Source organism: Streptomyces sp. NPDC045778 (assembly GCF_056431945.1).
Genome location: NZ_JBWKJZ010000022.1, coordinates 1 through 55,942 on the forward strand (window position 1 = coordinate 1; position 55,942 = coordinate 55,942).

Here is a 55,942-nt window from a genome sequence, read left to right on the forward strand (position 1 = left end):
GGCCGGACGAACTCCCACTCGGCGTCCGACAGTTCATGGCGACGTATCACGACACCATGATCCACCAGCAGTGAACATTTGACGACACCGCCTAGGCCCGGTCCTTCGCCGCGAGGGCCGCGCGGAGGTGGCCGTCCGACTCTGCCAGGAGCCGCGCCGCCGTGGGGGCGTCCACCGCGCCGAGGATCGTGAGGATCGCGGGCTTGACCTCGCCGTCCGTGGCGGCCAGGGCGCGCTCGATCTCGTCGTCGGGGGCGCCCGTCGCCAGGGCCACGATGCGGCGGGAGCGGGCGCGCAGCTTCTCGTTGGAGGCGCGGACGTCGACCATCAGGTTCCCGTACGTCTTGCCCAGGCGGATCATCGTGATCGTAGAGATCATGTTGAGGACCAGTTTCTGGGCCGTGCCCGCCTTCAGACGCGTGGAGCCGGTGAGGAGTTCGGGGCCTACGACGACCTCGATGCCGTGCTCGGCGGCAGCCGCGAGCGCGCTGTCCGCGTTGCAGGACAGGCCGATCGTCAGGGCCCCGAGGGCGCGCGCGTGCTCGACGGCGCCGATCGCGTACGGGGTGCGGCCGGAGGCCGAGATGCCGACGACCGTGTCCTCGGGGGCGAGCGCGAGCGCCTCCAGGTCCGCGACGGCCAGGGCCTTGCTGTCCTCCGCGCCCTCCACCGCCGTGACCATCGCGGGCGGCCCGCCCGCGATCAGGCCCACGACGTCGCCGGGGTCGGTGTTGAAGGTGGGCGGGCACTCGGACGCGTCGAGCACCCCGAGGCGCCCGGCGGTGCCCGCGCCCGCGTAGACCAGCCGGCCCCCGCGCGCCATGCGCTGCGCCGTGGCGTCGATCGCGGCGGCGATGCGGGGGAGCTGCGCGGCGACGGCGGTGGGGACGGTCGCGTCCTCGCCGTTCATGATCCGCGCGATGTCCTCGGTGGGCAGCCGGTCGATCCCGGCAAGGTCGGGCCGGAAGGCCTCGGTGGTGAGGGAGGCGAGTTCGGCGCGCAGTTCGCCGTAGCCGTCGGAGGTGGAGGTCATGGATGCTGCGACTCTTTCGGTGACGGAGGGATGCTTCGGCCCGGGCGTGGCTCAGCCGTTGCGGTGGCGGTGGGCCAGGGCCTCGTACGACGCGGCGAGGGCGGGCGCCGCCGTCTCGTACGTGCGCTGGGCCACGCCCACGAACAGGCAGTCCACGACCAGGAGCTGGCTCGTGCGGGACGACATGGCCGCCGGGCGCAGCTCGCTCTCGCGGGCCGTGGAGGTGGTCAGTATGTGGTCGGCGTACTGCGAGACGCGGCCCTCGGGGCGGCCGGTGACGGCGATCGTCGTGGCGCCGTGCTCGAAGGCGACCCGCAGCGGTTCGATGACGTCACCCGTCGAGCCGGAGTGGGTGATCGCGATGGCCACGTCCTTCGCGCGCAGCGTCACCGCGTTGGTGACGGCCAGGTGCGGGTCCGAGTGCGCGTGCGCGACGTGGCCGATGCGCAGGAGCTTCTGCGCGAGATCCTGGGCGACGAGCCCGGACGCGGCGACGCCGTAGATCTCCGTGCGCCGCGCCGTGGCAAGCGCGGCCACGGCCGCCCCGAGCTGCACGGTGTCGAGCCCGGCCGCCGTGTCCGCGAGGGTCTGCTGCTCGTCGTACGCCAGCTTGGCGACGACGTCGGCGATCGGGTCGTCCACGGCGATGTCCGCCGTCACGGCGGGGGCGCGGCCCGACTGCTGCTGGGCGGCGAGCCCGGCGAGGGCGAGCCTGAGGTCGCGGTAGCCGGGGTAGCCGAGGAGGCGGGCGGTGCGGACGACCGTGGCCTCGCTGGTCCCGGTGAGTTCGGCGAGGCCGGTGACCGTGAGCGCCGCGCAGCCCGCCGGGTCGCCCGCGACGGCCTCGGCGACGCGCTGCATGGAACGGGTCATCGACGGCGCGAGCGTGCGGACCTTCGCCGCGAGGGCGGCGGGGGCGGGCGGCGCGCCACCCGCGAAAATTTCCTTCACGTCAGAGGTCACCCTTGGAAGATATTTTCAGCGCCGCGACCGGGTCAAGGCTCGTGCGGACCGCACCGCGGGGCGCCTGGGGCGACAATGGCTGCATGGACACGATTGACCCCTTGGAGCAGGCGTTGCACGCGGCCCGCGCGCTGGTCCTCGCCGACCTCGCCGCGCGCGAGGTGGCGCAGGCCGACGTGGTCTCCTTCGTCGAGGAGTCCGTGGCGCACCGCCGCTGGTGGGTCGAGCAGTGGCCCGAGGGCGCGGCGTACGTCGCCGGGCTCGTCGCCCAGGACGTGCAGGACAGGATCCTGGAGCGGTACGGCCGCTGGCCGCTGTGCCCGGTGTGCGGCACCGGGGAGCCGCACGCCCTGGACGTGGAGCCGGAGCTGGGCCCCGACCCGCACTGGGTGTGCGGCAAGGCCGGGGTCGTGGTGGCGCCGGTGGGCAGGCTGACGTGACGCTGTACATCGACCCGCCGACGTGGCCGGGCCACGGCCGGCTGTGGTCGCACCTCGTCAGCGACGTCTCGTACGAGGAACTGCACGCGTTCGCCGCCCGGATCGGGGCGCCCCGGCGGGCCTTCGAGCGGGACCACTACGACGTGCCCGCGGAGCGGTACGCGTCCGCTGTGGCCGCGGGGGCTGTGGAGGTGGGGTCCAAGGAGCTGGTGCGGAGGCTCACCGAAGCCGGGCTGCGGCGGCGGAAGGGGGCTCAGCCCTCGACCTCAAGCGGCGGAGGGGCTGTAGGGGGCCGCCGGCCCGCTACGTGAGCAGTGCCAGCTCGGCCGAGAGGTTCTCGCGCGCCGGGGCCTCCCAGCGCGCGGCCCCGTGCGGGGTGCGGAACAGCCTCGGCAGGGCCAGGAGTTGGCGCAGGACGTCCGCCCGGCCCTGGCGGAACGCCTCGTCCGGGACGAAGGCGTACTCCTCGCGGACCGCCGCCGCGTAGGCCGCGTACGCGTCCGGGGGCGCGGCGAGGATCGCCAGGTCCGCGTCGCACAGGACCTCGCCGTCGCGGTCGTCATCGGCCGGGTCGTGCGTGACGGTGAGCCGGACCAGGCGGGCCACCTCCGCGGTGTCCCCCTCGGTGAGCCCCGCCTCCGGCAGGGCCCGCTCGGCCAGGCGGGCGCTGCGCTCCTCGTTCTCAGAGCGGTCCGGGGCGTAGACGGCGTCGTGGAACCAGGCGGCGAGCCGCACCAAGTGCGGGGCGTCCGCGTGCTGTTCCAGGGTGTCGATGTGGTCGAGCACCGCGGTGAGGTGGGTGGGCGTGTGGTAGCGGCGGTGCGGCTCCGACCAGCGGGTGAGGAGGTTGTCCGCGTACGGGGCGGGGTCCGGGGCCGCCGCGCCGTGGCGGGCCGCGGTGAGGGTGCTGTGCCAGCGTGCGCGAAGCTCTTCGTACGGGTCGGCCATGCCCCGACCCTACGCGGCCCCGCCGCCGGGGCGTTGCCAAGCGGGGCGTGGGGCTGTTGGGTGGCCCGCATGACGAGTGAGCCCGTGACGCCTGGCGCGGCGTCGGAATGCGACCGGCCCGGCCGACTCCTGCGCACCGAACGCGACACCCTCATACCCCTGCTGCGCGCCGCGGAGGCCCCCGCCTTCGCCGCCCCCACCTGCTGCCCCGGCTGGACGGTCCGCCACGTCCTCGCGCACTGCGCCGCCGCGCTCACCCGCGTGCTCGAGAGCCGCTTCGACGACGGCGTGTTCACCGCCGAGGGCAACGACCGCGACATCGCCGAGCGCGCCGACTGGCCCGTCTCGCGCATCGTGGACGAGCTGGAGCACGGCATGACCAACGCGGGCGCCGCCATCGCCGCGTCCAAGGGCCTCCTCGACGGGGTCGCGCTCGGCGAGTGGGTGCACGCCGGTGACGTACGGGACGCGTGGGGGCTGCCGGGGGCCTACGGCGGCGCGGGGCTCGCGGACGCGCTGCCGCTGCTCGCCGCGTTCAGCGCGCGGCGGTCGGCGCTGCCGCTGCACGCCGACGTCGACGGCCTGGACGAGCCGCTGATCCTCGGCGTGAGCGACGGCAGCAGGCCGCCCGCGCGGTACATCGGGGACGCGCCGACGCTGGTCCGCCTCTACGCGGGGCGCCCGTCGGGCGACGCCCCCTTCGAACTGGCGGGCGCGACCCGGGACGAGCTGAACATCTTCGGCTGAGCCCCGTCAGTGGCCGTGCCCGCCGTCGTGCCCGCCCTCGCCCGCCCGCAGGGTGAACGCCGCCGTCCGCACCTTCCCCTCGTGCCGGAAGTCCAGGAACAGCCGGTACGTGCCCGCGCTCGGAGCCGTCGCCGTGAAGGAGACCTCAGGGCCGGGCTTCGTCGTGGCGTCGCCGGGCTCGCCGTTGGGGTGCACATGGAGGTAGGCGAGGTCGCCGGAGCGCAGCGCCACCAGGTGGCCGTACGCGCCCAGGTACGGCTGGAGGTCGGTGACGGGCTCGCCCCCGCGGGTGACGCGCAGCTTCAGCTCGCCCGCCTCGCCGGGGGTCAGCGCGCCGTCGAGCCGCACCTCGTAGCCACCGGCGACCTTCGCCGTGGACGACGGCGCGAGCGCCGGCGCGGGGGCGTACGCGCCCGTCACCGCCAGGTCCGCGCCGAGCGTCACCTTCTCCTTCGCGCGCTCGGGCCTGAAGTCCGCGAAGACGCGGTAGTCCCCGGCCTCGGGCAGCGTCGCCGGGACCGACCAGGTGCCGTCGGCGGACCGGACGGGGTGCAGATGGCGGTACGTCGTCAGGTCGCGTGAGGCGACGATCAGGTGCAGCTCCTTGCCGTGGTCCTCGGCGTACCGGGTCACGGCCCGGCCCGAGTCCGACTTCAGGATCCGGAAGCGCAGGTCCGTGCGGTCGCCCGCCTCGGCGCGCGGCGTCCTGAGGTCCAGCGCGTACCCGTCGGCCGCGATCTGGAGCCCTCCGGGGGTGTGGTCCCTGTGCGCGCCGTCCTTTTCTCCCTTCGCGCGCCGCTCGCCGTGGTCCTCGCTGTGGGCGACCGGCTTGCCCACCGTGTCCACGCTCGCGCCCACCGCGTACGTGGTGCCGAACGTCGCCGCGACGGCCGCGGCGAAGGCGGTGATCTTCAGTCCGGTGTTCATGGCGTCGGCTCCTCGTGAGTGGGGCAGCTGGATTCACTGCATGACCTCGACATCCGCTCACGATACCCCTGGGGGGTATGAAGTCAAGCCGCGATCTCCTTGCGGTTCGATACCCCCTGGGGGTATAAAAGATCCTCGTCAGGCAATACGTCGGCACGAGGAGCAGAGAACATGTCCACCACCCAGGTAGAACTCTCCATCGGCGGCATGACCTGCGCCTCCTGCGCGGCGCGCATCGAGAAGAAGCTGAACCGCATGGACGGCGTCGAGGCGACCGTCAACTACGCCACGGAGAAGGCGAAGGTGAGCTTCGAGGGCGAAGGGCTCGCCGTGTCCGACCTGATCGCCACCGTGGAGGCCACCGGGTACACCGCGCGGGAACCCGAACCGCCCCGCGTGGAGGAGGGCGGCGGGGGAGCGCCGCACGCCCGGGACGCCGAGGACGAGGACGCCGCGCTGCGGCCGCTGCGGCAGCGGCTTGTCGCCGCCGTCCTGCTGTCCGTGCCCGTCATCGCGATGGCGATGGTCCCGGCGCTCCAGTTCGAGTACTGGCAGTGGCTGTCCCTGACGCTCGCCGCGCCCGTGGTGACGTACGCCGCCTGGCCCTTCCACCGGGCCGCGGTCACCAACGCGCGGCACGGCGCGGCCACCATGGACACGCTCATCTCGGTCGGAACGTCGGCGGCGTTCCTGTGGTCGCTGTGGGCGCTCTTCTTCGGCTCGGCCGGGGAGCCGGGCATGACGCACGCCTTCGAGCTGACCATCGAGCGCACCGACGGCGCCGGGAACATCTACCTGGAGGCCGCGGCCGGCGTCACCGCCTTCATCCTCGCCGGGCGGTACTTCGAGGCCCGCTCGAAGCGGAAGGCCGGGGCCGCCCTGAAGGCGCTGCTCGAACTGGGCGCCAAGGACGTCACCGTTCTTCTCAATGGCATTGAGAAGAACGTTCTAGTCAGCGACTTGAAGGCAGGGGACCGGTTCCTCGTGCGGCCCGGCGAGAAGATCGCCACCGACGGGCGCGTGGTCGAGGGCGCCTCCGCCGTGGACGCCTCCATGCTCACCGGCGAGTCCGTGCCCGTGGAGGTCGGCGAGGGCGACGCCGTCACCGGCGCGACCCTGAACGTCGGCGGGCGGCTCGTCGTCGAGGCCACCCGCGTCGGGGCCGACACGCAACTGGCCCGGATGGCCAGGCTCGTCGAGGACGCGCAGAACGGCAAGGCCGCCGCGCAGCGCCTGGCCGACCGCATCTCCGCGGTCTTCGTACCCGTCGTCATCGCGCTCGCCGTGGCCACGCTCGGCTTCTGGCTCGGCAACGGCGCGGGTCTCACCGCCGCGTTCACGGCCGCCGTGGCCGTGCTGATCATCGCCTGCCCGTGCGCCCTGGGCCTGGCCACGCCGACCGCGCTGATGGTCGGCACCGGGCGCGGCGCCCAGCTCGGCATCCTCATCAAGGGCCCCGAAGTCCTGGAGTCCACCCGCCGCGTCGACACGATCGTCCTGGACAAGACCGGCACCGTCACCACCGGCACGATGACGCTCCTGGCCACGCACGTCGCCGAGGGCACCGACGAGACGGACGTCCTGCGGCTCGCGGGCGCCCTTGAGCACGCCTCCGAGCACCCCATCGCCCAGGCCGTGGCCGCCGGGGCGACCGCGAAGGTGGGCGCGCTGCCCACGCCCGAGGACTTCGCGAACATCGCGGGGCTCGGCGTACAGGGCGTCGTGGAGGGGCACGCGGTGCTCGTGGGCCGCGAGCAGCTGCTCGCCGACTGGGCGATGCGGCTGCCCGAGGACCTGAAGAAGGCCAAGGACGCGGCCGAGGCGGCGGGCCGCACCGCCGTCGCGGTCGCCTGGGACGGCGAGGCGCGCGCGGTGCTCGAAGTGGCCGACGCCGTGAAGGAGACCAGCCCGGAGGCCATCCGCCGCCTCCGCGCGCTCGGGCTCACACCGATGCTGCTCACCGGGGACAACAAGGCCGTCGCCGAGGCCGTGGCCGCCGAGGTGGGGATCGCTCCCGAGCACGTCGTCGCCGAGGTGCTCCCGCAGGACAAGGTCGACGTCGTCAAGCGCCTTCAGGGCGAGGGGCGTTCGGTGGCCATGGTCGGCGACGGCGTCAACGACGCGGCCGCCCTCGCCCAGGCCGACCTGGGGCTCGCGATGGGCACGGGCACGGACGCCGCGATCGAGGCGGGCGACCTGACCCTCGTCCGCGGTGACCTGCGGGCCGCCGCCGACGCGATCCGGCTCTCGCGCAAGACCCTCGGCACCATCAGGTCCAACCTCTTCTGGGCCTTCGCCTACAACGTGGCGGCGCTGCCGCTCGCCGCCGCGGGTCTGCTCAACCCGATGATCGCGGGCGCGGCCATGGCCTTCTCGTCGGTGTTCGTGGTCGGCAACAGCCTCCGGCTGCGCGGATTCCAGCCACTGAGCTGACGTGTCCGAGCCTCTGTGGCCTGATCACCCCGGTGCGCGTCCGATGTGCGCCGGGGTGATCTGCGCGTACCCTGGTAATTGGACTAGACCTGTGTTTCTGTGGTGCGGCCGCCGACACGACGTCGGCCGTGCAGAGGTCCCGAAGGAAGGCATCCATGAGCAAGCGCGCACTCCTGGAGGTGATCGCCCTCGACGCCGAGGACGCGATCGCCGCCCAGGCCGGAGGGGCTGACCGTCTTGAACTGGTCAGCGACATGGCCGCCGACGGCCTCACGCCGTCCCGCGCGGACTTCGCCGCGATCCGCGCCGCCGTGGACATCCCCCTGCGGGTCATGCTGCGCGTCGCCGACGGCTTCGCGGCGGGGGACGTCGGCGAGCTGGTGCGCCGGGCGCGCGAGCTGCGCGCCGAGGGGGCCGACGAGTTCGTCCTCGGCTTCCTCGACGAGGCGGGCGGGGCCGACCTCGCCGCCGTCGAGGCGATCGTCGACGCGCTCGACGGCTGCCGCTGGACCTTCCACCGCGCCGTCGACCGGGCCGCCGACCGCGACGCCCTGCGCAAGCAGCTCGCGGACCTGCCCGGGCTCGACACGTACCTCACGGCGGGGGCCGCGGGCGGGGTCGACGAGGGGCTGCCCACGCTGGTGGCCGAGGCCGCGCGGTCCGGGGAGCCCGGGTACGAGCCGCGGATCCTCGTCGGCGGCGGGCTCCGGCTCGAACACCTCGCGCGGCTGAAGGCGGCGGGGCTCGACGCCTTCCACATCGGCGGCGCGGCCCGGCCCCACGGCTGGGGCCGGCCCCTGGCCGCCGACGCGGTGGCGGCCTGGCGCCGGGCCGTCGACGCCTAGGCCTAGGCCTAGGCGAGGGCCGTCGGCAGCGGGGCCGCGTGGAGCACCGTGAGGCCCGAGACGGCCCGGGTCAGGGCCACGTACAGGCGCCGCAGTCCTGTGCGTTCGTCGGGCTCGCCGGCCACCACGGCGGCGGGCTCGTCGAGCACGACGTAGTCGTATTCGAGGCCCTTGGCCAGCGAGGCGGGGACGAGGGTGAGCCGGGCCTCGGCGGTGGTCTCCTCGCCGGGGGAGAGGTGGGGCACGCCCGCCGCGTCCAGGGCCCCGGCGAGCGCCGCGACCCGCGCGTCCGCCGCGATGAGGCCGATGGACCCCTCGCGGCGCAGCGACGCGGCGCAGGCGTCGAGCACCGCCGCGTCCAGGTCTTCGGCCCCGACCTCGCGCACCTCCAGGGAGCCGGGCGACTCACGTACCGACGCCACCTCCGTCAGGCCCGGCGCGATCGCGGGCAGCAGCCGCGACGCGTACGCGATGACCTCGCGCGGCACGCGGAAACCGGCGGTCAGCTCCTCCACCACCGCCTCCTCCTTGCCCAGGTGCCCGAGCGCGTCGGCCCAGGTCGGCGTGGCCCACGGCGTGGTGCCCTGCGCCAGGTCGCCGAGGACGGTGACCGACCCGGTCGTGCAGCGGCGCCCCACCGCGCGGTACTGCATGGGCGACAGGTCCTGCGCCTCGTCCAGGACGACGTGGCCGAGGGAGTGGGTGCGGGTGACGAGGTCCGTCGCCTCGTCGATCAACACCGCGTCCGCCGCTGACCACTTGGTGCTCTTCGGCGTCCGCGCGGGCTTGACCCACAGGATCGCCTTCTGCTCCTCCTCCGAGAGGATCCCCTCGGCGTGCGCGGCGAGGAACCCCGCGTCCGCGAGCAGCCGGTGCACCAGCTTCGCCGGGTCGACCGGCGGCCAGATCGCCTTGACGGCCGCCTTCACCGCGGGGTTGCGGGCCACCGCGTCCTGCACGCGGTCGTCGGGCGCCTCCCCGGACCGCTCCATCTGCACGAGCACGGCGTGCGCGATCCGCTGCGGCAGCGCCTCGCGCGCGGCGCCGTAGCGCATGTCGCGGGCCTGCAACTCCCGCACGATGCCGTCCAGTTCGTACGACGGTACGCGCCAGCGGCGGGAGCCGCGGACGACCACGACGCCCTCGGTGCCCTCCGCGCCCTCGGAGGGGGGCGTGACGTGCGAGCGCACCGCGCGCCGCAGCACCTCGGCCATGCGGGCGTCGCCCTTGACGAGGGCGGCGGCCGGGTCGTCCGCGCCCCGCACCTCCACGTGCGCCACCAGGTCGTCGACGGTGGCCTGCCGCACCTCCAACTCGCCGAGCGCGGGCAGGACCTGCTCGATGTAGTGCAGGAAGGAGCGGTTCGGCCCGATGACGAGCGTGCCGGTGCGGGCGAGCCGCTCGCGGTGGGCGTAGAGGAGGTAGGCGACGCGGTGCAGGCCGACGGCGGTCTTCCCGGTGCCGGGGCCGCCCTGCACGCACACCGAACCGGCGAGCCCGCCGCGGACGATCTCGTCCTGCTCCGGCTGGATCGTCGCCACGATGTCGCGCATGGGGCCCACGCGCGGCCGCTCGATCTCCTCCTTGAGCAGCTTGCTGACCTGCTCGGCCTCGGCCGCGTCCGACAGGTGCTCGTCCTCGTACGCGGTCAGGTCGCCGCCGGTGTACCCGAACCTGCGGCGCAGCGTCACGTCCATCGGGTCCTTCTTGGACGCCCGGTAGAACGGCTGCGACACGGGCGCGCGCCAGTCGATGACCATGGGGTCGCCCTCGGCGTCGTGCACGTGCCGCCGCCCGATGTAGAACTGCTCGCCCTCGGCGCCCTCGGCCTCCTCGGCCCCCGGCGCGTGCGCGTAGTCGAGCCGGCCGAAGAACAGCGGGGTGTGCGCGAGGTCCGCGAGGGCCTTGACGCGGTCGTCGATCTGCCCTTGGAGGACCTCGGCGTTGACCCAGTTCGCGGTGACGTCGCGGAGGTCCAGGGCCTGGACGTCCTCCCGCATGGCGCGCAGCGCGGCGCGCGAGGAGGCCAGATGGGCCCGCTCACGGGCGAGGGGGTCGGCGGATACGGCGTTCACGGGGCTGCCTCCGGGTACGTACGTTCGCGGTGCGTGACTCAGGGCCGCCGGTTTCCGACCGGGCGGCGGCGCTCCATGGGGGAGGCGGGGAAGGGGGCATCCTAAGGGTGATGTCCGTGGGGGCACCAACGAATTTCCCGGCCGCCGCGGGAGACCGGGCCAGGTCCGGAAGCCGGACCCCGAGTCATCCCTGAGACGGCCCTCAGGGTCGCCGTCCACCCGAAGGTGTAGAGCACGCGGTCCCGGAGTCCTACCGGCGGACACGGACGGTTAGACCCCCAGGCCGATGTGGGCGGGGTGTCCCGGAACGCACCATGGAGACATGAGCAGCGCAGTCATCACCCCCGCGTCCCTGTCCGCCCCCGCCCCCGCCACCGGCCCCCGCGTGGCCGACGGCGCGACCGCCGCCTCCGGGACCCACCGCCCGCACCGCGTCGGCGACGCCCTGCGTGCCGCGAAGGTCTTCATGGGCGCCGTCGTCGGCGTCGTCGTCCTCGGGGAGTACGCGGAGGAGGCGGGCGTCCGCCGCCGCTGACACCCCTCCGCCGCTGACACCCCTCCGCCGCCGCTGACACCCCTCCGCCGCCGCTGACACCCCTCCGCAGGGGCATGCGCCCCTCCGCTAGGGTCACGCCGTGCTCCCACGGCAAGTGACCGCCCCCGCACCCGCGGCGACCCCTTCCGCCCGGGCCTGCTGGCTCCTCCTCGCCGCCTCCTGCACCAGCCTCGCGGCCCTGTGCGCCGCCCGCGGCCTGCCCATGGCGGACGCGCTCGTCTACCGCGCCGAGGGAGCGGCCGTCGCCGAAGGCCGCGACCTGTACGGCTTCACGGTCACCGCGTGGGACCTGCCCGCCACGTACCCGCCCTTCGCCGCCCTCCTGTTCGTCCCGACGACATGGCTGCCCGTCACGGCCCTGAAGGCGGCCTTCCTCGTCGGCAACACCGCCCTCCTCGCCCTCCTGGTCCAGCTGTCGGCGACCCTCGCGGGCCTGCCCCGGCGCGCCGGAGCGGTCCCCGCCGCCACCGCCCTGGCCCTGTGGCTCGAACCGGTCTTCCAGACCGTCCTGTTCGGGCAGGTCAACCTCGCGCTCGCCTGCCTGGTCCTGGGGGACCTGACCCGGCCCCCGGGCGCCCCCGGCAAGGGCGTCGCGCTCGGCGTCGCCGCCGGGATCAAGCTCACGCCCGCGCTGTTCATCGCCCACCTCGCCCTGACCCGGCGCCACCGCGAGGCGGCCACCGCCACGGCCGCCTGCGCGGCCACCGTCCTGCTCGGCGCCCTCGCCCTGCCCGCCGCGAGCGCCGACTTCTGGATGCGGCGCCTGTACGAGACCGAGCGCGTCGGCAAGGCCTGGATCGTCGACAACCAGTCGCTCCAGGGCCTGGCGGCCCGCGTCCTGCACACCTCCGAGCCGGGCCCCGCCTGGCTCCTGCCCGTGGCGGCCGTCGCGGTGGCGGGCCTGTGGCTCGCGGCCCGCGCGGCCACGCCTGCCCGCGGGGTCCTGCTCACCGCGGGCACGGCCCTCCTCGTCTCCCCGATCAGCTGGTCCCACCACTGGGTGTGGTGCGTGCCGCTGCTCGCGGTGCTGCTCGCCGAAGGGCGCCCGCGCCTCGCGGCGGCCGTGGCCGCCGTCTTCACCGCCCGCACCCTGTGGCTCGTACCGCACGAGGGCGCTCTCGACCTCCACCTGCCGTGGTGGCAGCAGCCCTTGGCTTCGCCCTATCCCCTGGCGGCCCTGGCCCTGTTCACGGCGGCGCTCACTCCGCGAGCAGCGACTCCGCGTCGATGATGCGGTACGCGTACCCCTGCTCCGCCAGGAACCGCTGCCGGTGCGCGGCGAAGTCCTGGTCGATGGTGTCGCGGGCCACCACGGAGTAGAAGTGGGCCTGGTGGCCGTCCGCCTTGGGGCGCAGCACGCGGCCGAGGCGCTGGGCCTCCTCCTGCCGCGAGCCGAAGGTGCCCGAGACCTGGATGGCGACGGTCGCCTCCGGCAGGTCGATGGAGAAGTTGGCGACCTTGGACACCACGAGCACGGAGATCTCGCCCTCGCGGAAGGCGTCGAAGAGCTTCTCGCGCTGCGCGTTCGACGTCTCGCCCTTGATGACGGGCGCGTCCAGGTGCTCGCCCAGCTCGTCGAGCTGGTCGATGTACTGGCCGATGACGAGGATCTGCTGGCCCGCGAACTTCCGGACGATCGCCTCCGTCACCTTCCGCTTCGTGGCCGTCGTCGCGCAGAAGCGGTACTTCTCCTCGGCCTCGGCGGTGGCGTAGGCGAGCCGCTCGCTGTCGGTGAGGTTGACCCGCACCTCCACGCAGTCGGCGGGCGCGATGTACCCCTGCGCCTCGATCTCCTTCCACGGCGCGTCGAAGCGCTTGGGCCCGATCAGCGAGAACACGTCCGACTCGCGCCCGTCCTCGCGGACCAGGGTCGCGGTGAGCCCGAGCCGGCGCCGCGCCTGGAGGTCGGCGGTGAACTTGAAGACCGGCGCGGGCAGCAGGTGCACCTCGTCGTAGAGGATCAGGCCCCAGTCGCGGGAGTCGAACAGCTCCAGGTGCGGATAGATGCCCTTCCGCTTGGTCGTCAGGACCTGGTACGTGGCGATCGTGACGGGCCGGATCTCCTTCTTCGTACCGCTGTACTCGCCGATCTCCTCCTCGGTGAGGGAGGTGCGCTTGATCAGCTCGTGCTTCCACTGGCGTGCGGAGACGGTGTTCGTGACGAGGATCAGCGTGGTCGCCTTCGCCTCGGCCATGGCGCCCGCGCCGACCAGGGTCTTGCCCGCGCCGCAGGGCAGCACGACGACGCCGCTGCCGCCGTGCCAGAAGCCCTCGACGGCCTGGCGCTGGTAGGGCCGGAGCGCCCAGCCGTCCTCGTTCAGGTCGATCTTGTGGGCCTCGCCGTCGACGTACCCGGCGAGGTCCTCCGCGGGCCAGCCCAGCTTGAGCAGCGTCTGCTTGATCTGGCCGCGCTCGGAGGGGTGCACCACGACCGTGTCCGGGTCGATACGGGCGCCCACGAGGGGCTGGACCTTCTTCGACCGCAGGATCTCCTCCAGGACCGGCCGGTCGGTGCTGGTGAGGACGAGGCCGTGCGTCGGATGCTTGCTGAGCGTGAGGCGGCCGTAGCGCGCCATCGTCTCGGCGACGTCGACGAGCAGCGCGTGCGGCACCGGGTACCGCGAGAACTCCACGAGGGCGTCCACGACCTGCTCCGCGTCGTGCCCCGCCGCCCGCGCGTTCCACAGCCCGAGCGGCGTCACGCGGTACGTGTGGATGTGCTCCGGGGCGCGTTCCAGCTCGGCGAACGACGCGATGGCACGACGGCAGGCGTCGGCCCGCTCGTGGTCGACCTCCAACAGGAGCGTCTTGTCCGACTGGACGATGAGGGGTCCATTCACGACTTCCGGGCCCTTTCTTGCAGATCACTGCGGGGGATCAGCCGGGCGGCCAAACCTCCAGTGTGCCGCATGGCGCCCCGGCACCCGGCTCAGCCGGTGAGCGAGGCCACGTGGGTGGAGAGGACCTTGTGGCCCTCGGGGCCGGGGTGGAGGCCGTCGGTGAGGAGGTCGGGGCGGGCGCGCAGGGGCTCCCACAGGTCGAGGAAGTCGACGTGGTGCCCGGCGCACCAGGAGCGCAGGCGCTCGCGCAGGTCGAGGGCACGGGCCTCGGTGAAGCACAGGCCCTCGTAGTCGGCGGTGCGGGTCTCGTCGAGCCAGGCAGGCCCCGCGACGACGAGCCGGGCGTTGTGGGCGTGGGCCGCGTCGGCCAGGGCGCCGAGGTGGTCCGCCAGCCGGTCGAGGCCACCGGGCACGGCGGAGTCGTTGATGCCCGCGGCGACCAGGAGGGTGTCGGGCAGGCGGGGCGCCAGGAGCGCGGGCGTCTGCGCGGCGACGTCGGCGAGGGTGCTGCCGGGGACGGCCAGGTTGAAGACGCGGTGGGCGGCCTCGTCCGCGGCGATGTGGGCGGACGCCAGGTGCGCGGCCCAGCCGCCGTACGGGTCGCAGCGGCCGTAGGCGATGCTGTCGCCGACGATCACGACGCGGGCCGCCGGGCGCAGCGGCCGCGCGTCCAGATAGGCCCAGGCGCTCTCGCCGGAGGAGAGCAGCACCCGCCGCCGTACGTAGTCGTCGACCTCGTAGGCGTCGGCCGCGGCGAGGTCGGCGTCGGTCAGGCGCAGGACGGCGCCCTCGACCTCGGCGCCGACGCGGCGCTCCAGGGTCAGGTGCACGTCCAGGCCGCTGGTGGCGATCACGTCCGGGTCGGTGATCGTCAGGGGCCGGGTCGCGTGCCCGGCGAGCGCGGCGGGGGAGCTGGGCACGGCCCGGCCGAACAGGGCCGTCTGGACCTGCTCGTCCAGGAGCGTGCCGAAGGAGAACAGTGCGTGCGGGCGGGACTCGGACACCGGAGCTGCCATGGCCTTTCTGGAAAGAACGTTCTAGCCAGTCTAGTGATCGGTCCGGCCCCCGGGCCGCCCGTGGGGGCGCGCGGCCCCGCTCGCCCGCCCGGGCGCGTACGGCACGGCACACCGGCGCCCGCCGGGGACCCGCTACCGTTGCCAGGATGAGTACCCCGGACGCCCCCCGTTCGCTTGCGGAAGCCCTCCGGGCGAGCGACGACGCGACGCTCGTCGCGCTGTTGCGGTCCCGGCCCGACCTCGTCAGCCCCGTGCCCAACGACCTGACGCAGCTGGCCACCCGCGCGGGCACGCGGGCGTCGGTGGTACGCGCCCTTGAGCGCCTCGACCGGTTCGCGCAGCAGGTCGCCGAGGCCCTCGCGGTGGCCCCGGACCCGGCCTCGTACGAGGAGTTGGCGGGGCTGCTCGCGCCCGCGCCCGGCGAGGCCGTCGACCGGGCCCTCGCGACGCTGCGCGGGCAGGCGCTCGTCTGGGGCACGGAGAGCAGGATGCGCCTGGTGCGCACCGCCCGCGAGCTGCTCGCGCCGACGCCGCAGCGGCCCTCGCCGACGGGGCTCGGGCCGACGGTCGCGGAGGCCACGGCGGGCATGTCACCGGGCCGGGTGCAGAGCGTCGTCGCGGCGGCGGGGCTCGCCTCCACGCACGACGCGGTGTCGGCCGTGGAGTCCCTCACCGCGCTCTTCACCGACCAGGAGCGGATGTCCCAGCTGCTCGACGGGGCGCCCGCCGAGTCCGTCGAGGTCCTCTCCCGGCTCGTGTGGGGCCCGCCGTACGGGCAGGTCACCGCGGAGCCGGCCCCCCATCTGCGGTGGCTGCTCGACCGGGGCCTGCTGCTCCCCACCGCGCCGGGCACGGTGGTGCTGCCCCGGGAGGCCGCGCTGCACCTGCGCGGGGGCCGCGCCCACCGCGTCCTGGAGCCGTCGCCGCCCGCGGTGGAGGTCGCGCGCGAACACCGTCCCCAGGTGGTGGACGCGACGGCGGCCGGGCAGGCCTACACTGCGCTCGCCACCGTCGAGGAGCTGCTCAAGGACTGGGACGAGGGCGGCCCGGCCGTGCTGCGCGCGGGCGGTCTGAGCGTACGGGACCTGAAGCGGACCGCCGTCGCCCTGGACGTGGCGGAGCCCCAGGCCGCGTTCTGGGTCGAACTCGCCTACGCCGCGGGCCTGCTGGCCCCCGACGGCGAGGCCGACGAGCGCTACGCCGCCACCCCCGCCTACGACAGCTGGCAGGAGCTGCCCGCCGCCGAGCGCTGGGCGCGGCTGGCCACCGCCTGGTACGCGGCCACCCGCACCCCGGGGCTCGTCGGCGGGCGCGACAGCAAGGACCGCACCCTGTCCGCGCTCGGCCCCGGACTCGACCGCTCCGCCGCGGCCGAGGTGCGCCACCGGGTCCTCGCGCTCCTGGCCGGGCTGCCCCAAGGCGCCGCGCCCGCCGAGGAGTCCGTGCTCGACCGGCTGCGCTGGGAGCGCCCGTCCGGCGGGGGCGCCACGGAGCTGCGGGCCCGCCTGGCCCGGTGGACGCTGAGCGAGGCGGAACTCCTCGGGGTCACCGGGCGCGGCGCGCTCTCCGCCCACGGCCGCGCGCTGCTCACCGAGGGCCGCACCGCCGCCGACGCCGCCCGCCTCCTCGCCCCGCTCCTGCCCGAGCCCCTCGACCACGTCCTGCTCCAGGCGGACCTCACCGCGGTCGCCCCGGGGCCGCTCCAGCGCCCCCTCGCGGACGCCCTCACCGTGCTCGCCGACGTGGAGTCCAAGGGCGGCGCCACCGTCTACCGCTTCACCCCGGGCTCGGTGCGCCGCGCGCTCGACGCCAGGCAGAGCGCGTCCGACCTGCACGCGTTCCTCGCCGCGCACTCCCGCACGCCCGTCCCGCAGCCCCTCGCGTACCTCATCGACGACGTGGCCCGCAGACACGGCCATCTGCGCGTCGGCGCGGCCTCCGCGTACGTGCGGTGCGACGACGAGGGCGTACTCGACGAGATCCTCGCGGACAAGCGGGCCCAAGGCCTTCGCCTGCGGCGCCTCGCGGCCACCGTGCTCGCCGCGCAGGCCGACCCGGCCACGCTCCTCGAAGGCCTGCGCGCGATGGGCTTCGCGCCCGCCGCCGAGAGCGCCGAGGGCGACGTCCTGATCACCCGCGCCCACAGCCACCGCACCCCGCCGCGCACCGCGCCCGAGCCGGTGCCCGACGGGCCGCCGCTGCCCGACGCCACGCTCATCGACGCCGCCGTACGCGCCATCCGCGCCGGGGACCTCGCGTCCACCACGCCGCGCAAGGAGGCCCCCGCGGCCACCGGCGAGCTGCCCCGCACCACCTCCGCGGAGACCCTCGCCACCATGCAGGCGGCCGTCCTCACCGGCGAGAGCCTGTGGATCGGCTACGTCAACGCCGAAGGCGCCGCGAGCCAGCGCGTCATCGCCCCGGTCCGCGTCGAGGGCGGCTTCGTGACCGCGTACGACCACACGGCCGACGAGGTCCGCACCTACCCGCTGCACCGTGTCACGGGCGTCGCCGAGCTGGCCGACGACTGACGGGAACCCCGCCGCTGAGGGGGCGTCACCGGCGCGGCCACGGCGACGCGGTAACTTCGATGTCCGGGCCCACCTCAACACCGCAGCCCCGGAGGGAACTTCGTGGGGATCGAGAGCGACCAGCTCGTCTTCGACTACCTGAGCCGCGTCGGCGACCTCGCGCAGCAGCGCCAGCTGCCGTCCGCCGCGCGCATGCGGCTCGTGTCCGAACTGCGGGGCGAGATCGACCGCCGCCGCGCCAAGGCCGCCGACAGCCCCGCGGCGGTGCGGCGCATCCTGGACCGCATCGGCTCCCCGGACGACCTGGTCACCGCGGCGGCCGACCCCGCGGCGGGGCCCGCCGCACCGGCCGCAGCGCCCGCGCCCGAGCCCGCGCCCCGGTCGCGCGAGCCCAAGCGCCCGCGCCGCGTGGTGCCGCGCCCGCGCCGAGCGCCGGAGCCGCCCCGCCCGGTACCGCCGCGCCCCGCTCCGCCGCACCTCGCGGGCCCCGACGAACTCGGCGACAGCCCACCGGACCTGGAACCCGACTGGTGGCGGGTGGAGCGCCTCCCGCTGGAGGGCGCGCACGCCGTGCCCGGGTTCGTGGGCGGCGTGGAGATCCCCGAGATGCTGAAGCGGCCGGTCACGGACCTGGAGAAGAAGGGGACCGGTGAGGAGCGGGAGGCGGAGGAGGACGACGGACCCGATGACGGCGATGACGGCGATGACGGCGAGGAGGATGCCGCGCCGGAAGAGGCGCGCCGCCGCAGGTTCGGCGTTCTCCCGTCCCTGACGAAGACCGCCCCGCCCGCCAAGAACCCGCCGCCCGCCAAGAACCCGCCGCCCGGGGAGGACCTCGACGCGGAGGCCCCCGCCCCGGACGCCACCGCGGGGGCCGGTGCGTCCGCCGGAGCCGGCGTGCTCGCCGGGGTCCGGTCCCTCACCAACCCCGTCCTGCTGCTCGCCGCCACCGCGCTGGTCGTCGGCGCGGTCATCGGCAACTGGTTCGCGCTCGGCGGCGGTTGGGTCGTCGCCTGGTTCTCGCGCAAGCTCAGCCCGGCCGAGAAGAAGGCCGCGGTGATCGCCGTGCCCGCCCTCACCGTCGCCGGCGGCATCGCCTGGCTGTGGGGCCGCGCGCAGGGCAAGTGGGGCGAGCCCATCGCCAAGGGGCAGATGAACGCGGCGGTGGAGGACACCTGGCCGTGGGTGGTCCGCGCGGCGGCCGTCGCCTCCGCCCTGTTCCTCGTGTGGAGGTCGCAGCGGAGCAAGCCCGAGTAGCCGCGCGGCCGCCCCGGGCCGACTCCCCTGCGGCGGCGGCTACTTCTTCTTCGTGAGCGCCGCCTTCATCTCGTCCAGGACCTTGTCGGCGGCCGTGTAGCCGATGCCCTGGATCCACAGCTCGTCGTCCACGACGTGGACGTTGCCGGACTTGACCGCCTTCATGTTCTTCCACAGGCCGCTGTTCACGGTCTGCGTCCGCTTGGCCTTCTTCGGATCGCCGTACGTCGACTGGAAGATGACGTCCGTGTCGGCGAGGTCGATCTTCTCGGGGCTCACGTCGTACGAGAACCCGTCCTTGGCCTTCTTGGAGATGGGCGCGCGGCCCAGGCCGACGTCCTTGAGGAGCGTGGCGATGTACGACTGCTCGCCGTAGATGCGGATGTCGGCGCCCTGCACGAAGCGCACCACGTTGACCTCGGTGGCCTTGGCCTTCGCCGGGCCGCCGATCGCCGTCGTGACCTCCTTGACGTGCGCGTCGTAGGCGGCGACGGCCTTCCTCGCCGCCGCCTTCCTGCCGAGCGCGTCCGCGTGCACCTGGAAGTTCTCCTTCCAGGGGTGGCCTGTGGTCTCCGTCATGACCGTCGGGGCGATCTGCTTGAGCTGGTCGTACTTCGCGCCGTGGCGGACCTTGGAGGTGAGGATCAGGTCCGGCTTCAGACCCGCGATGGCCTCCAGGTTCGGGCTCATCATCTCGCCGACGTCCTTGACGCCCGCGAGCTTGTCCTTGGGCAGGTAGCCGGGGAAGCCGCCGCTGGAGGCGTCGGTGTGGGTGGCGCCGACGGGCTTCACGCCGAGCGTGAGCGCGGAGTCCAGCTCGGCGGTGTCGAGCACGACGACCCGCTCGGGCTTCACGGGCACCTTCACATCGCCCATGGCGGTCTTCACGACGTGCGTCCCGCCCGAGCCCGACTCCTTGTCGTTGCCGTCGTCGGACGAACCGCACCCGGCGAGCGCGAGCACACCGGTGACGGCGAGGACGCCCGCGGTGCGGACGCGGCGGCGGGGGCTCTGGATCATGGGGAGGGCCTTTCGTCGAGGGGGGACTTGCGGTCTGCCGGTTCCGAACGGTCTGCCGGTGCGGTGGGGTCTGCCGGTTCCGTACGATCTGCCGGTTCCGTACGGTCTTCGCGGGCCGGAGGCCGCCACGGGGTGCCCGGCACCACCAGCGGCGACCCCGTCACCGGATCGGGGACGACCACGCACTCCAGACCGAACACGTCCCGTACCAGCTCCGCGGTGACGACATCGCGGGGCGCGCCCTCGGCCACGATCCGCCCCTCCTTCATGGCGACGAGGTGGTCGGCGTAGCGGGCGGCCTGGTTCAGGTCGTGCAGGACGACGGCGACCGTCCGGCCCCGGTCGTGGTTCAACTGGCGTACCAGGTCCAGGACCTCGACCTGGTGGGAGATGTCGAGGTACGTCGTCGGCTCGTCGAGCAGCAGCAGCTCCGTCTCCTGCGCGAGGGCCATGGCGATCCACACGCGCTGCCGCTGCCCGCCCGACAGCTCGTCGACGGCCCGCTCGGCGAGCGCGGCCACGTCGGTGCGCTCCATCGCCTCGGTGACGGCCCGCTCGTCGGCGTCCGACCACTGCTGCCACCACCGCTGGTGGGGCTGGCGGCCGCGCGCCACCAGGTCCGCGACCGTGATGGCCTCCGGCGCGACCGGGGTCTGCGGGAGCAGCCCGATCCGCTGGGCGATGTGGCGCGTCGGTAGCTTCGCGAGTTCCTCGCCGTCGAGCAGGACGGCGCCGCCCTTGGGCTTGAGCAGCCGCCCGAGCGCGCGCAGGGTCGTCGACTTGCCGCAGGCGTTCGGGCCGACGATGACGGTCACCGCGCCGTCGGGGATCGCGAGGTCGAGCGCGTGCACGACCGTACGGTCCTCGTAGGCGAGGGTCAGCTCGCGCGCGGTCAGGCGCGCGCCGCTGTCGGCGGGGGCGGTCACGCGGTGCCTCCATTGCGGACGGAACGGCTACGGACGATGAGCCAGATCAAGTACGGCGCCCCGACGGCGGCCGTGAGCACGCCCACCGGCAGCTCGGTCGGCGAGAACAGCCGCCGGGCGAGCAGATCGGCGAGGACGACGACGATCGCGCCGAGCAGCGCCGAGCTGAGCAGCGGGATCTGCGCGGTACGCGTGAGGCGCCGGGCGATCTGCGGGGCGAGCAGCGCCACGAAGTCGACGGGCCCCGCGGCCCCGGTCGCCACCGACGCCAGGACGACGCCGAGCAGCACGAGCCCGGTGCGCACCCGGCCGAGCCGCACGCCGAGCGCCGTCGCCGTGTCGTCGTCCATCGACACGGTGCGCTGGGCGCGGGCCGCCCAGGCCACGCACGGCAGGAGCACGAGCAGGGTCAGGGCGAGCGGTTCGGCCTCCGGCCAGCCGCGGCCGTTCAGCGAGCCCGTCATCCAGATCTGCGCCTGCTGCGCGACGAGGTAGTCGCCCTTCGTCATGAAGAGCGTGGTGACGGACCGCAGGGCGATCGCGAAGCCGATGCCGATCAGCACGAACCGCGTCGCGTGCAGGCCGCCGCGCCACGCGAACACGTACACGAGCAGCGCGGCGGCGACGCCGCCCGCCACGGACAGATAGGGCAGGACCGTGTAGGACGTGAGCCCGAACGTCATCGCGGCGACCGTCACCGCGCTCGCGCCCTGGCTGATCCCGATGATGTCCGGGCTGGCCAGGGGGTTGCGGGCGACGGTCTGGATGAGCGCGCCCGCGACCCCGAACGCGGCGCCGACGAGCAGCCCCACGACGAGGCGCGGCTCGCGGAGCGTGCCCACGACCAGTTCGTCCGGCGAGGGCCTGCCGAAGACGACCTTGAGGGCCTCCACGGGCTGGACGTACGTCTCGCCGACGCAGAGGTAGGCCAGGCAGGCGGCCGCGAGCAGCAGCGCGAGCACGGTGGCCACGGCGGCCGCTCTGCGGTGGGCGAGGAAGGTGGCCCGCTTGAACCGCAGGACGGCGTACCCGGCGGGACGCACGCGCCGCGCGGCGGGGGGAAGGGAGCCGGTGCTCACGCCGCCACCGCCTTCCTGCGGACCAGGGTCACCAGGAACGGCACGCCGATCAGGGCGGTCATCACACCCGCGGGGACCTCGCTCGGCGGGAAGACGATCCGGCCCACCGTGTCGGAGACGAGCAGCATCACGGGCCCCAGGAGGGCGGCGAGCGGCAGCACCCACCGGTGGTCGCTGCCGATGACGGCGCGGGCGATGTGCGGGACCGCGAGGCCGATGAAGGCGATGGGCCCCGCGACGGCGACGCCGACGCCCGTCAGGACGGTGGCGCCGAGCCCGCCCACGACGCGCACGAGTGCCACGTTCTGCCCGAGCCCCTTGGCCACGTCCTCGCCGAGCGCGAGGGCGTCGAGCCCGCGGGCGACGGAGAGCACGAGCAGCAGCCCCGCGAGCAGGAACGGCCAGGTCTGGCCGACGATCGCGGCCTCGCGCCCGGAGAGCGCGCCGACCTGCCAGAAGCGGAACTCGTCGAGCGCGGACGCGCGGGTGGTGAGGATGCCCGTGGTGACGGAGACGAGCAGCGCGTTGATCGCGGCGCCGCCGAGCGCGAGCTTGACGGGAGTCGCGCCGCCCCGGCCGCCGGCGGCGATCGCGTAGACCGCGACGGCCGCGAGGGCCGCGCCCGTGAAGCCGTACCAGACGTATCCGGTGAGCGTGTGCGTGCCCGCGTACGCGATGGCGAAGACCACGCCGACCGAGGCGCCCTGGCTGATGCCGAGGATGCCGGGGTCGGCGATGGGGTTGCGGGTGATGCCCTGGAGCGCGGTGCCCGCGACGGCGAGCGCGGCGCCCACCATGACGCCGAGGACCGTGCGCGGCACGCGCATCTCGCGGACCACTTCGGCGGCGTCGCTGTGCCCGCCGTGCAGCAGGGCGTCGAGGACCGCGGACGGCGCGATCGCGCGGGCGCCCACGGCGAGGCTGAACAGGACGGCGAGCAGCAGGGCCACGACGGCCGCCGTCATCACGACGGCGCGTCTGGCGTTCACACGCATCGGCTGGCTCGTTTCGCAGGGTGATAGGTAAGGCTTGGCTAAGAAGCATAAGGGGGCCCGTCCGCCCCGCCCGGAGCCCCGGCCGCCCCGCCCGGGGTTCCGGCGCCCCGGCACAATGAGCGCCATGACCTCACGGACTGCACGGACCACCGGAGACCGCAGCGCGCTCACCGTCGGCTTCGACCTCGACATGACCCTGATCGACTCCCGGCCCGGCATCCGCGCCTGCTACGTGGCGCTGTCCGAGCGGACCGGTACGCACGTGGACGCGGACCTGGCCGTGACCCGCCTCGGGCCGCCCCTCGAACAGGAGTTGGCCCACTGGTTTCCGGCCACCGAGATCGCCGCGACGGCGGAGCTGTACCGTGAGATGTATCCCACATACGCGATCGCCGCGACGCCCGCGCTGCCCGGCGCCCGGGCGGCGGTCGACGCGGTGCGCGCGGCGGGCGGGCGCGCGATGGTCGTCACCGCCAAGTACGAGCCGAACGCCAAACTCCACATCGAGCACCTCGGCATCGCGGCGGACGCCGTCGTCGGCAACCTGTGGGCGGAGCGGAAGGCGCAGGCCCTGCGCGCGTACGGGGCGTCCGTCTACGTCGGCGACCACACCGGTGACGTACGCGGGGCGCGTACGGCGGGCGCGCTCTCCGTAGCGGTGGCGACCGGGCCGTGCGACGCAGACGAACTGCGCGCGGCGGGCGCCGACGTCGTACTCGACGATCTGAGCCAGTTCCCGGCCTGGCTCGCGGCTCACCTGGCCGTCGGGCCCGTCGCTGACCTGGCCTGACGGCGCTGCGCGGCGACGGAGCGGAGCACACCCGCCCCGGCGATGAGGAAACCCGCGCCCATCAGCATGCACACCGCGTAGGCGATGGACGGGAAAGGGTCGCCGCCGAGGAACAGCGGAGCCACCGTGACCAGCGTGGCCACGGCACCGACGAAGAAAACGATCGCGCCAATCCGTACGAGGCCGTCGCCCGGTCCGGTGGAATTCGCTTGGGTTTTGTCACGCACCGGACCAGGGTAGTTCCCAGCGCGAAGGAAGAAACCGGGGACGTCTTGTCACCGGCCCCGGGACCAATAGTCTTGGTGCCGGCGGGTCGCGCGACCCGCTGTAGTGCTATCCAGAGCCGTTTTCGCCCGGCGGACAGGGACCGGAGGGTCCACGCCGAAGGCGGCGCGGTGCCGCCGATACGACGACTAGTACGAGGACGAGGACTTCACGTGCCTACCGGCAAGGTCAAGTGGTTCAACAGCGAGAAGGGCTTCGGCTTCCTCTCCCGCGACGACGGCGGTGACGTCTTCGTGCACTCCTCCGTACTGCCCGACGACGTGGACACACTCAAGCCCGGCCAGCGCGTGGAATTCGGCGTGGTCGCCGGCCAGCGCGGGGACCAGGCCCTTTCGGTGACGCTACTGGACCCGACGCCGTCGGTCGCCGCGGCGCAGCGCCGCAAGCCGGACGAACTGGCCTCCATCGTCCAGGACCTCACCACCCTCCTGGAGAACATCACCCCCATGCTGGAGAAGGGCCGCTACCCCGACAAGGCCTCCGGCGCGAAGATCGCGGGCCTGCTGCGCGCGGTGGCGGACCAGCTGGACGTGTGACGTGTGACCTCGGGTCCCGAGAACGGGGCCATCGCGCCGGCGCGCTCGTCCTCAAACGCCGGACGGGCTGGATGGTTGCCGGTGCGGACCGGATTCCGTCTGCGAGTCGACACGGGAACGCGGCCCGCACCGGACACATTCAGCCCGTCCGGCGTTTGAGGACGAGGCGCGGAGCGCCGACGAGGCGGGAGCCGCCCGTCAGGGGAACGAGAGCGCTCCCGGGGCCAAGGCCGGGACCAGGCCTTCCGCGGCGGCGCGGGTCAGGAGCCCGCGCACCGCGGCGTAGCCGTCCTCGCCCAGGTCCGCCGTGAACTCGTTGACGTACAGGCCGATGTGCTGGTCGGCCACCCTCGGATCCATCTCCTGGGCGTGCTCCAGGACGTAGGGGCGGGACTCCTCGGGGTCCTCCCACGCCTGGCGGACGGACGCCCGCGCCGCGTCCGCGAGGCCCCGCAGCACCTCGTCGCCGAGCGCCCGCTTCGCGATGATCGCGCCGAGCGGGATCGGCAGGCCCGTCGTGGCCTCCCAGTGCTCGCCCATGTCGGCGAGCCGGTGCAGGCCGTAGTTCTGGTACGTGAAGCGCGCCTCGTGGATGACGAGGCCGGCGTCGACCTTCCCGTCCCGCACGGCGGGCATGATCCGGTCGAAGGGCAGCACGACGATCTCCCCGACGCCGTCCGCGAGGACGTCCGCCGCCCACAGCCGGAACAGCAGGTACGCCGTCGACTTCTCGCTCGGCACGGCGACGGTCTTGCCGCTGAGGTCGATGCCCGGCTCCCGGGTGAGCACCAGCGGCCCGCAGCCACGGCCGAGGGCGCCGCCGCAGGGCAGCAGCGCGTACTCGTCGAGGACGTAGGGCAATACGGCGTACGACACCTTGAGCACGTCGAACTCGCCGCGCTCGGCCATGCCGTTCGTGACGTCGATGTCCGCGAACGTCACGTCGAGCGCGGGCGCGTCCGGCACGCGGCCGTGCGCCCAGGCGTCGAAGACGAAGGTGTCGTTGGGGCAGGGGGAGTACGCGATGCGCAGGGCCTCGGGGGCGGTGTCAGTCATGCCTGTTCCAACTCTCCAGTACGGGCGTGAACTTCCCGAACGCCTCCGTGAGCGCGGCGAGCGCGTCGCCGATGCGCCAGGCGGCCCGGTCGCGCGGGCCCACCGGGTTCGAGACCGCGCGGACCTCGCACACGGGCAGTCGCCGCGCGGCGGCGGCCTCGGCGACGCCGAAGCCCTCCATCGCCTCCGCGAGAGCACGCGGATGGCGGGCGCGCAGCTCGGCCGCGCGCTCGGCGGAACCGGTGACGGTGGACACCGTCAGGACGGTGCCCGTCGCGGCTCCCGACGCGGTCGCCAGCTCGCGTACGAGGGCGGCCGGCGGGTCGTGGGTGACCCGGCCGAAGCCGAGTTCGGTCACGGGCACGAAGCCGTCGGCCGTCTCGGCCCCCAGGTCGGCCACGGTGACGGCGTCGGCGACGACGAGCGACCCCACGGGCGCGGCGGGCGCGAACCCGCCCCCGATCCCCGCGGAGACCACGAGGTCGTACGGCGTGCCGTGCGCGGCGGCGACGGCGAGCGCGGCCGCGGTGCCCGCGGCGGCGGCCGCGGGCCCGACACCGACGGCGAGCACGTCCACGCGGGTTCCGCGGGACAGGCCGGAGGCCACCGCGTCCCGCTCGGCGGGGACGGCGGTGGCCACCAGGACGCGTGGGGCCCGCCCGGTCCCGGTCAGGCGTCCTTGTCCTTCTTCAGCTTGAACGACCACAGGCCCGTGGCCTTCGGCGCGCCACCCTCGCTCTTGCCGCCCTCGAGGATGCTGACGGTGGTGGAGGAACCGCCGCCGCCGTACTGCTGGTTGAAGAACACGCTGCCCGGGATGACGACGTACGTCTTCTTGCTGGCCTCGGTCAGCGGCTGGCCGTTCATCAGCAGCGTCCAGCCCTTGTCGGCGACCTCGGGGTCGACGCCGAAGCGGACCTTCTCGTCGGGGTCGACCGTGAGGGACTCGATGTCCTTCGTGTCCTTCAGGCAGTCCTGCACGGCGGACGGCGTCAGTTCCTTGCCGTCCTTGTAGCAGGCGGCCTCGGAGTGCACGGACTTGCTGCCGACCGTCACGGTGGCCAGCGGCGTCGGCTTGTCACAGGCCGACAGGACGAGCAGTCCTGCGGAGACGGCGCCGAGGGAGGCGACGGCGCGGCGGCTGCGCGCTGAGCGGGGTACCAGGGAGGTCATGGCGAAAGGCTATCGCCTGGCCCCAGGCCTCCCACCGGCCGCCCCGCCGCCAGGGGAGGTGTCAGGCCAGGACGCGGCGGCCGCCGCCCCGGCGGGCCGCCGCCAACAGGCCCCGTACCGTCGGTAGCCAGCCGAGTGCCACGATCGCCGCCGCGACGGACAGGCCGAGCGTGCCGTTCAGCGGGAGGGCGATGCCGATGCCGCCGCCGATCACCCAGGCCATCTGGAGCAGTGTCTCGGCGCGTGCGAACGCGGACGTGCGCACCTCCTCCGGCACGTCCCGCTGGATCAGCGCGTCGAGCGACAGCTTCGACAGGGCCTGCGCGAAGCCCGCGACGGCCGCGAGGCAGGCGATGCCCACGGGGCCGTAGAACACCGCCGCGCACACCGCGACCCCGAGCACCACCGCCACCACGGTCACGATGATCATCTCGGGTGCGCGCGCCTTCAGCCAGGCCCCGACGGCCGTACCGAGCGCGTTGCCCGTGCCCGCGGCGACCCCGACGATGCCGAGGGAGACCGCCGCGCTCTGCCCGCCGAGCGGGTGCTCGCGCAGCAGGAAGGCCAGGAAGAAGATCAGGAAGCCGGAGAGCCCGCGCTGCGCGGCGTTGACCGCGAGGCCGTGCGTGACGGCGGGGCCGACCGTCCGCAGGCCGAGCAGGCTCCTGCGGGTCGAGTCCTTCCGGTCCCGGGCCCGGGCCAGGTGCAGATGCGCCTCGTCCGCGGCGAGCAGCGCCTTGCTCTCGCCCTTCGCCGAGTCCACCTTGCGCGGCAGCGTGAACGAGAGCGCGGTCCCGGCGAGGAACACCGCGCACGCCGCGTACAGCGGCCAGCGCGCCCCGACGGCCTGGAGCCCCGCTCCCACGGGCGCGGCCAGGCCCGTCGCGAGCAGCCCGCTCAGGGTCACCCGGGAGTTCGCCTTCACCAGGGAGAAGGCGGGTGGCAGCAGCCGTGGCACCACGGCGCTGCGGACCACGCCGTACGCCTTCGACGCGACGAGCACGCCGAGCGCGGCCGGGTACAGCTCCAGGCCGCCGGTCGCCACCGCGCTCGACAGGATCAGGGCGAGCAGCGCCCGCGCCAGCATCGCGCCCGCCATCGCGGCGCGGCGGCCGTGCGGAAGGCGGTCCAGGAGGGGGCCGATGACGGGGGCGAGGAGCGTGAAGGGCGCCATGGTGATGGCGAGGTAGAGCGCGACGCGGCCGCGGGCCTCGTCGGTCGGCACGGAGAAGAACACCGTGGACGCGAGCGAGACGGTGATCAGGACGTCACCCGCGCCGTTCACCGCGTGCAGCTCGATCAGCTTGCCGAGGCCCGACTCGCCCGCCCCGTGGGCGTGGGTCGCCTTGCGGATGCCGCGGGCCGTTCCGGTGAACGGCAGGTGCAGCGCGCGGCCCAGCGCACGGGCTGCCCTGCCCGCCGTGCGGGGGGAGTCCAGCCCGTGGGACGACGACGACCTGACGCCAGCCACCCAGTCATAGTGCCCCCTTCCGCCCCGGACTAGTGGCACCTCTTGCGTCCGGCCCCCTCCGATGTCGCCCCCGACACGCGGCCGGCGACGGCTCGGGACGGGCGCCGGTGTGGGCCCAGGGGCCGAGAACAGGTAGCGTGCGTAACGCGCCTGCGGCGGAAGCTCTCGGCCGCGCGCCTCATGGCCATCCCGCAGAATGGATGGCGTAGGCGCGCCCGTGACGTCGGGCGCGGACGTCGACGCGGCCCCCTGGTCCGCTCCGTCCGTGCCCCCGCGTAAGGGTGGCGCACCCGTGAGACGGCGTAGGAGAGAAGCGATACCTGTGAGCGCAGCGACAACGCGAAGCCGCACCCAGCGCACCCCGCGTACCCCCGACCGCCTCTGCGCCGAGGCCGTCGGGTTCGCCCGGGCCGCGGCCGACGAGGCCGCCGCGCCGGGGGTGGTCGGTGAGCATGTCGAGGTCGTCGTCGAGGGCGACCGCGTGGTCACGCATCTCTTCGAGTGCAAGGAGCCGGGCTACCGCGGCTGGCGCTGGGCGGTGACCGTGGCCCGCGCCTCCCGCGCGAAGGTCGTCACGCTCGACGAGACCGTCCTGCTGCCGGGACCCGACGCGCTGCTCGCCCCCGAGTGGGTGCCGTGGAGCGAGCGCCTCCGCCCCGGCGACATGGGCCCGGGCGACCTGCTGCCCACGGACGCCGAGGACCTGCGCCTGGAGCCCGGCTACTCCGGCGACGACGCGCCGCCGCCGAACTCCGTGCTTTCGCGTGAGCTGGCCGAGCGCGTCGAGGCCGAGGACGCCGAAGTCACCGCGGTCACAGAGGGCACGGAGGGCGCCCCGGCCGCCGACGCCGTGCCCGCCCGCGGCTCCCTCGCGGCCCTCGCGGAGGAGCTGGGGATGCGCCGCGCCCGCGTCCTGTCCCGGTACGGCCTGCACACATCGGCCGACCGCTGGGACGAGGGCTACGGCGCGAAGACACCGATGGCGCAGGCCGCGCCCGCGTCCTGCGTGAGCTGCGGCTTCCTGGTGCCCATCGGGGGCTCGCTCGGCCAGGCCTTCGGCGTCTGCGCAAACGAGTTCGGTCCCGCGGACGGCCACGTGGTCTCGCTCGCCTACGGCTGCGGCGGGCACTCCGAGGCCGCGGTCATGCCGAAGCCGCCGCGGCCCGCCCCGCCCGTCCTCGACGAGACGAAGGTCGACGCGCTGCCGCTGCGGCCCGCGCCCGACTCGGGCTCGGTCCCGGCCGCCGACCAGGACGCGGACGAGGACCTGGGCCACTCCTAGCCGCCCGGGCCGCCCCCGGAGGGCGGCCCGCGCGGGACGCGGTACCGTTCGCCCCCACAGCCAACCGGAGAAGGGCGACGAACCGTGAGCAAGACCGTGCGGCCGGCCACCGAGGGCACCGACCCGTTCGGCACCGCCCGTCTGCGCCGCTCCGTGCTCGAGGCCTGGGCGGCGAGCCCGGCCCGGTTCCGGGAGGACGCCAACGCCGAGGAGGACCTGGCGCTCGGCGGCTACCGCGACCGCCTGGTCGTGGAGCTGGCGCAGAACGCATCGGACGCGGCCGCCCGCGCGGGCGTCGAGGGCCGGCTCGCCCTCACCCTCCAGGACGGCGTCCTCGCCGCGGCGAACACCGGCGCCCCGCTGGACGCGGCGGGCGTGGAGTCCCTGGCGACGCTGCGGGCGTCCGCGAAGCGGGAGGGCGACGCCGGGCGGCGCACCACGGGACGCTTCGGCGTGGGCTTCGCCGCCGTGCTCACCGTGTCGGACGAGCCCGCCGTGGTGGGCCGCACCGGCGGGGTCCGCTGGTCCCTGGCGGAGGCCCGTGACCTGGCAGCCGAGACCGCCAGGTTCAGCCCCGGCCTCGGCGACGAGATGCGGCGGCGCGACGGCCACGTACCGCTCCTGCGGCTGCCCCTTGCGGCGGAGGGCAGCGCTCCGGACGGCTACGACACGGTGGTGATCCTGCCGCTGCGGGACGTCGCCGCCGAGGACCTGGTGACGCGGCTGCTCGCCGGCGTCGACGACGCGCTGCTGCTCGCGCTGCCCGGCCTCGCCGAGGTCTCCGTCCGCACCCCGGACGGCACGACCCGGGTCCTGCGCCGCTCCGCCGACGGCGCGGACACCGTCGTGACGGACACCCGCGACGGCACGACGCGCTGGCGCACCGTCACTCGTGCAGGGGAGCTGGAGGCGCGGCTGCTCGCGGACCGCCCCGTGGAGGAGCGGCTGCGCCCGTACTGGCAGCTCACCTGGGCCGTGCCGGTGGACGACGACGGCACGCCCGGGGCGCCCCGCACGAGCCCGGTGCTGCACGCGCCGACCCCCAGCGACGAGCCGCTCGGCGTGCCCGCGCTGCTCATCGGCACGTTCCCGCTCGACACCAGCCGCCGCCACGCCGCGCCGGGCCCGCTCACGGACTTCCTGGTGGAGCGGGCCGCGGACGCGTACGCCGAACTGCTCGCCGGGTGGCGCCCGGTGACGGAGGCGGTCATCGGCCTGGTGCCGGGGCCGCTCGGCAGGAGCGAGCTGGACGGCGCGCTGCGGCAGGCCGTGCTCGACCGGCTGCCGCGCACCGCGTTCCTGCCGCCCGCCGCGGGGCCCGTGCGGGAGCCCGCCGACGAGTGGTCGCAAGCCGAGGCCCCCGAGGCGCTGCGGCCGCGCGACGCGGAAGTGGTGGAGGGCGCGGGCGCGGACACCGTGCGGGTCCTCGCCGAGGTCCTGCCCAGCCTGCTGCCCGCGGGCCTGGAGCGCCGGGGCGAGCTGCGCACGCTCGGCGTCGCCCGGGTGCCGCTGACCGAGGCCGTCGACCGGCTCGCGGGCCTGGAGCGGGAGCCGTCCTGGTGGCGGCGCCTGTACGACACCCTCGCGGGCGTCGACCCCGACCGGCTCTCGGGGCTTCCCGTGCCGCTGGCGAGCGGGCGTACGACGATCGGGCCGCGCCAGGTCCTGCTGCCCGCGCCGGGTGAGGGGGCCGCGCCCGGGGCCCTGGCCCGGCTCGGCCTGAAGGTCGCCCACGCCGAGGCCGCGCACCCGCTCCTGGAGAAGCTGGGCGCGCTGCCCGCCACGCCCCGCGCGGTCCTGACGACGCCCCAGGTGCGGGCGGCCGTGGCCGCTTCGCTCGACGACGACTCCTGGTACGACGGCCTCGACGAGGAGGCGGGGCTCGACGCCGAAGCCCTCGCGGACCTCGTGCTCACCCTCGTCCGCGACGCGGGCCTCGCGCCCGGCGACGAGCCCTGGCTCGGGGCGCTCGCGCTGCCCGACGAGGACGGCGAACTCGCGCCCGCGGGGGAACTCGTGCTGCCCGGCAGCGCGTTCGCCGGGGTCATGCGCGAGGGCGAGCTGGCCTTCGTGGACGCGGATGTCGCCGGGCGGTGGGGCGAGGGCCCGCTGGCCGCGTGCGGGGTCCTCGCCACCTTCACCCTCGTACGCGCCACGGACGTCGTCCTCGACCCGGACGAGCTTGAGCCCCGCGACGGGGACTACGCCGAGCCCGACGACGCGGGTCTGCTCGACGCGGTCGACGTGTGGTGCGAGGACGTCCTCGACCAGCTGCCGGACACGTCGGTGCCGCCCGTGGCGACGGAGGTCGTCGCCGTGCGGGACCTCGACCTCGTCGACGACGACCGCTGGCCGCAGGCGCTCGCGCTGCTCTCGCAGCCGCCGCTGCGGGACGCCCTCACCCAGCCGGTCCGGGTGCTCCTGCCGGACGGCACCACGCAGAGCGTGCGCCCCTACACCGCGTGGTGGCTGCGCGGCCACCCCGTCCTGGACGGCCGCCGCCCGGCGGGCCTGCGGGCGGCGGGCGGCGATCCGCTGCTCGCCGGCCTGTACGACTCCGCCGACGCCACCGGCTTCGACGACGAACAGGTGCTGCGCGCCCTGGGCGTGCGGACGTCCGTGGGCGCGCTGCTCGCCGAGCCCGGGGGAGCGGCCGAGCTGCTCGACCGGCTCGCGGACCCGGACAGGACCGTTTCCTCGGGCCAGCTGCACGCCCTGTACGGGGCGCTCGCCGACGTCGACCCGGAGCAGGTCACGCTGCCGGACGAGGTGCGGGCGGTCCTGGGCGGCGAGGGCGACGACGTGATGTGCGTCGACACCGGGGACGCGGTGGTCGCGGACGCCCCCGACCTGCTGCCGCTGACCTCGGGCCTGCCGCTGCTCCCGGTGGCCCCCTCGCGGGCCGGGGACCTCGCGGAGCTGCTCCAGGCGGAGCGGCTGAGCGCGTACGTCCGGGCGGAGGTCGACCCCGCGTCGGGCGTGGAGCACGAGGTTCCCGAGTCCGTACGCGTCCTGCTCGGCCCCGCCACCCCGGCGACGTACCGCGAGCACGAGGAACTCGTCGTGGACGGCGTCGACCTGGAGTGGCGCTTCACCCCCGACGGCACGGTGCACGCGGCGACGGTGGAGGGCGTGGCGGCGGGCCTGGCCTGGGCGGCGCGGCAGTGGCCCCGGCGCTTCGAGGTGGCGGCGCTCCTGGAGGACCCGTCGCGGACGGCGGAGCTGGCACGGGACCGGTGGTTCGACTAGGCCTGCCAGCAGGTTTCGCGGAACGTACAACCTTTGGCCATGGGTGAGGGTCTGATCCAGGAGTCAACAGACTCCTAGATCACTGGGCCCCGTGTGACGGCTACGCACCACGGGACCCCCTCTCCCCCAGGGGAAACACATGCGCATCCGTGCCACCGTGGCCGCCGTTTCCGGCGCCCTGGCCCTGTCCGCCCTCGCTGTCCCGGCCGCGCAGGCGGACGAGGCCGCGGGCGATCTCAAGATCACGAAGATCAGCGTCAACGGTGGCAAGGACGTCGTGATCGGCACCACCGAGATGAAGAAGTTCGACCTCTCCGTCACCGCCACCGACCCGGACGGTGTGCGGGGCGCCAGCGGGTTCCTGTGGTTCGGCTCGGACTTCGGCACGTCCAGGGAAGTCATCGCGCCCGTGGTCTACAACGCCCAGTGCGTGGAGGTGGACGCCACCACGAAGACCTGCTCCGACACCGTCGTCGCCTTCCCGCAGGACCTGCGCAACGCGCACGCCGGAACCCGCTGGAACGTCTTCGCCACCGCGGTCGACAACAACGGCGAGAAGCACCGCGAGGAGTACCTCAAGTCGGACGCCCGCCTCAAGCGCGCCGCCCGTCTCACCGTCAACGCCTCGCCGGAGCCGGTGAAGAAGGGCAAGTCGATCACGGTCGCGGGTGCGTTGACCCGGGCGAACTGGGACACCGGCAAGTACGCGGGCTACACCCAGCAGCCGGTGAAGCTCCAGTTCAAGACGAAGGGCGCGAGCGGGTACACGACGGTCAAGACGGTGAAGTCCGACGCCAAGGGCGCCCTGAAGACCACGGTGAAGGCCTCGGTGGACGGCACGTTCCGCTACGTCTTCGCGGGCACGTCGACCACCCCGTCCGTCACCTCCGCGGGCGACGCCATCGACGTCCGCTGAGCCATCCCCGTACCGCACCAGCACTCCTGAGGAACCACCCCATGCGCATCCGCACCACCGTGGCCGCCGTCGCCGGCGCCGTCGCCCTGTCCGCCCTCGTCGCTCCGGCCGCGCAGGCCGCCGACTCGCAGAAGGGCCACACCAAGATCACGAAGGTCGTCGTCAACGGCGGCAAGGACGTCGTGATCGGCACCTCCAAGAAGAAGATCACGATGACCGTCACGGGCACCGACCCGAAGGGCATCAAGGACGGCTTCGTCGCGCTGTGGTACGGCAAGAAGCTCGACTGGGGCAGCCTGGACGGCATGCTGAGCCCGGCCGCTGAGCCCCGCTGCACCAAGATCGACGCGAAGTCCGCCACCTGCAAGATCGTCACCGTGGCTCAGCCGCGCGGGCTCGAGAACCGCACCGCGGGCAAGTGGAACGTGGTGGCCGGCCTGCTCGGCAAGGGCAGCGCCGAGAACCACGTCATCAAGGAGAAGTACAAGACCGTCAGCGTCAAGCGCGCCGCCAAGCTCACCGCCGACGCCACCCCGGAGCCCGTGAAGAAGGGTGAGGCCGTCACGGTCTCCGGCGCGCTGACGCGGGCCGACTGGGAGAAGCGCACGTACGCGGGGTACACCGGGCAGCCGGTGAAGCTCCAGTTCAAGGCGGAGGGCGCGAGCGGCTACACGACGGTCAAGACGGTGAAGTCCGGGGTCAAGGGCAAGGTGAAGGCCACCGTGACGGCCACGGGTGACGGCACCTTCCGGTACGTCTTCGGCGGGTCGGCGACCGCCCCGGCCGTGGCGTCGGCCGGGGACTTCGTCGACGTGCGCTAGCCGTTACGCCGTGAAGCGGCGGTCGACCCAGCGGAAGGCGAACTCCGTCGCCGCCGAGGCGACCGCCGCGATCGCGACCGCCGCCCACGGCATCGTCGTACCGACCAGCTTCAGGGCGAAGAAGTCCTGGAGGTAGGGGATGGTCAGGACCAGCAGGAAGCCCAGGCCCATGGCCGCCACCAGGCAGATCCGCCACCAGGTGTAGGGGCGGGCGATGATCGCCAGGACCCACAGGGAGACCAGGAAGAGCGTGAGCGTGGCCGCGCTGGTCTCGGCCTCACGGGCGCCCTCGCCCACGTAGTGGTGGCGGGCGAGCAGGTACGTCGCGAAGGTGGAGAGGGCCGCGATGATGCCGCCGGGCAGCGCGTAGCGCATGACTCTGCGGACGAAGTGCGGCTTGGCGCGCTCCTTGTTGGGGGCGAGCGCGAGGAAGAAGGCCGGGACGCCGATCGTCAGGGTGGACAGGAGCGTCAGGTGGCGCGGCAGGAACAGGTACTCCACCTGGGAGCAGACCACCAGCAGGGCGATGACGACGGAGTAGACCGTCTTGACGAGGAACAGCGTCGCCACGCGCGTGATGTTGCCGATGACGCGGCGGCCCTCGGCCACCACCGAGGGCAGCGTCGCGAAGCTGTTGTTGAGCAGGACGATCTGGGCCACCGCCCTCGTCGCCTCCGAGCCCGAGCCCATCGAGACGCCGATGTCCGCGTCCTTGAGGGCCAGGACGTCGTTCACGCCGTCGCCCGTCATGGCGACCGTGTGGCCCTTGGACTGGAGCGCGCCCACCATGTCCCGCTTCTGCTGCGGGGTCACGCGCCCGAAGACGGAGTGGGCGTCCAGCTCCTCCGCCATCTCCGCCCGCTCCTTGGGCAGCTGCCGCGCGTCCACCGTGTTCTGCGCGCCGGGCAGGCCCAGCTTGGCGGCCACCGCGCCCACGGAGACCGCGTTGTCACCGGAGATGACCTTGGCCTGGACGTCCTGCTCCTCGAAGTAGCGCAGGGTGTCGGCGGCGTCGGGCCGCAGGCGCTGCTCCAGGACGACCAGGGCCGTGGGGCGCGCCCCCGCGGCGAGGTCGGAGGCGTCCAGGTCGCCCGCGGCGCGGGCGAGGAGCAGCACGCGCAGGCCCTGGTGGTTGAGGTGCTCGACCTCGTCGAGCGCCGGGTCCCCGGCGGGAAGGAGTACGTCGGGCGCGCCGAGCAGCCAGGTGGAGGCGGTGCCGTCGCCCTCGCTGAAGCTCGCCCCGCTGTACTTGCGGGCGGAGGAAAACGGCAGCGACTCGGTGCAGCGCCACTCCTCGCTGTCGGGGTAGGCGTCGATGATGGCCTGGAGCGAGGCGTTCGGGCGCGGGTCCGACTCCCCGAGGGCGCCGAGGACCTTGCGTACGTAGTCCTCGTCCGAGCCGTTCAGGGGGCGCAGCTCGGTGACGTCCATGCCGCCCTCGGTGAGCGTGCCCGTCTTGTCGAGGCAGACGGTGTCCACGCGCGCGAGGCCCTCGATGGCCGGGAGTTCCTGCACCAGGCACTGCTGGCGGCCCAGGCGGATGACGCCGATCGCGAAGGCCACGGAGGTGAGCAGGACCAGGCCCTCGGGGATCATCGGGACGATGCCGCCGACCGTGTAGGCGATCGACTCCTTGAAGTTGTCGTCCTTGACGACGAGCTGGGAGATGACCAGGCCGATCGACGTCGGGACCATCAGCCACGTCACGTACTTGAGGATCGTGGAGATGCCGGAGCGCAGCTCGGAGTGGACGAGGGTGAAGCGGCTCGCCTCCTCGGCGAGCTGGGCGGCGTAGGCCTCGCGGCCCACCTTGGTCGCCGTGAAGGCGCCGCCGCCCGCGACCACGAACGAGCCCGACATGAGCTTGTCGCCCGGCTTCTTCAGGACCGGGTCGGCCTCACCGGTCAGCAGGGACTCGTCGACTTCGAGGCTGTCGGACTCGACCGTCTCGCCGTCCACGACGATCTTGTCGCCGGGGCCCAGCTCCACCAGGTCGCCGAGGACGATCTCGGAGGTGGAGATCTCGGCGGCCACGCCGTCGCGCCGGACCGTCGGCTTGGCCTCGCCTATGACGGCGAGCCCGTCGAGGGTCTTCTTGGCGCGCAGCTCCTGGATGATGCCGATGCCGGTGTTGGCGACGATCACGAAGCCGAAGAGGCTGTCCTGGATCGGCGCGACGAACAGCATGATCACCCAGAGCACGCCGATGATCGCGTTGAAGCGCGTGAAGACGTTGGCCCGGACGATCTCGGTGGTGGAGCGGCTGCTGCGGACCGGTACGTCGTTGACCTCGCCGCGGGCGACCCGCTCGGCGACCTCGGCCGCTGTCAGGCCGGTGGCGCGCCCTGTCGGTGGCGCCACCGGGTGGACCGGGTCGAGTTCGGCGCCCGCGTCGATATGCGTCATGCCTTCGACGGTAAGACGGGTCGGGGGGCTTCACCCCTTGAATGTCTGAAAGATCCGACCACGGTAGGAGGGGGTTTGCCCTCAGGTCGCATCCCGTACTGCGGCGGTACGAGAAGCCTCCGCCCGCTTGATGGCCGCGTCGCGCCCCCGCACGTACCAGATGCCGATCAGGCCGAGGCCCGCGCCCGCGAGGCAGGTCCACACCCACCACGTGGCGTCGCGGTCGTCGAACCAGCCGTAGAACGGCAGCTGGACCAGGAAGAGGACGAACCAGAGGATCGTGCCGCCGGTGATGGTGGCGACGACGGGCCCCTCCAGGGGCTCCGGCGCCTCGTGCTTCGGTGTCCACTTCGCCATGCCCTCAGCTTAGACGGGGCCCCACCGGGCCCCGAGTGCGCTCCCGGACCCCTTGTGCCGCAAGGCTCTACGCGCGGAGATGGCCATTTCACGCTCATGTATTCATACTGAAACGGCTTCTTAATGGCCAGTTGCTTTCGTATGAATATACAAAAACGCGCAAGCTCGGCTTATCCCGTTCAACAGAGGTCATGAGGTCCCGCATGTCCCCCTCGGCCACCGCCCCGGTCGACGCCAAGCAGCCGCCCCCGAACCCCCCGCAGGGCGGGCTCGACGGGTTCTTCAAGATCACGGAGCGGGGTTCGACCCTGGCGCGGGAGGTGCGCGGCGGCTTCGCCACCTTCTTCGCGATGGCGTACATCATCGTGCTCAACCCGATCATCCTCGGCAGCGCGAAGGACATGTACGGCCACCAGCTGGACAACAAGCAGCTGGTCACCGCCACCGTGCTCACCGCCGCCTTCACCACGCTGCTCATGGGCGTCATCGGGAACGTGCCGATCGCGCTCGCGGCCGGCCTCGGCGTGAACACCGTGGTGGCGCTCCAGCTCGCCCCCCGCATGTCCTGGCCGGACGCCATGGGCATGGTGGTGCTCGCGGGCTTCGTGGTGATGCTGCTCGTCGCCACCGGGCTTCGGGAGCGGGTGATGAGCGCGGTGCCGCTCGGCCTGCGCAAGGGCATCGCGATCGGCATCGGCCTGTTCATCATGCTGATCGGCCTCGTCGACGCGGGCTTCGTCTCGCGCATCCCGGACGCCGCCCACACCACCGTGCCGCTCCAGCTCGGCGGCGACGGCCACCTCAACGGCTGGCCGGTGCTCGTCTTCGTCCTCGGCGTGCTGCTCACCCTCGCGCTCCTGGTGCGCAAGGTGCCGGGCGCGATCCTGCTCTCGATCGTCGTGATGACGGTCCTCGCCATGATCATCCACGCGGTCGCCGACGTGCCCTCCTGGGGCCTGACGACCCCCGAGTGGCCCGGCAACCCGGTCGCGACGCCGGACTTCGGCCTCGTCGGCGAGATCAGCCTGTTCGGCGGCTTCGAGAAGGTCGGTGTCCTCACCGGCATCCTGTTCGTCTTCACCGTGCTGCTCTCGTGCTTCTTCGACGCGATGGGCACGATCATGGGCATCGGGGACGAGGCCCACCTGACCGACGACAAGGGGAACTTCCCCGGCATCAACAAGGTCCTGTTCGTCGACGGCATCGCCGTCGCGGCGGGCGGCGCCTCCTCGGCCTCGGCCACCACCTGCTTCGTGGAGTCCACGGCGGGCGTCGGCGAGGGTGCCCGCACCGGTCTCGCCAACGTCGTCACCGGCGGTCTGTTCGCGGTGGCGCTCTTCCTCACCCCCATCGCCACGATGGTGCCCTCGCAGGCGGCGACGCCCGCGCTGCTCGCCGTCGGCTTCCTGATCCTGTCCGGCTCGATCGGCCAGATCGACTGGAGCGACTACACGATCGCGATCCCGGCGTTCGTGACCATGCTGATGATGCCGTTCACGTACTCGATCACGAACGGCATCGGCATGGGCTTCATCGCCTTCACCGTGCTGCGGGTCGCGGCGGGGCGGGGCCGCGAGGTGCCCGTCGCTATGTACGTCGTCTCGGCGGTCTTCGCCTTCTACTACCTGATGCCTGCGCTTGACCTTACGTAGGCGCTTGGCCGAAGTCGTTCGTCTGCTGTCTGCCGGTCCGTCGTGGCTGGTCGCGCAGTTCCCCGCGCCCCTTCGGGGCGCTCCCGCTGAGGCCGTGTGTCCCCTTTGGGGCGCCCCCCTGAGGCCGCGTGTCGTGTCCGGGTCCCGAGTCCGGGCGCGGTGCGCGGCCTCAGGCGTAGAACCTCTCTGTCTCTTCGACGGACGACTTGAACCGCTCGTCGAAGTCATCACGGATGAGCGTCCGGACCACGTAGTCCTGGACGCTCATTCCCCTTTTGGCGGCATGCTCGCGGAGCCGGTCGAGCAGCTCGCTGTCCATCCGCAGGCTGAGCACTATCGATGCCATGCCCGCCAGGGTCGCCGTCCCCGGACGGGCGATGCGTGACTTTCCGAATCCGGCTCACTCGTTCGGGTGAGGAAAGGGTTCCTGGCCCCGCTTCCTGGGCAGGTCTCGCGCCCACGCGCGTAAACGCGGTGGTACTTAGCCTGGGTAATGAGTTACTCTAAAGACCATGCCGGACCTCTCCCATGGCGACGACGCCGCCGCCGTGAACTCGTTGCGCTCCGCCGTGATGCGCCTCTCCCGTCGACTCAAGCACCAGCGGGTCGACGAGTCGCTGAGCCCCACAGAGATGTCGGTGCTCGGCACCCTCGCCCGCTGTGGCAACGCCACCCCGGGCGAACTCGCCCGCAAGGAGCACGTACAACCGCCGTCGATGACCCGCATCGTCGCGCTCCTGGAAGCCAAGGGTCTGGTGCGGCTCGAGCCGCACCCCGATGACCGCCGCCAGAAGGTGGTCACGCAGACCGAGCAGGCCGAGACCATGCTCGAGGAGAGCCGCAGAAAGCGGAACGCGTGGCTGGCGCGGCTCGCCGAGGAGCTCGACGACGACGAGTGGGCGAAGCTCCGCGACGCCGCGCCCGTCATCGAGAAGCTGGCACACCTCTGACCGACCTACCGTCCGCACGGCCCCTGCCGAAGGGGCCGTGCCTCCAGGGGCCCGCCCGGGCCCGGACCGCCAAAGGAGGCGAACCTCTTTGAGTACGGGATCCGGAGCAGACTCCGCCCCCGCACCAACCACCCTCGACAAACCCGCCCACCCGTCGCCCGACCGCCGCCCCTCAAGGAGCCTGCTTCGCAGGCGCGGCGCTCAATCGACCAAGAACTCCATGTTCAGCTCGCTGCGGATCCGGAACTACCGGCTCTTCGCGGCCGGGGCCGTCGTGTCGAACACCGGCACCTGGATGGCCCGCATCACCCAGGACTGGCTGGTCCTCAGCCTCACCGGGTCCTCCGCGGCCGTCGGCATCACCACGGCCATGCAGTTCCTGCCGATGCTGCTCTTCGGCCTGTACGGCGGCGTCATCGCCGACCGCTTCGCCAAGCGGAACCTGCTCTTCGTGACCCAGGGCGCGATGGGCCTCGGCGGTCTGTTCCTGGCCGCCATGACCCTGACGGGCCACGTCCAGGTCTGGCACGTCTACGTGACGGCGTTCTTCACCGGCCTCGTGACCGTCGTCGACAACCCCACCCGCCAGTCCTTCGTCTCCGAGCTGGTCGGCCCGGACCAGGTGCGCAACGCCGTCAGCCTGAACTCGGCCAACTTCCAGTCCGCCCGTCTGATCGGCCCCGCCGTCGCCGGTGTCGTCACCGCCGCGGTCGGGCCCGGCTACGCCTTCCTGGCGAACGGCCTGTCCTTCCTCGCGCCGATCGCCGGTCTGCTGCTCATGCGCACCGCCGAGCTGACCCGCAGCCCGCTCGCGCCGCGCCGCGGCAAGGGCCAGCTGCGCGAGGGCCTGCACTACGTGCGCGAGCACCCGGAGCTGATCTGGCCGATCGTCCTGATCGGGTTCATCGGCACGTTCGGCTTCAACTTCCCGATCTGGCTGAGCGCGTACGCCGACGATGTCTTCCACGGCGGCTCCGGCATGTACGCGGCCTTCACCACGCTGATGGCGGCCGGTTCGCTGATCGGCGCGCTGCTCGCCGCCCGGCGCCGGACGTCCAGGCTCCGGATGCTCACCGCCACGGCGGGGCTCTTCGGCGTCGCCCTGATCGCCGTGGCCGCCGTGCCGAACGCGTATGTCTTCGCGGCGCTGCTCATCCCCGTCGGCGCGATCGGCCTGACCGTCAACGTCACCGCGAACTCCTCGGTGCAGATGGCCACCGACCCCGAGATGCGGGGGCGCGTGATGAGCCTGTTCATGATGGTGTTCGTGGGCGGCACCCCGTTCGGCGGGCCGCTCTTCGGCTGGCTCACCGACACCTACGGGGTCCGGGTGAGCTTCGCGCTCGGCGGGCTCGTCGTCGCGGTGGCCGCGCTCGGCGTCGGCCTGGGCCTGGCGCGCGCCGCCAACCTGCGGCTCCAGGTGGATCTGCGGCGGGGCCGCCAGCACGTGCGCTTCGTGCCGCGCGAGGCGGAGCTGGCGGCGGCCGCCTGAGCCGGCCTTGGCCCCGGCCCCGGTTCCTCGGGGCCGGTTCCCCGGGGCCGGGCGGGGCTCAGACCCGCATGGCGAGGACCTGGCCCGGCCAGGTGCCGTCCTTCGCCGTGAAGCTCTCCGTACGGACGAACCCGTTGCTCTCGTAGTACGCGACGAGCCTGCCGCCGTTGCCCGCGTAGCAGTCGACCCGCAGCAGGGACACGCCCTGCGCGCGGGTCTCGGCCACCGCGCGGGCCAGGAGCGCCCTGCCCACGCCCAGGCCCGCGAAGCGGCCGGCGGTGGCGAGGTAGTGCACGTACCGCTCGGGCTCGTCGACCGGGGCCACGTAGTCGGTGGGGCTCGCGGTGAGCATCAGCATGCCCGCGGGCTCCCCGTCCACCTCGGCGATCCACGGCGTGCCCTCGGCGAGGTACTTCTCCACCGACTCCACCACCCTCGGGTTCTTCGAGAGCGGCTCGGTGCCCCACTGCTTCGTGTAGCCCTGCGCCACCAGCCACTCGGCGGCGCTGTCGAGCAGACCGAGAAACACGGGCACGTCCTCCGCGCCGCCCGTGCGTACGCGTATGGGGCCGGAGTGAACTGTGCTGTCGCTGTCGCTGTTCATCAGGGCAGGCTAGCCGCATGAGACTCTTCGTGGCGGTGCTGCCCCCGGAGCCCGTGGTGGCCGAACTCGCCGGGTGCGTGGACGACTTGCGGCGGCTGCCCGGCGCGGGGGCGCTGCGCTGGACCGAGCGTGCCGGGTGGCATCTGACCCTGGCCTTCCTCGGTGACGTCGACGAGGCGATCGTGCCCGATCTCGGGGCGCGGCTAGGGCGGGCGGCCGGGCGTACCGCGCCCTTCGCGCTGGCGCTGCGCGGTGGGGGGCGGTTCGGGGACCGGGCGCTGTGGGCGGGCGTGGCCGGGGAGGTCGCCGCGCTCCGGCTGCTCGCGGGGCGGGTGTCCGCGGCGGCGCGCAGGGCCGGGGCCGGGCCCGGCGCGGACGCGGGGCGGGGCTTCCATCCCCATCTCACCCTGGCGCGGGGGCGGGGGGAGGCGGAGCTGCGGCCTTTCGTGGAGGCGCTGTCGGGGTTCTCGGGGGTGGAGTGGGGGGTGCGGGAGCTTGTGCTGGTCCGCAGTCACTTGCCTCGGGGCGGGGTGGTAGGCGCGAAGCCACGCTACGAGCCCCTGAGCAGCTGGCCCTTGCACCCCTGAGGCGGCTCCACGTCACCGCCCCCGCTCCCGCGTCGGCCTCTCCCACCCACCCACCCGCACCTGCCCCGGCACCCCGGCCCGGCCCCGACCTGGCGGCTCGCACGCCGTCGTTCATCTCAAGGAGGGGTGGCCCCCGGGGCGCCCCGTGAGGGGCGAGGCGGGGCGGTTACGCTCAAAGGTGTGGATCCCAAGACCAGGAACCGGATCATGGCCGGTGTGCTCGTGCTGATGTTCGTCGTGGTGGCCCTGGCGGCGGCAGCCGGGAAGTGATCTCCTTCAGCGGGGCATGAGGGGTGCGCCGTCGCGGAGGTACAGCGGCCCTCCCGCGTTTAGTGCCTTCAGGGCGTGCTCGAACCGGCGCCGGGTGCGGTCCCGGAGGCGACTGACGGCTTCGGAGGCCGTGACGAAGGCGGCCTCGGACAGCTCGTCGTCTCGTGGCCGCAGCCGGTGGGCCTGGTCCTCGTCCAGGGTGCCGCCGTCGAAGACGAACGCGAGCTGATCGTCCCAGGGGCCGTGCGGGGCCACCCAGTCCACCACCAGCAGCCCGAGCAGTGTGACGCGTACGCCGAGTTCCTCCATCAGCTCACGGCGTACCGTGTCCTCCGGCGGTTCGTTGGCCTCCGCCATCCCGCCGGGCAGATCCCATCCCGGTTTGTAGGTGGGGTTCACCAGGAGCACTCGGCCGGAGCGGTCCCGCATCAGCACGTCTGCCGCCACGCGCTTGCGGGCCTGCTTGGCGTTGCCCTCCGCGAGGTACGCGTTCCACGCGTCGGTGTCGGCAGGGTCAGGCGCTGTGGGCCTCATGCGGTAGTGCCTCCCGGAGACGGCGGGATCAGATCGGCCAGCAGGAGCATTCTGGCGCGGCGCGCGTCATCGAACTGCGCCAGGTACTCCCGTACCGGCCGACGCCCCCGGTGCGGCTCCAGCAGCCCGCGCAGCCCGTCGAGTTGCCGCACCACCCGGACCGAACCGAGAGTCGGGCTCGTATCGAGCAGGTCGTGGCCGACGCTCACCGCGGCGTCCAGGTCACCCCGGCGCACGTGGATGTCCACCAGGCTGATCCGGCCGAGAGCAAGGGACCGTGCCCGCCCTGCCTCGCGCAGCGCAACACCTTGTTCGGCGTGCGCCAGCGCCTCGTCGTACTGCTCCAGGTCACGCAGGACCAGAGCTGACTCGCCGGCCAGCGCGGCGGCGTCGAACGGGCTCAGCCACGGGTGATCTGCCGCAGGCGGCCCCTCCAGGTCACGGTGCGCGGCCTCCAGCGCGTGGGCGGCCGGGGCGTGCTGGGACGCGACGGCCAGCGCCCGCGCCCGCATGGTGTGCAGCCGCGCAGTCAGCGCGGGAAACCGAGGCCCCTGCGCGGCCAGGTCGAGCCCGGCCCGCGCCCGGCCGACAGCCCCGGCCGCGTCCCCGGTCTCCAGGGCGAGGTGGCTGCTGCTCGCAGCGATGTGTGCGGCCAACGGGAGGTCGCCGGCGGTGCGGGCCAGAGGCAGGGCGCGGGCGAAGTGCTGGGCCGCGCGGTCATCATGACCGGAGTCGTGAGCCATCCAGCCCGCCATTTCGGTCAGCGCGGCCGCGGCGGCGAACACCTGCGGACCGCTGCCGATGTCCACCAGCCGGGGTGCCACCCGGTCCGACAGGTGCCGGATGACAGCCCCGTACAACCGGCCACCGCCAGTTTGCCGGTCAGCGCTGCGGAAGTGATCCATCGCCTCCAAGTCGTCACCGTCCGGCGGCGGCCGGTCCGCCCGGTCGTGCCCGGCGGTTGTCGACGCGGGTTCCCACCGGCGCCGAGCCAGCCCCAGCAACTGGCCGGGGATGTGGAAAGCGTCGGCGATCTGCTCGAACAGGGTCAGCTTCGCCACCCGGCTCTTGCCGTTCATGTACTCGTACAGCCGCCCCTGTGTGATGTCGACGGCGGCGGCGATGCGCCATGTACTGATACCGCGCGCATTGAGCATCCGGAACACCGTGCCCATGTCCCGCTCGGCACACGCATGGAGCAGGCGTTCGTCCCCGAGCAGACCGGCGACGACCTCACGCGGGTCCGGTGACAGACGGTCCATCTGCAACTCCCCGAATAGCGAGTGAAGACGATGCTAGGACCAACGTCGTTGACCTGACTCCGTGTTGGAGTCACCTTGTGGAGTCTCCTCGCCCCCTTCACTGCGCGTTGACTTACTGTCAGCCGTCGGGAAGTGCGTCCGTGAACGCGCCTCGGCGCCGCCCCGCCCGCGCGTTCTTCCCCGAGGCACGTGGGCGGGACTTTCCCCCCGCCGCCCAGCCCAAGGCGTGACGACGACCATGACCAACGAGCGAGTCGGACCAGGACACCACCCGCGCCAGAGCGCCACCCTCGCGAGCGAGGCCGCCACCGTTCCGGCGGCGCGTCGGATAGTCCGCGAAGTGTGCGCGGAGTGGGGCATCGATCAGGGCGCCGCAGAGACCGGAGCGCTCCTGATCTCCGAAATCGTCACCAACGCGGTCCGTCACGGCCACTCGCACCACGTCCGGGTGATCGCCGAACAGCCGTGCCCCGGCCGGCTCCGCGTCGCCGTGGTCGACAAGTCCCGCCGCAGACCTGAGCTGCACGTCGTGGGACCGGACGCCGTCGGCGGTCGTGGCCTCCTCCTTGTGGACGCCCTCTCCGACCGCTGGGGAACCGATCTCCTTCCGTGGGGCAAGCGCGTCTGGGCTGAGGTCACGACGAAGGCCGGCGACCCATGACCGGCCCGGCCGGGACCCCCTCGCCGTTCGGAAGCACCGGGCGGCGGCCGCCATGCCGGATCGCCTCAGAGACGAGGACACTCATGCAACAGCCCTTGACGTCACTGGACCAGGTCAAGCCCTGGGGACTCGGACGCATGCGTCCCTACCCGGCTGCGGCCATCCTCTCCGCCGCCCGACCCGTCCTCGACCCGCGCACGCAGGTCCCCGCGTGGGTCGGCCCCGACGGCACACCGCTGACAGCGGAGGCCGGACACAAGCGGTCGGAGACATCACGGGAGACGAGTACGAAGACCAGCCTGGACGGTACGCCGGACCAGGGGAGCGACCAAACCGGGGACTCTGACTGATGGCTGTGGAGGGGCCGCCCGTCCTCGTCGTCACGGGCCTGGACGACGCCACCGCGGACGAAGTGATCACCGAACTGAACCGGCGTCGCGTGCCGGTGGTCCGCCTGGACCCCGGTGACTTCCCCCGCGAGGTGACGCTGTCCGGCACCTTCGACAGCATGGGGATCGGCGGCACTCTCACCACCGCGTCCCGGAACATCGACCTGGGGAACGTCCGCTCGGTGTACTGGCGGCGGCCCACCCCCTATGCCGCCGACCTCGCCATGGACGAACAGACCGGCCGATGGGCTGTCGAAGAAGCCCGCTACGGGCTCGGCGGCATCCTCACCGCACTTCCCGGCGCGTATTACCTGAACCACCCATGGCGCAACAGGGATGCCGAATACAAGCCGGTGCAACTGGCCACGGCCGCCGCCTGCGGCTTCACCGTGCCGCCCACGCTCATCACCAACGACCCTGACCGCGCCCGCACCTTCGCTGCCGGGCATGGGCCGGTCATCTACAAGCCGCTCAGGGAAACCGAGTACACCGACGGCACCGGCCGCGCGCTGACCGTGTGGATCGAGGACGTCACCCCAGGCCAGATCGACAACCGCCTGCACCACACGGCGCACCTGTTTCAGCAACGAGTCAGCAAGTCCGCCGATGTCCGTCTCACCGCTGTCGGCGACAACCTCACCGCCATCCGCATCGACGGCTCACCTGGCGTGGACTGGCGTCGCCATTACGACCGGCTCACCTATACCCCCGTGCCCGTCCCTCCAGCCATCGTCAACGGCGTGCACGCCTACCTCGATGCTTTCGGACTCGTCTTCGGCGCCTTCGACTTCGGTCTGGACCGTGATGGCGCCTGGCATTGGTACGAGTGCAACCCCAACGGTCAATGGGCCTGGTTCCCCGAGCGCATCACCGCACCCCTCACCCGAGCCATCGCCGACCGCCTACAGCACGGAGCCCTCGTATGACCGACTCTGCGGACCTGCGCCGCCAACTCGCAGCCGACGTCTCCGCGGACGACCCGGCATGGCGTGCAGCCATCGAAGCGGTGCCTCGCGAACTCTTCCTGGGCAACGCCCTGTTCCGCTTCGACGGCAGTCAGTGGATCCCCATGAGCCGCGACCAGGCCGATCCCGGAACGTGGCTGGGGCTCGTCTACCGCGACACGACCTGGGTCACCCAAGTCGACGGCATCACCGCCGCCGACGCCACTGGACCCGTCACCGGCTGCCCCACCTCGTCCAGCACGCTGCCCTCCCTGATCGTGCGCATGCTCGACATCGCCGGGGTCAGCGAGGGGAACAAGGTGCTGGAGATCGGTACCGGCACCGGCTATTCCACCGCCATCCTGTGCAGCCGCCTCGGCGACGACAACGTGTACTCCATCGAGTACGACCCGGGCTTGGCAGCCGCGGCGGCCGACCACATCCACGCCGCCAGGTATCACCCCACCTTGATCACCGGCGACGGCCTCGCCGGACACAAGGACGACGCCGAATACGATCACATCGTGGCCACCTGCGCCGTCCGCCACATCCCCCCGGCCTGGCTCTGCCAAGTACGCGTCGGTGGCACCATCACCACCACCATCAGCGGATGGATGCTCGCCTCCGGGCTCGTCCGCCTCACCGTCCACGGTGACGGCACAGCCACCGGCCGCTTCTCCACCGACCAGGTCAGCTACATGCTCGCCCGCCCCCACGACCGCCCGCCCCGCCCCACCTTCCACCAGCACCCCGGCCACACCCGGGCCACCCGCGTGAACCCCGTACTCCTGGAGGACTGGACCGGCCAGTTCCTCGCTCAACTCGCCGCACCGTCCGCCGAACTCATGACCACCGGCACGGGGGTGATCCTGGTGGATGTCGCCACCGGCTCACAGGCGTGGACCGAACCGGCCGGAAGCGGCTTGACCGTGCACCAGCACGGCCCTCTTCGCCTCTGGGATCAAGTGGAAGACGCTCTCACCACCTGGCAGGACGCGGGGGCACCCCCACACTCTGGCCTCGGCCTGACCGTGGACCCGGACGGCACCCAACGCGTATGGCTCGGGGCACCCGACGGGCCCTTCTGGAACCTTCCGGTCTGACCTTGTCTCCACGACAAGAGTGCCCGTCCCCCAAGGAAAAGAGCTGGGCCCGGGTGCTCCATGGGGGATCCGCCGGGGCGGTTACGCTCAAAGGTGTGGATCCCAAGACCAGGAACCGGATCATGGCCGGTGTGCTCGTGCTGATGTTCGTCGTGGTGGCCCTGGCGGCGGCAGTCGGACAGTAGCCGCCGCCGGCCCGGCCCGGCCCGAGCCGCGCCGCGCCGCGACCGGGCCGAGCCCTGCGAAGGCGGTGCCTGCCCCGGCCGGGCCCCGCGGAGACGTGCCCGCCCCGGCCGGGGCCCCCTACCAGGCAAACGCCTCCGGTGAAGCCCCCGGGCCCGGGAAGATCTCGTCCAGGGACTCCAGGACCTCCCCGCTCAGCTCCAGGCCGGCCGCCCGCACCGCGGAGGTGAGCTGTTCGGCCGTGCGCGGGCCGACGATCGGGCCGGTGACGCCGGGGCGGGTGAGGAGCCAGGCCAGGGCCACCTCGCCGGGGGCGAGGCCGTGCTTGTCGAGGAGGTCCTCGTACGCCTGGATCCGCGCCCGCACCGCCCCGTCGGCCAGCGCCTCCGCGGCCCGGCCCTCGGCCCGGCGCCCGCCGGTGACCTGCTTCTTCAGGATGCCGCCGAGCAGACCGCCGTGCAGCGGCGACCAGGGGATGACGCCGAGGCCGTAGTCCCGGGCGGCGGGGAGGACCTCCATCTCGGCGCGCCGCTCCGCGAGGTTGTACAGGCACTGCTCGCTGACGAGGCCGTAGCTGCCGAGGCGGCGCGCGGTCTCGTTGGCCTGGGCGATCTTGTAGCCGGGGAAATTGCTCGACCCCGCGTACAGGATCTTGCCCTGCTGTACGAGGACGTCGACGGCCTGCCAGATCTCCTCGAACGGGGTGTTCCGGTCGATGTGGTGGAACTGGAAGACGTCGATGTGGTCGGTCTGGAGGCGCCGGAGCGAGGCCTCGACGGAGCGGCGGATGTTGAGGGCCGAGAGGAGGTCGTGGTTGGGCCAGGGCGGGGCCCCGTCGGCGGCCATGTTGGCGTACGCCTTCGTGGCGAGCACGACCTTGTCGCGCCGGTCCCCGCCCTGGGCGAACCAGGTGCCGATGATCTCCTCGGTGCGGCCCTTGTTCTCGCCCCAGCCGTACACGTTGGCGGTGTCGAAGAAGTTGATCCCCGCGTCGAGCGCGGCGTCCATGATGGCGTGGCTGTCGGCCTCGTTCGTCTGCGGCCCGAAGTTCATGGTGCCGAGGGTGAGCCTGCTGACCTTGAGGCCGGTGCGTCCCAGCTGCGTGTACTCCATGGGGCCCAAGCCAACGGCTTGGAGTGGGCTCGAAGCAAGAGGCCCGGGGGAGCCTGGGGTCAGTCGCGGGGGAAGCCGGTGGTGGTGAGGGTGAGGCCGAGGGGGGTGGCGGTCAGGTCGACGTCCTGGCCGAAGGGGATCGGCGGCCACACGTCCGAGTAGTCACCGTCCTTGGGCTGCGTGTGGACGTGGACCTTGCCCTGGTAGGGGTCGGCGATGAGGTGTGCGGAGACCCCGGCCGTGGCGTAGGCGGCCCTTTTGGGACCGTAGTCGTTCTGGCCGGTGCCCCGGGAGATGACTTCGGCGACGAACTCGACGTCCTCGCACTGCCAGCGGCCCTCGTCGTCCGCCCGCGCGCCTTCGGCCAAGAGCGCCACGTCGCTGCACAAGCCGTTGCGGTGACCGGGGTAGTCGATGCGTACGCCGGAGAACACGTGCCGGTGCGGGAACGCGTCTTTGAGCTGTGTGACGGCAGCCAGGATGACTTCCCAGTGCGTCGACCTCTGCGGCGTCATGTGGACGTTCCCCTCCACGACCTCGATCCTCATTCCTTCGAGGACGGGCAGCCCGTCGAACGCCGCGAACATCGCGTCCAAAGCGCGCGTGTTCTCGTCGGCCATCTTGATCCTGTCTTCTACGACGGTCATCGTGGCGCTCCCCCCGGCCGCCGCTCTGTCGCGTGCAGCCGCGCGGTACAACGATACGGAACGCCTCCGCCGGGACGACCGCGCGCGCAGGCCGTCCTCCGGGGCACGTACACGACGTCCACCCTCGCGAACCGGCCCACCCGCGCCGCGCAACCCCCTGGCCTGCGCAAACAGCGTGACCCGCCGGGAATGCGCAGCGAATTGACGCGGAGTGAGGCGCCCGCGTCCAATGGACGCCGCGGCCGACACGCCGGGCTCGGGGGAGAACGAGCGCGGTGAGGACCGGCCCTGGGGGGAACACCATCCCGCCGCGTTGACCGGCGCGGCCGCGTCCCCCTGCGCCGAAGGGGGAACGCTGTGATGGAACTGCGCGTACTGGGGGCGGTGGAGGCGTGGGACGACGGCCGCCGCGCCGACCTGCGCGGACCGCGCCACCGGGCCGTCCTGGCCCGGCTGCTCATGGCCCGCGGCCGGGTCGTCCCGCTCGACCAGCTCATCGACGACCTGTGGCGCGACACCCCCGCCGAGCGGGCGCTCGGCTCCTTGCGCACCCTCGTCTCCACCCTCCGCAAGGCGCTCGAACCCGACCGCCCCACCCGCACCCCGCCCCGCACCCTGGTCACCGCGCCGCCCGGCTACGCCCTTCGCCTCGACCTCGCGGCGGTCGACGCCTGGCGATTCGAGGACCTCGTACGACGGGCCGCCGAGCCGTCCGCGCCGGACCGGGCCGCCGAGACCAGGGACCGGCTCACCGCCGCCCTGGAGCTGTGGCGGGGCGGGGCGTACGCGGAGTTCGCCGCGGAGGCCTGGGCCGCGCCCGAGGTGACCCGGCTCGGCGAGCTGCGGCTGCTCGCGGCCGAGCGCCTCGCCGGCGCGGAGCTGGCCCTGGGCGCGGCGGCCCGGGTCGTCGCCGACCTGGAGGCCCACACCCGGGCCCACCCGCTGCGCGAGGAGGGCTGGCGGCTCTTCGCCCTCGCCCTGTACCGCACCGGGCGCCAGGCCGACGCCCTCACCGCGCTGCGCACGGCCCGCTCGGTGCTCAAGGAGGAACTGGGCATCGACCCCGGCCCCGCCCTGCGGACGCTGGAGGAGGACATCCTCCGCCAGCGGGGAAGCCTGGCGGTGGAGCCGATGCCCGCCCCGCCCGCTGTCATCCCCGTCGTGGGCACTCGGCACGCGGGCCGAGCGGAATCCCCCCTGCGGGAGCGAAGCCGAGAGCTTGGGGAACGGCCCCAGGCGCCCCGCACCGCCCAGGAAGCCCCCGCCGAACTGCCCGGCAGAGCCGAGGCCCTGGAGCGCCTCGCGCGCGAGGCCCGGCACGCGGCCGGGGCGGGCGCGCTCCGCGTGGCCCTCGTCGGCGGAGCCCCCGGCACGGGCAAGACCGCCCTCGCCGACGCGGCCGTGCACGCGCTCACCGCCACCCACGGCTGGACGGCCACCCGAGGGCGCTGCCCGGAGGAGGCCGGCGCCCCGCCCGCGCACCCCTGGGCGGAGCTGCTGCGCACGCTCGTCGCCGCAGGCCACCCGGCCCCGCCCGCCCTCACCCCGCTCCTCGACCCGGGCGACCCGGCGGCCGGAGCCGCCGCCGGGGCGGCCGGGGCCACCGGGGTCGCCGGAGCCACCGGGGCCGCCGCCGAGTCCACCCGGTTCCAGACGCGCACCGCCGTCACCGCGCACCTCGCCGCCCTCGCCCGCCGCGCGCCCCTCGCCGTCGTCCTGGAGGACCTGCACCACGCCGACGACGACACCCTCACGCTGCTGCGCCGCCTGCCCGCGGCCCTGGCGGCAAGCCCCGTGCTGCTCCTGGTCACCTTCCGCACGGAGGAGCTGACCGCCGCGGCCCGCGACACCCTCGCCGCGCTCGCCCGCTGCGAACCCGCCCGGATGGAGCTACAGGGCCTCGACGCGACCGCCGTCGGCGCTGTCATCGCCGAGCTGGCGGGGCACGCCGGACAGCCCGCCCCCGGCCTCGGCGAGGACGCCGTCCGCCGCCTCACGGAGCGCACCGGCGGCAACCCCTTCTTCGTACGGGAGGCCGCGCGGCTCCTCAGGGCGGAGGGCGTGCGCGCCGCCCTGACCCGGGTCCCGCCCGGCGTGGCCGACGTGGTCCGGCACCGGCTCGGGGCCCTGAGCCCCGGCGCACAGGGCATGCTGCGGCGGGCCGCCGTCGTCGGAGCGGAGGTCGACATCGATGTCCTCCTGGAGATGTGCGGGGTGGAAGGCGAGGGCGGCCCGGCATACCAAGGTGCCGCCGTCGAGTTCCTGGAGGAGGCCCTGCGTTCAGGACTCCTCTGCGAACCCGGGCCCGGCCGCCTCCGCTTCGCCTCGGCCCTCGTCCGTGACGCCCTCTACGAGGACACCTCACGCCTTCGCCGCACCGGCTGGCACGCCCGCGCCGCCGACGCCGTCGAGCGGCTGCGCCCCGACGACGTGGGCGCGCTCGCCCACCACCGCCTGGAGTCCGCGGGCCCCCGCGAGGTGGACAGCGCCCTGGGGCATGTGCACGCCGCCGCCACCGCCGCCCGGCACGAGGGCGACCACCAGGGGGCCGCGCGGCTGTGGCGGCGCGCGCTCGCCGTCCACGAACGCCTCGGCGCCGCCCCGCTGGTGGCCGCGCAGGACGGCCCCGGCCGCGTCGTCGGCCTGGTCCGCAGCCTCACGCTCGCCGGTGACCTGGAGGGCGCGCGGGCCCAGCGCGTCGAGGCCCTGGGGCGCTTCCCCGCCGACGGCGGCCCGTACGCCCTCGCCCGCCTCGTGACCTGCGACGACGTACCCACCCTCTGGTACCACCGCGACTACGCGGCCGGACCTGACCCACGCGTCACCGGGGCCGTGGAACGGCTCCTGGCCGAACTGCCCGACGGCGAGGACGAGATGCGGTGCCGTCTGCACGCCGTCCTCGCCCGTGAGCTGGACGGCGTCGGCGGCGAGCGGGCGGTGCGCGCGGCCGCCGAGGCCGAGCGCATCGCCCGGCGCACCGGCGATCCGCGGCTGCTCGTCCTCGCGCTGAACAGCCGCCTCCTCCAGACGTACGGCGCCGCCGGGCTCGCGCCGCGCCGCGCCCGCGTCGCCGAGGAGATGCTGGCCGCCGCCCGGGACGCGGGCCTCGGCGCGGCCGAGACGGTGGCCCGCACCGCGCTGCTCCAGGCGCACGCCGCCCGGGCCGCGTTCCGCGAGGCGGACGAGCAGGCCACGGCCGTGCGCCGGCTCACCGCCGAACTCGGGATGCCGGCGCTCGGCCTCGTCCCGACGCTGTACGGGGCGCTGCGCCCGGCCGTCGCCCACCGGCACGAGGAGGCCGCGCGACGCTACGCCGCCGCGCGCGACGAACTGGGCGGGCTCGGCCTGTGGGGCGCCGAGCACGCGGTGTACGGACTCGCGCTGTTCTGTCTGCGCCAGCAGGACGGGCGCCTCGACGAGCACGTGGACCTGTCCCTCCGCGAGTACGAGACGTGGGGGCGCGGCGCGGGCTGTGGCGCCACCCACGCGCTGACCCTCGCCGCCGCGGGGCGCGCCGGGCGGGCCCGCGCGCTGCTGCCCGAACTCCTCACCATGCGCCGGGACTTCCTGTACGAGCTGCGCCTGGCGGCGGCCGGGCTCGCCGCGGTGCGCCTCGGCGAGGACGACCTGGCGGAGGCGGCCTACGAGGAACTCCTCCCCGCGGCGGGGGAGTTGGCGGGCGCCGGGTCGGGGATGGCCACGCTCGGCCCGGTCGCGCAGTACCTCGGCGAGATCGCCGAGCACCTGGGCCGCGCCGACGACGCCGTCTCGCACTACTGCCAGGCCCTGTCCCTCGCGCGCAGGGCCGACGCCCCGCACTGGCGGGACCAGGCTCAGCGGGGGCTGCGCAGGCTCGCCCCGGCGTCGGCGTTCCGGGCGCCTGCGTCCTCTTCGTCGTCGTCGCCCTTCCGGGTCCCGTCGGCGGCCGTGCCGGCGGGCCGGGCCGAGGCCGTCCGGGCGCCGTAGGCGAGGCGCCGCAGCAGGGCCTCCGCGGGGCCGCGCAGGCCCGCGCGCTCCAGCGCGTACGCGCCCGCGACGGTCACCAGCCACACGGCCGTCGCGACGAGGGCCATGGTCGTGCTGCCCAGGTGCGCGCCGAGGCCCAGGCCCCAGGCGGCGAGGAGCGGGGCGAAGAGGAGGGAGTGGGTGAGGTAGCAGGACATCGACCGCTTGCCGACGGCCGCGACGGCCGTCACGACGGTGGCGCCACGGCGCGCGGGCCGGTTCGTCCACCACGCGACGAACAGCGCGATCGCGGCCACGTACCCGATGCCGCCCGCGGTGCCCGTGAGGTCCCGCAGTGTCGTCAGGGCGCCCTCCTCGCTCTGCGCGTCGTCCGGTACGCGGACCGCCCCGACGTGGGCGAGCGCCGCGGGCAGCGCCCCGAGCCAGCCCACCGCGACCCCGATCACCGCCGTGCGGCGCAGCAGCGGCAGATGGCGGCCGGGCTCCTCCAGGATCCGGCGCCGCGCCGCCCAGAACCCCAGCAGGAAGACGAGGTACCCGCCGCCGACCAGGGACAGCAGCGAGGCACCGAACGTGATGAAGAGGCCGGTCACGCCCCGCGTCCCGGCCGCGGCCCACCAGCTCTCCTCGTCGGCCCCGTACGCGAGGTACCCGGGCTCGGCCCCGGCGTCCCCCAGCGACCCCAGCTCCCCGCGCAGCAGCGCGACGACGACGGGCGCCGCCGTGAGCAGCAGCGTCTGCGCAACGCCGATCCAGATCCACCACTTCAGCGCCCGGTCGCTCCTGCGCACGAAGAGCCAGCCGAGGACCAGGCTCAGGACGCCGTAGAAGCCGATGATGTCGCCCGCCATCAGCAGCGCGGAGTGGCAGAGCCCGATGACGACCATCCACAGGCTGCGCCTGCGCAGCACGCCCACGGCGGCGCGCCCGTCGGTGCCGTGGGCGGTCTGGCGCAGATACATCTGCGTCATCCCGTACCCGAAGAGGAACGCGAACAGCGGATAGATCCGCAGGTCGAGCGTCATGATCATCGTGAACTGCACCACGTGGTCGAGCCACGACCCGTCCACGGGCTGCCACCCCGATGGCCCGTGCTCGGCCCGCCACAGATGGAAGGCGGTGTTCGAGAGCGCGATGAGCAGCAGCATCAGCCCCCGCGCGAGATCCGGCGCGAGCGCCCGCTCGGCGGCGCGGGTGGGAGGAGTCATGACCGTCATGTCCCGAACGTAGGAAGCGGGCCGCCTCCCCGGCGTCGGCCTTCCGGCCATGAGCGGTTGCCGAAAGGCGAGGGCCGGCGCGCCGAAAGACGGCAGGGCGGAGCCGAAGGACGACGGGCCCTCGGCGGTCTTATGGAAGCGCGGTGGGGTTCGGCAGCGCCCCGAAGGGGCGCGGGGCTGTGCCGATATGCGGCTCCGCCGCGCGGGCGCGACCAGCCACGACGGACCCGCAGGCGATCGACGGCCCACGCGGCGATGCCGGCGAAGCGCTCAGCGCGGCGCCGGGACCGCCCCGAGGTCCCAGGCCTGGGCCAGGGCGGCGGCGTAGGCGTCGGCCAGTTTCTGTTCGCCGCGTTCGTTGGGGTGGGTGCCGTCGTACGTGTCGTAGTGGATGTCGTACGACTCCGGGGGCTCGGCCAGGAGGAGGGCGGAGGCCGGGGTGTCCAGGTCGGCGGCGGTCTTGGCGAGGAGTTCGTTGAAGCGGGTGACCTCGGCGGCGAAGGCGGGGTCGTCGTGCGCGCGGACGTTGGGGATGACGGGGAGCACGGCGATGGCGATCCGCGGGTTGGCGGCGCGGGCCGCGGTCACGAAGGCGCGGACGTTCGCGGCGGTCTGCTCGGCGTTGGTGTAGAAGCCGAGGTCGATCAGGCCGAGCGAGACGAGCAGCACGTCCGCCCGCTCCCGCCGCACCGCGTCCTCGATCAGCGGGACCATGTGCTGCCAGCCCTCGCCCCAGCCCGCCAAGTGGCGGCGGGGGAAGTCGGGTTGGGCGTACTCGTACGACGTGGGGGCCTCGGCCGCCTTGTCGTACAGGGCCTCGCGGGGGCCGACGACCTTGAAGGGGGCACCGAGCGTGGCGCACAGGTGGCGCCACATCCAGTAGCGCCAGGTGTGTTCCCCGGCGCTTCCGATCGTCATCGAGTCGCCGACGAACATGAACCTGAGCATCCGCTCATCATCGCGGATCACGCTCGCGCGCTGCGATGTGAGCCTTGCCACCTGCCGCCGGGCCGCGGGGTGGCAGGCTTGGGGCCATGCGTTCTTCGAGGGTGTGCGCGGCCGGGGCCGCGGCGGTGGTGGCTGCGGTCCTGGTGGCGTCCGGCGGCCCCGCCCTGGCCGCGGACGGGGCGGGCGACGACGGGTTCACCATCGAGGACCCGCGCATCACCGAGTCCAGCGGCCTGGTGGCATCGCGCGCCCACCCCGGCGTCTACTGGACGCACAACGACCAGGACAGCGGCGCCTACCTGTACGCCGTCGACAGCAGGACCGGCAAGACCGTCGCGCGGATCACCCTGACCGGAGTCGGCAAGCCGCGTGACGTCGAGGCCATCTCGATGGGCCCCGACGGCAGCCTGTACGTCGGGGACATCGGCGACAACCTCGGCGGCAAGT

At 73.6% G+C, this 55,942-nt stretch carries 50 protein-coding genes and 1 pseudogene (1 of these 51 cut by a window edge); 25 read left to right on the plus strand and 26 right to left on the minus strand.

What is annotated here, in order from left to right:
* Positions 1–91: 91 nt before the first annotated feature.
* Complete coding sequence (murQ, locus tag AC07GB_RS25945; protein ID WP_478849393.1) at positions 92–1,033, minus strand: N-acetylmuramic acid 6-phosphate etherase; 942 nt, start codon at positions 1,031–1,033, stop codon at positions 92–94.
* Positions 1,034–1,084: 51 nt separating this feature from the next.
* Complete coding sequence (locus AC07GB_RS25950) at positions 1,085–1,996, minus strand: MurR/RpiR family transcriptional regulator (protein ID WP_478849395.1); 912 nt, start codon at positions 1,994–1,996, stop codon at positions 1,085–1,087.
* An 83-nt stretch (positions 1,997–2,079) separates the two neighbouring features.
* Here AC07GB_RS25950 and AC07GB_RS25955 point away from each other — a divergent pair, with 83 nt between their 5' ends.
* Positions 2,080–2,436: a hypothetical protein gene (locus AC07GB_RS25955; protein ID WP_478849397.1), complete on the plus strand. Its 357-nt coding sequence runs from the start codon at positions 2,080–2,082 to the stop codon at positions 2,434–2,436.
* The gene (locus tag AC07GB_RS25960; protein ID WP_478849399.1) at positions 2,433–2,747 is read left to right on the plus strand and encodes a DUF4031 domain-containing protein; all 315 of its coding nucleotides are present in this window, start codon (positions 2,433–2,435) and stop codon (positions 2,745–2,747) included. Before AC07GB_RS25955 ends, AC07GB_RS25960 begins: the two co-directional genes overlap by 4 nt.
* Here the strand turns inward: AC07GB_RS25960 and AC07GB_RS25965 are convergent.
* Positions 2,740–3,384, minus strand: coding sequence for an HD domain-containing protein (locus AC07GB_RS25965; protein ID WP_478849401.1), 645 nt, complete (start codon positions 3,382–3,384; stop codon positions 2,740–2,742). The two genes, AC07GB_RS25960 and AC07GB_RS25965, sit on opposite strands and share 8 nt — an antisense overlap.
* Positions 3,385–3,453: 69 nt before the next feature.
* Here AC07GB_RS25965 and AC07GB_RS25970 point away from each other — a divergent pair, with 69 nt between their 5' ends.
* Entirely contained in the window at positions 3,454–4,131 is a 678-nt protein-coding gene (locus tag AC07GB_RS25970) for a maleylpyruvate isomerase family mycothiol-dependent enzyme (protein WP_478849403.1), read from the plus strand.
* Between the two features lie 6 nt (positions 4,132–4,137).
* Here the strand turns inward: AC07GB_RS25970 and AC07GB_RS25975 are convergent, their stop codons facing one another.
* Positions 4,138–5,058 (minus strand): hypothetical protein, encoded by a 921-nt coding sequence (locus AC07GB_RS25975; RefSeq protein ID WP_478849405.1) that lies wholly within the window; start codon positions 5,056–5,058, stop codon positions 4,138–4,140.
* 171 nt (positions 5,059–5,229) lie between these two features.
* Between AC07GB_RS25975 and AC07GB_RS25980 the strand changes: the two genes are divergently transcribed.
* The gene (locus AC07GB_RS25980; protein ID WP_478849407.1) at positions 5,230–7,491 is read left to right on the plus strand and encodes a heavy metal translocating P-type ATPase; all 2,262 of its coding nucleotides are present in this window, start codon (positions 5,230–5,232) and stop codon (positions 7,489–7,491) included.
* A gap of 155 nt (positions 7,492–7,646) precedes the next feature.
* Positions 7,647–8,336, plus strand: a complete 690-nt coding sequence (locus tag AC07GB_RS25985) for a copper homeostasis protein CutC (protein ID WP_478849409.1) — start codon at positions 7,647–7,649, stop codon at positions 8,334–8,336.
* Between the two features lie 8 nt (positions 8,337–8,344).
* On the opposite strand, the gene AC07GB_RS25990 is transcribed toward AC07GB_RS25985, so the two are convergent.
* Positions 8,345–10,411, minus strand: a complete 2,067-nt coding sequence (locus AC07GB_RS25990) for a HelD family protein (RefSeq protein ID WP_478849411.1) — start codon at positions 10,409–10,411, stop codon at positions 8,345–8,347.
* 322 nt (positions 10,412–10,733) lie between these two features.
* Here AC07GB_RS25990 and AC07GB_RS25995 point away from each other — a divergent pair, with 322 nt between their 5' ends.
* Entirely contained in the window at positions 10,734–10,946 is a 213-nt protein-coding gene (locus AC07GB_RS25995) for a hypothetical protein (RefSeq protein ID WP_478849413.1), read from the plus strand.
* Between the two features lie 100 nt (positions 10,947–11,046).
* A complete protein-coding gene (locus tag AC07GB_RS26000; protein ID WP_478849415.1) occupies positions 11,047–12,198 on the plus strand; it encodes a glycosyltransferase 87 family protein in 1,152 nt (383 codons plus the stop codon).
* Here AC07GB_RS26000 and AC07GB_RS26005 read toward each other — a convergent pair.
* Complete coding sequence (locus AC07GB_RS26005) at positions 12,167–13,807, minus strand: DNA repair helicase XPB (RefSeq protein WP_478849417.1); 1,641 nt, start codon at positions 13,805–13,807, stop codon at positions 12,167–12,169. The two genes, AC07GB_RS26000 and AC07GB_RS26005, sit on opposite strands and share 32 nt — an antisense overlap.
* A gap of 89 nt (positions 13,808–13,896) precedes the next feature.
* Complete coding sequence (locus tag AC07GB_RS26010) at positions 13,897–14,823, minus strand: GDSL-type esterase/lipase family protein (RefSeq protein ID WP_478849419.1); 927 nt, start codon at positions 14,821–14,823, stop codon at positions 13,897–13,899.
* A 146-nt stretch (positions 14,824–14,969) separates the two neighbouring features.
* Here AC07GB_RS26010 and AC07GB_RS26015 point away from each other — a divergent pair, with 146 nt between their 5' ends.
* On the plus strand, positions 14,970–17,354 hold the full coding sequence (locus AC07GB_RS26015; protein WP_478849421.1) for a helicase-associated domain-containing protein: 2,385 nt from the start codon (positions 14,970–14,972) through the stop codon (positions 17,352–17,354).
* A gap of 102 nt (positions 17,355–17,456) precedes the next feature.
* Complete coding sequence (locus AC07GB_RS26020) at positions 17,457–18,611, plus strand: hypothetical protein (RefSeq protein ID WP_478849423.1); 1,155 nt, start codon at positions 17,457–17,459, stop codon at positions 18,609–18,611.
* 39 nt (positions 18,612–18,650) lie between these two features.
* Here AC07GB_RS26020 and AC07GB_RS26025 read toward each other — a convergent pair whose 3' ends face one another.
* From AC07GB_RS26025 to AC07GB_RS26040, 4 genes are read right to left on the minus strand one after another with little or no spacing between them, the layout of a single operon-like run.
* On the minus strand, positions 18,651–19,631 hold the full coding sequence (locus AC07GB_RS26025) for an ABC transporter substrate-binding protein (protein ID WP_478849425.1): 981 nt from the start codon (positions 19,629–19,631) through the stop codon (positions 18,651–18,653).
* Positions 19,628–20,557, minus strand: a complete 930-nt coding sequence (locus tag AC07GB_RS26030) for an ABC transporter ATP-binding protein (RefSeq protein ID WP_478849427.1) — start codon at positions 20,555–20,557, stop codon at positions 19,628–19,630. Before AC07GB_RS26030 ends, AC07GB_RS26025 begins: the two co-directional genes overlap by 4 nt.
* Positions 20,554–21,636, minus strand: coding sequence for a FecCD family ABC transporter permease (locus AC07GB_RS26035; RefSeq protein WP_478849429.1), 1,083 nt, complete (start codon positions 21,634–21,636; stop codon positions 20,554–20,556). The genes AC07GB_RS26030 and AC07GB_RS26035 overlap by 4 nt, the downstream gene beginning before the upstream one ends.
* Entirely contained in the window at positions 21,633–22,631 is a 999-nt protein-coding gene (locus tag AC07GB_RS26040; RefSeq protein ID WP_478849431.1) for a FecCD family ABC transporter permease, read from the minus strand. Before AC07GB_RS26040 ends, AC07GB_RS26035 begins: the two co-directional genes overlap by 4 nt.
* A 124-nt stretch (positions 22,632–22,755) precedes the next feature.
* Between AC07GB_RS26040 and AC07GB_RS26045 the strand changes: the two genes are divergently transcribed.
* Positions 22,756–23,421, plus strand: a complete 666-nt coding sequence (locus AC07GB_RS26045) for an HAD family hydrolase (RefSeq protein ID WP_478849433.1) — start codon at positions 22,756–22,758, stop codon at positions 23,419–23,421.
* Here AC07GB_RS26045 and AC07GB_RS26050 read toward each other — a convergent pair.
* Complete coding sequence (locus AC07GB_RS26050; RefSeq protein ID WP_478849435.1) at positions 23,385–23,648, minus strand: hypothetical protein; 264 nt, start codon at positions 23,646–23,648, stop codon at positions 23,385–23,387. The two genes, AC07GB_RS26045 and AC07GB_RS26050, sit on opposite strands and share 37 nt — an antisense overlap.
* Positions 23,649–23,858: 210 nt before the next feature.
* Here AC07GB_RS26050 and AC07GB_RS26055 point away from each other — a divergent pair, with 210 nt between their 5' ends.
* Positions 23,859–24,242, plus strand: coding sequence for a cold-shock protein (locus AC07GB_RS26055; protein ID WP_478849436.1), 384 nt, complete (start codon positions 23,859–23,861; stop codon positions 24,240–24,242).
* A 198-nt stretch (positions 24,243–24,440) separates the two neighbouring features.
* Here the strand turns inward: AC07GB_RS26055 and AC07GB_RS26060 are convergent, their stop codons facing one another.
* The 4 genes from AC07GB_RS26060 to AC07GB_RS26075 all read right to left on the minus strand — a co-directional run bounded on the left by AC07GB_RS26060 (position 24,441) and on the right by AC07GB_RS26075 (position 27,942).
* Positions 24,441–25,298 (minus strand): 1,4-dihydroxy-6-naphthoate synthase, encoded by an 858-nt coding sequence (locus AC07GB_RS26060; protein ID WP_478849438.1) that lies wholly within the window; start codon positions 25,296–25,298, stop codon positions 24,441–24,443.
* Positions 25,291–26,004: a futalosine hydrolase gene (locus AC07GB_RS26065; protein ID WP_478849440.1), complete on the minus strand. Its 714-nt coding sequence runs from the start codon at positions 26,002–26,004 to the stop codon at positions 25,291–25,293. Before AC07GB_RS26065 ends, AC07GB_RS26060 begins: the two co-directional genes overlap by 8 nt.
* On the minus strand, positions 25,968–26,471 hold the full coding sequence (locus AC07GB_RS26070; RefSeq protein ID WP_478849442.1) for a DUF2771 domain-containing protein: 504 nt from the start codon (positions 26,469–26,471) through the stop codon (positions 25,968–25,970). Before AC07GB_RS26070 ends, AC07GB_RS26065 begins: the two co-directional genes overlap by 37 nt.
* Before the next feature lie 61 nt (positions 26,472–26,532).
* Positions 26,533–27,942, minus strand: coding sequence for an MFS transporter (locus tag AC07GB_RS26075; protein WP_478849444.1), 1,410 nt, complete (start codon positions 27,940–27,942; stop codon positions 26,533–26,535).
* A gap of 322 nt (positions 27,943–28,264) precedes the next feature.
* Here AC07GB_RS26075 and AC07GB_RS26080 point away from each other — a divergent pair, with 322 nt between their 5' ends.
* From AC07GB_RS26080 to AC07GB_RS26095, 4 genes are all read left to right on the plus strand, one after another.
* Entirely contained in the window at positions 28,265–29,224 is a 960-nt protein-coding gene (locus tag AC07GB_RS26080) for a DUF3027 domain-containing protein (RefSeq protein WP_478849446.1), read from the plus strand.
* Positions 29,225–29,308: 84 nt separating this feature from the next.
* Positions 29,309–32,473: a sacsin N-terminal ATP-binding-like domain-containing protein gene (locus tag AC07GB_RS26085; RefSeq protein WP_478849448.1), complete on the plus strand. Its 3,165-nt coding sequence runs from the start codon at positions 29,309–29,311 to the stop codon at positions 32,471–32,473.
* A 139-nt stretch (positions 32,474–32,612) separates the two neighbouring features.
* Positions 32,613–33,389: a calcium-binding protein gene (locus AC07GB_RS26090; RefSeq protein ID WP_478849450.1), complete on the plus strand. Its 777-nt coding sequence runs from the start codon at positions 32,613–32,615 to the stop codon at positions 33,387–33,389.
* Positions 33,390–33,430: 41 nt separating this feature from the next.
* Positions 33,431–34,210 (plus strand): calcium-binding protein, encoded by a 780-nt coding sequence (locus AC07GB_RS26095; protein WP_478849452.1) that lies wholly within the window; start codon positions 33,431–33,433, stop codon positions 34,208–34,210.
* A 3-nt stretch (positions 34,211–34,213) separates the two neighbouring features.
* On the opposite strand, the gene AC07GB_RS26100 is transcribed toward AC07GB_RS26095, so the two are convergent.
* On the minus strand, positions 34,214–36,616 hold the full coding sequence (locus AC07GB_RS26100; RefSeq protein ID WP_478849453.1) for an HAD-IC family P-type ATPase: 2,403 nt from the start codon (positions 36,614–36,616) through the stop codon (positions 34,214–34,216).
* Between the two features lie 81 nt (positions 36,617–36,697).
* Positions 36,698–36,973, minus strand: coding sequence for a DUF2530 domain-containing protein (locus tag AC07GB_RS26105; protein WP_030687069.1), 276 nt, complete (start codon positions 36,971–36,973; stop codon positions 36,698–36,700).
* 203 nt (positions 36,974–37,176) lie between these two features.
* Between AC07GB_RS26105 and AC07GB_RS26110 the strand changes: the two genes are divergently transcribed.
* The gene (locus AC07GB_RS26110) at positions 37,177–38,625 is read left to right on the plus strand and encodes an NCS2 family permease (RefSeq protein ID WP_478849455.1); all 1,449 of its coding nucleotides are present in this window, start codon (positions 37,177–37,179) and stop codon (positions 38,623–38,625) included.
* Positions 38,626–38,794: 169 nt separating this feature from the next.
* On the opposite strand, the gene AC07GB_RS26115 is transcribed toward AC07GB_RS26110, so the two are convergent.
* The gene (locus tag AC07GB_RS26115) at positions 38,795–38,971 is read right to left on the minus strand and encodes a ribbon-helix-helix protein, CopG family (RefSeq protein WP_478849457.1); all 177 of its coding nucleotides are present in this window, start codon (positions 38,969–38,971) and stop codon (positions 38,795–38,797) included.
* A gap of 166 nt (positions 38,972–39,137) precedes the next feature.
* On the opposite strand from AC07GB_RS26115, the gene AC07GB_RS26120 reads away from it, so the two are divergent.
* Both AC07GB_RS26120 and AC07GB_RS26125 read left to right on the plus strand, forming a co-directional pair.
* Entirely contained in the window at positions 39,138–39,575 is a 438-nt protein-coding gene (locus AC07GB_RS26120; protein WP_478849459.1) for a MarR family winged helix-turn-helix transcriptional regulator, read from the plus strand.
* Between the two features lie 220 nt (positions 39,576–39,795).
* Positions 39,796–41,067: an MFS transporter gene (locus AC07GB_RS26125; protein ID WP_478849460.1), complete on the plus strand. Its 1,272-nt coding sequence runs from the start codon at positions 39,796–39,798 to the stop codon at positions 41,065–41,067.
* Between the two features lie 58 nt (positions 41,068–41,125).
* Here AC07GB_RS26125 and AC07GB_RS26130 read toward each other — a convergent pair whose 3' ends face one another.
* On the minus strand, positions 41,126–41,671 hold the full coding sequence (locus AC07GB_RS26130; RefSeq protein WP_478849461.1) for a GNAT family N-acetyltransferase: 546 nt from the start codon (positions 41,669–41,671) through the stop codon (positions 41,126–41,128).
* Between the two features lie 17 nt (positions 41,672–41,688).
* On the opposite strand from AC07GB_RS26130, the gene thpR reads away from it, so the two are divergent.
* Complete coding sequence (gene thpR, locus AC07GB_RS26135) at positions 41,689–42,258, plus strand: RNA 2',3'-cyclic phosphodiesterase (protein WP_478849462.1); 570 nt, start codon at positions 41,689–41,691, stop codon at positions 42,256–42,258.
* 276 nt (positions 42,259–42,534) lie between these two features.
* Here thpR and AC07GB_RS26140 read toward each other — a convergent pair whose 3' ends face one another.
* Both AC07GB_RS26140 and AC07GB_RS26145 read right to left on the minus strand, forming a co-directional pair.
* The gene (locus AC07GB_RS26140) at positions 42,535–43,062 is read right to left on the minus strand and encodes an NUDIX domain-containing protein (RefSeq protein ID WP_478849464.1); all 528 of its coding nucleotides are present in this window, start codon (positions 43,060–43,062) and stop codon (positions 42,535–42,537) included.
* Positions 43,059–44,324: an XRE family transcriptional regulator gene (locus tag AC07GB_RS26145; protein ID WP_478849466.1), complete on the minus strand. Its 1,266-nt coding sequence runs from the start codon at positions 44,322–44,324 to the stop codon at positions 43,059–43,061. Before AC07GB_RS26145 ends, AC07GB_RS26140 begins: the two co-directional genes overlap by 4 nt.
* 238 nt (positions 44,325–44,562) lie before the next feature.
* Between AC07GB_RS26145 and AC07GB_RS26150 the strand changes: the two genes are divergently transcribed.
* From AC07GB_RS26150 to tgmC, 4 genes are all read left to right on the plus strand, one after another.
* Complete coding sequence (locus AC07GB_RS26150) at positions 44,563–44,985, plus strand: ATP-binding protein (RefSeq protein ID WP_478849468.1); 423 nt, start codon at positions 44,563–44,565, stop codon at positions 44,983–44,985.
* Positions 44,986–45,068: 83 nt separating this feature from the next.
* Positions 45,069–45,335: a putative ATP-grasp-modified RiPP gene (gene tgmA, locus AC07GB_RS26155; RefSeq protein ID WP_478849470.1), complete on the plus strand. Its 267-nt coding sequence runs from the start codon at positions 45,069–45,071 to the stop codon at positions 45,333–45,335.
* Positions 45,335–46,300 carry an ATP-grasp ribosomal peptide maturase gene (tgmB, locus tag AC07GB_RS26160; RefSeq protein ID WP_478849472.1) on the plus strand — a complete coding sequence of 322 codons (966 nt, stop codon included), beginning with the start codon at positions 45,335–45,337 and terminating at the stop codon, positions 46,298–46,300. The genes tgmA and tgmB overlap by 1 nt, the downstream gene beginning before the upstream one ends.
* A complete protein-coding gene (gene tgmC, locus AC07GB_RS26165) occupies positions 46,297–47,421 on the plus strand; it encodes an ATP-grasp peptide maturase system methyltransferase (RefSeq protein WP_478849474.1) in 1,125 nt (374 codons plus the stop codon). Before tgmB ends, tgmC begins: the two co-directional genes overlap by 4 nt.
* A 303-nt stretch (positions 47,422–47,724) precedes the next feature.
* Here the strand turns inward: tgmC and AC07GB_RS26170 are convergent, their stop codons facing one another.
* Complete coding sequence (locus AC07GB_RS26170) at positions 47,725–48,717, minus strand: aldo/keto reductase (RefSeq protein WP_478849476.1); 993 nt, start codon at positions 48,715–48,717, stop codon at positions 47,725–47,727.
* 59 nt (positions 48,718–48,776) lie between these two features.
* Entirely contained in the window at positions 48,777–49,364 is a 588-nt protein-coding gene (locus tag AC07GB_RS26175; protein ID WP_478849477.1) for a Uma2 family endonuclease, read from the minus strand.
* 360 nt (positions 49,365–49,724) lie between these two features.
* Here AC07GB_RS26175 and AC07GB_RS26180 point away from each other — a divergent pair.
* Positions 49,725–51,155, plus strand: a pseudogene (locus tag AC07GB_RS26180) (BTAD domain-containing putative transcriptional regulator); the annotation flags it as partial.
* A 2,042-nt stretch (positions 51,156–53,197) separates the two neighbouring features.
* Here the strand turns inward: AC07GB_RS26180 and AC07GB_RS26185 are convergent.
* The gene (locus AC07GB_RS26185; protein WP_478849479.1) at positions 53,198–54,547 is read right to left on the minus strand and encodes a DUF418 domain-containing protein; all 1,350 of its coding nucleotides are present in this window, start codon (positions 54,545–54,547) and stop codon (positions 53,198–53,200) included.
* A gap of 270 nt (positions 54,548–54,817) precedes the next feature.
* Complete coding sequence (locus tag AC07GB_RS26190; RefSeq protein ID WP_478849481.1) at positions 54,818–55,495, minus strand: GDSL-type esterase/lipase family protein; 678 nt, start codon at positions 55,493–55,495, stop codon at positions 54,818–54,820.
* An 86-nt stretch (positions 55,496–55,581) separates the two neighbouring features.
* On the opposite strand from AC07GB_RS26190, the gene AC07GB_RS26195 reads away from it, so the two are divergent.
* Positions 55,582–55,942, plus strand: the 5' end (the start) of a protein-coding gene (locus AC07GB_RS26195) for a TolB-like translocation protein (protein ID WP_478849483.1). Its footprint extends 629 nt past the window's final position; only the first 361 of its 990 coding nucleotides appear in the window; the start codon lies at positions 55,582–55,584; its stop codon lies off the right edge, out of view.

What these genes read in the sequence shown, in the direction of transcription:
- AC07GB_RS26120 (WP_478849459.1), top strand. Translation starts at nt 39,138, where the DNA reads ATGCCGGACCTCTCCCATGGCGACGACGCCGCCGCCGTGAACTCGTTG.
- AC07GB_RS26125 (WP_478849460.1), top strand. Translation starts at nt 39,796, where the DNA reads ATGTTCAGCTCGCTGCGGATCCGGAACTACCGGCTCTTCGCGGCCGGG.
- thpR (WP_478849462.1), top strand. Translation starts at nt 41,689, where the DNA reads ATGAGACTCTTCGTGGCGGTGCTGCCCCCGGAGCCCGTGGTGGCCGAA.
- AC07GB_RS26060 (WP_478849438.1), bottom strand. Translation starts at nt 25,298, where the DNA reads ATGACTGACACCGCCCCCGAGGCCCTGCGCATCGCGTACTCCCCCTGC.
- AC07GB_RS26025 (WP_478849425.1), bottom strand. Translation starts at nt 19,631, where the DNA reads ATGATCCAGAGCCCCCGCCGCCGCGTCCGCACCGCGGGCGTCCTCGCC.
- AC07GB_RS26015 (WP_478849421.1), top strand. Translation starts at nt 14,970, where the DNA reads ATGAGTACCCCGGACGCCCCCCGTTCGCTTGCGGAAGCCCTCCGGGCG.
- tgmC (WP_478849474.1), top strand. Translation starts at nt 46,297, where the DNA reads ATGACCGACTCTGCGGACCTGCGCCGCCAACTCGCAGCCGACGTCTCC.
- AC07GB_RS26130 (WP_478849461.1), bottom strand. Translation starts at nt 41,671, where the DNA reads ATGAACAGCGACAGCGACAGCACAGTTCACTCCGGCCCCATACGCGTA.
- AC07GB_RS26105 (WP_030687069.1), bottom strand. Translation starts at nt 36,973, where the DNA reads ATGGCGAAGTGGACACCGAAGCACGAGGCGCCGGAGCCCCTGGAGGGG.
- AC07GB_RS26150 (WP_478849468.1), top strand. Translation starts at nt 44,563, where the DNA reads ATGACCAACGAGCGAGTCGGACCAGGACACCACCCGCGCCAGAGCGCC.
- AC07GB_RS26100 (WP_478849453.1), bottom strand. Translation starts at nt 36,616, where the DNA reads ATGACGCATATCGACGCGGGCGCCGAACTCGACCCGGTCCACCCGGTG.
- AC07GB_RS26090 (WP_478849450.1), top strand. Translation starts at nt 32,613, where the DNA reads ATGCGCATCCGTGCCACCGTGGCCGCCGTTTCCGGCGCCCTGGCCCTG.
- AC07GB_RS26145 (WP_478849466.1), bottom strand. Translation starts at nt 44,324, where the DNA reads ATGGACCGTCTGTCACCGGACCCGCGTGAGGTCGTCGCCGGTCTGCTC.
- tgmA (WP_478849470.1), top strand. Translation starts at nt 45,069, where the DNA reads ATGCAACAGCCCTTGACGTCACTGGACCAGGTCAAGCCCTGGGGACTC.
- murQ (WP_478849393.1), bottom strand. Translation starts at nt 1,033, where the DNA reads ATGACCTCCACCTCCGACGGCTACGGCGAACTGCGCGCCGAACTCGCC.
- AC07GB_RS25995 (WP_478849413.1), top strand. Translation starts at nt 10,734, where the DNA reads ATGAGCAGCGCAGTCATCACCCCCGCGTCCCTGTCCGCCCCCGCCCCC.
- AC07GB_RS25955 (WP_478849397.1), top strand. Translation starts at nt 2,080, where the DNA reads ATGGACACGATTGACCCCTTGGAGCAGGCGTTGCACGCGGCCCGCGCG.
- AC07GB_RS26095 (WP_478849452.1), top strand. Translation starts at nt 33,431, where the DNA reads ATGCGCATCCGCACCACCGTGGCCGCCGTCGCCGGCGCCGTCGCCCTG.
- AC07GB_RS26070 (WP_478849442.1), bottom strand. Translation starts at nt 26,471, where the DNA reads ATGACCTCCCTGGTACCCCGCTCAGCGCGCAGCCGCCGCGCCGTCGCC.
- AC07GB_RS25985 (WP_478849409.1), top strand. Translation starts at nt 7,647, where the DNA reads ATGAGCAAGCGCGCACTCCTGGAGGTGATCGCCCTCGACGCCGAGGAC.
- AC07GB_RS26170 (WP_478849476.1), bottom strand. Translation starts at nt 48,717, where the DNA reads ATGGAGTACACGCAGCTGGGACGCACCGGCCTCAAGGTCAGCAGGCTC.
- AC07GB_RS26040 (WP_478849431.1), bottom strand. Translation starts at nt 22,631, where the DNA reads ATGCGTGTGAACGCCAGACGCGCCGTCGTGATGACGGCGGCCGTCGTG.
- AC07GB_RS25980 (WP_478849407.1), top strand. Translation starts at nt 5,230, where the DNA reads ATGTCCACCACCCAGGTAGAACTCTCCATCGGCGGCATGACCTGCGCC.
- AC07GB_RS26175 (WP_478849477.1), bottom strand. Translation starts at nt 49,364, where the DNA reads ATGACCGTCGTAGAAGACAGGATCAAGATGGCCGACGAGAACACGCGC.
- AC07GB_RS26110 (WP_478849455.1), top strand. Translation starts at nt 37,177, where the DNA reads ATGTCCCCCTCGGCCACCGCCCCGGTCGACGCCAAGCAGCCGCCCCCG.
- AC07GB_RS26010 (WP_478849419.1), bottom strand. Translation starts at nt 14,823, where the DNA reads ATGGCAGCTCCGGTGTCCGAGTCCCGCCCGCACGCACTGTTCTCCTTC.
- AC07GB_RS26045 (WP_478849433.1), top strand. Translation starts at nt 22,756, where the DNA reads ATGACCTCACGGACTGCACGGACCACCGGAGACCGCAGCGCGCTCACC.
- tgmB (WP_478849472.1), top strand. Translation starts at nt 45,335, where the DNA reads ATGGCTGTGGAGGGGCCGCCCGTCCTCGTCGTCACGGGCCTGGACGAC.
- AC07GB_RS26190 (WP_478849481.1), bottom strand. Translation starts at nt 55,495, where the DNA reads ATGCTCAGGTTCATGTTCGTCGGCGACTCGATGACGATCGGAAGCGCC.
- AC07GB_RS25965 (WP_478849401.1), bottom strand. Translation starts at nt 3,384, where the DNA reads ATGGCCGACCCGTACGAAGAGCTTCGCGCACGCTGGCACAGCACCCTC.
- AC07GB_RS25975 (WP_478849405.1), bottom strand. Translation starts at nt 5,058, where the DNA reads ATGAACACCGGACTGAAGATCACCGCCTTCGCCGCGGCCGTCGCGGCG.
- AC07GB_RS25970 (WP_478849403.1), top strand. Translation starts at nt 3,454, where the DNA reads ATGACGAGTGAGCCCGTGACGCCTGGCGCGGCGTCGGAATGCGACCGG.
- AC07GB_RS26140 (WP_478849464.1), bottom strand. Translation starts at nt 43,062, where the DNA reads ATGAGGCCCACAGCGCCTGACCCTGCCGACACCGACGCGTGGAACGCG.
- AC07GB_RS26185 (WP_478849479.1), bottom strand. Translation starts at nt 54,547, where the DNA reads ATGACGGTCATGACTCCTCCCACCCGCGCCGCCGAGCGGGCGCTCGCG.
- AC07GB_RS26115 (WP_478849457.1), bottom strand. Translation starts at nt 38,971, where the DNA reads ATGGCATCGATAGTGCTCAGCCTGCGGATGGACAGCGAGCTGCTCGAC.